The organism is Actinokineospora xionganensis, assembly GCF_014323725.1.
GTDB classification, from domain to species: domain Bacteria; phylum Actinomycetota; class Actinomycetes; order Mycobacteriales; family Pseudonocardiaceae; genus Actinokineospora; species Actinokineospora xionganensis.
This window is the reverse complement of sequence record NZ_JABVED010000027.1, coordinates 1-54,902: the sequence shown is the minus strand read 5'-3', so window position 1 is coordinate 54,902 and position 54,902 is coordinate 1. Positions and strand designations below refer to the sequence as shown.

Sequence of the window (54,902 nt, the reverse complement as noted above, 5' to 3'; positions counted from 1 at the left end):
GCCGCCTACGGGGATTCTTCACTGGCCACGGTCATAGTAGGCAACATCGCTGACCGCGATACCCGTATCCGAGGGCAGCCTGTTGTCCGGGTACAGCGTTTCCAACTTGGACGAACTCGCAGCAGCTGGCTCGTACGAGCACACCGGTCCCGACCGGCCAGAAGAACCTGATGTCCCAGCGTTTCTGAGCCCCGTGCCCCCAGGAGCTCCCGGTGAGACCGCACCTACGTCCACCGACGGCTCCCCGAACTTTCCACCGTGGTCATTGGGTACCACGATCACGTCGCCACCCTGTTGGGCCACAGCCGTCGAAGTTCCCAGCACGCCGATCCCGAGCGCGAGAAACGCAACAACCAGAGTTCGGAACATCAGCACGTCCCCCCGGGGTAGTCGATCGACACGACCAGCCACGCACCCGCCGCGTCTCGAACAAGCGAGCCGTTGATCGGATTCCGGGCAACGCCGACCGTTCGCGGTTTCCCCGTCGTGGCGTCAGCCTGACCCGACTTCGACGCGTCCTGGCAATCCCGCACCTCAGCCCGATCGCCGCGAACCTGGACATCAGCGACGCGGGCGTACACGTCCCCGTACAGCTTGATGCCGTGATCGCGCTGAATCCGGGTCGCGTCGACCAGGCGAGTAAGCAGCGGCTCGCCAGCGACCTTTTCCAGCGTCGGGCGCCACTGCTCCTGCGGAAGCTGATCGATACTCCAGGAGACCGACCAGAACTTGACGTAGGCGTTCTCGACGACCCGACGCTCGGTGACCGCAGGGTCGTCAGGAAGAGACTCCACGAACGAGACAGTCGTGGATTGTGGAGGCGCAGCCTGTCCAGCGCCCTGATCGCACGCAGCGATACCCGCACCGGTCAGCACGGCCAATGCCGCGAGAGCTAACCGGCGAGATGACGGGAACGCGCCTGAGCGCGGGGTGGGAACCATCTGCTCAGCTCTGACGGCTGTGTCGTCACCTCCAGCCCTCCCCAGAACAGCACATCACATGCTGTGACGCAAGCCGCATTCGCAACTACTTTTCGACATCGCGCCTGGTCACAGTATGTGTCTAGCTGGGCCAACGACTCACGATGGTGATCCACGCACCCAGCATCAGGAACGGGCCGAGCGGCAGATCGTCGCGCAGTGTCCGGCGCCCGGTGAGTAACAACCCGACGGCGACCACGGCCGCGACGAGGAACCCTGTCGCCACCCCCAAGATCACCTGCGGCCAGCCGAGCCACCCGAGGTAGAAGGCGAGAACCCCGCCGAACTTGACGTCACCGAAGCCGAGCTCCGACGGCCACAACAACGCGAGCACCAACAGCGCTCCGCTCGTAACCCCCGCGGCGAAGATGGCCCGGAGCAAACTGCTGACGTCGTGGTGGATGATCGCCGTCACGCCAAGCAGCGCCAAACCCGACAGAGTGAGTGCTGCGACCATGACATCGGGCAACCGTCGGGAGCGGATGTCCGCAATCGCGAGAGCAATTCCGAACAGCACCAGTCCGAGAAATGCCGGGAGTTCGACAGCAATACCCAATCTCGCACCCATGCCTGCAGCGCCGACGGCTGCCACTGCCGTCGCCGTGACCACGCCGGGTCCAGCGAGTCGGACCGTGCACGGCAAACGCCCCGGACGGTCTGCGCCCACTCGATCTGCCCACGCGACGAGCGCAGGACCAGACAGCAACCCACACAGTGCGCCGACGCCAGCACCGGAGAGATCCACAAGCCGACCGTACGACCGTACGCGCGTCGCCGCTCGCCCATACTGTGCGGAAAGCAGGCGTCGGGTTACCGCGTTTGAGCGCTTTCGTTCGCTTGGATTTCTCGCCACCACTCGGACACCGTGGAGCCAGCCCGGTACAGCATCTCGGCCTTCTCGCCGTTCTTGCCGGGCGAGCCCTGCCACTTCTCGATCGGCCACATCCCCTCGCCGAACAGTGTCTTGCTGACACGGCTGATGCGGGCGTGCTCGTTGCCCTGCTGGACGGCGTCGAGGCCGGACACAGCCAGAATCTCGCTGAACCTCACAACCTGGTTCGGCCTGTCGGTCGTCGTCACGAACAGGGCCAGGACGCCGGGAAGGTTCCTCAGCTGGTCCCACAACGCCACCAGCATCGGCCGTGTGTATCTACCCTCGCGGGGGACTTGAACCGCGATGGCGTCATTGACCCCGTCGATGTCGTCGAGCATGCCTCGGAGGGTTCGCACAGTGGCCTCGGCCTCGTTCAGAGCCTTCGCCACCTGAGTGCGGAGTTGCATACTCATCTAATGCCCTTTCGCGCCCGACACCGTATGCTGAACATACGGTGTCGCGTCCGACACCGCAAGGATGGAGCGCCACCTTCGACGGGCGTGGAATCGTGGCCTCATGGCGACACAGGGCGACGCGCAAGGCTGGGGCTACCAACGAGAGACACCCTGGCCGCCAATGGACACGCGAGGCGTTACCACTGTCGGCGGCCGTACGTTCCATCGCGACGAGCGATGTCACGGCTACCAGCAGGGCGTGCGCAACTCGATCAAGGCTGGCCGCAACGTCAATTCCATCGAGACGCTTACTGCACAGGAGGCCAAGGGGCGCGGCAAGTCCGCATGCCGCGTCTGTTGGACATGAACCGCCCTCGCGTCAGCCCGATGTCCGTGTGTCCGTAGGGTCGCTGTCCGGGCGACCAAGCGCCTGACGGATGAAGGACACGAGTGCCCGCATATGGCGCTCTACCTCACCGCAGACGTCCGTGAAGGTGGCTAGGCCGCGGCCGTAGTAGCGGCCCATGGTGCGCCCCGCAGCCAAGATCACCGATGCAGTATCTGCGGCGAGTTCGACGTGCAAGTCCTCAAAGTTGCTGGTGGACGTGCGGACGCCGCTGCCGTCATAGGAGAACTGCAGGGTTCCCCAGGGGCGTACAGCCCAACCGGCGTGGTGGGCGAGACCGCTCCACAGGTGGTAGTGGGCCCGGCCCTCGGTGCCCATGAAGTCGGTGATCACCTGTGTGGGTGCGAATCCGCGGACTCGCCCGTCCACAACTATCCCCAGGTCTCCCGAACGCCCATACCTGTTGACCGCAAAGCCAGCGTTCTCGACGATCTTCCGGATCGCTTCGACCGATGCGGCAGCGCCGGGCGCTGGGCCTCGACCGCCCTTGCGCGCGGCGCACGCCGACCAGAGTTCCACCCTCGCGGAGTGCTGTAGCCGTTCGTCTTCGTTGGGGGCCAAGGACCAGTGGAGCATTGCAGCGGCTTCCAGGAGCGACCGAGCAACGGAGTACGGGGCCAGCCCAGGCCACTGGCGTGGGTCCAGTCCGTCCTCGCGTAACGCACTTGGCGGGTAGGCCATTGCGAGCAGCTTCAAGTGGTGGAGCACGCTCTTCGCGGAGTCGGTACTGGCGAGTTCGGCGGCGAACAGCAGCGACCCCCGACTGGTGGCCACGGCGTCCATATCGTCGGCGACGGGATGCCACTGCTTCCAGGGGGCCGACATGTCGCAGTTCTCGTCGGTGATCAAGGTGAGCCACGTGTCGCGCAAGGTGCAGTAGGCCCAGGTGAGAGCGTCGAGGGTAGAGGGACCTTCAGGGTTCACCTGCCTAGCATCGCAGGGCTTCGCGGTGGCCCGATGGACCGCCGCACTGGACGCCCCGACGTCCGAGGCCGGTTGTGGAGCGTCCCCACACGCAGCTGCACGATCAGTTGCCGATCAAGGCCCGTCGAAGCTGGATCGTCGCCCGCGGCCCAGCGGAGGTCGATGCGGCCGACCACCTGCCGACCATGCGATCAAGCCCGGCCGGTCGCGATCTGGCCCCAGTTCGACGCTTGATTGAACTGTTCAGATGTAGCCTGTGTGCAGGGAGGCGTGATGATCAGCCCGTATGTGCGCCGACAGCGGTTGGCCGTAGAACTGCGTGTGTTGCGGGAGGCGGCCGACCTGACGCACACCGAGCTGGCGAAGCGGATTGGCCAGAACAGGATGAAGATCACCCGGTTGGAGAACGGGCACAACGTTCGGGACAGCCAAGCCACGGTGATGCGGATCATCGACGAACTCGGAGTTGACGGGAAGCGGTGGACGGAGATCATGGCCGTCGCGCGGGACGCTTCCGAACGTGGCTGGTGGGCTTCGTTCGGACAGGCGATGGGTGCCCGCCAGGCCCTCTACGCCGACCTGGAGGCAGGGGCGTCGGCGATCGCGGAGTTCCAGCCGTTCATCCCAGGGCTATTGCAGACGCCGGAGTTCGCTCATCAGCGGCAGGTGGCCGAAGCGGAGATCGGCCCGGTGACATTTCAGGCAGAGCGGGCGGTGGAGGCGCGGCAGACGCGGCAGCGAATGCTGCGCCGCCCGAATGGGCCCGCCTATGAGGTGGTGCTCGACGAGATCGCCCTCCGACGGTTGTCGGCCCCGCCGGAGGTGATGGCCGCGCAGGTGGAGCACATGGCTGGGTGCGCCCGGGAATCGAAGATCACTGTGCGGGTGCTGCCACTGGCCGCAGCCGTCAGGGGGTACGTGACACCCCGTTCAGCATTCTCGCTCTACACCTACCCGGACCAGGGCGACCCGCGGGTGATCGCCGTGGACACCGTCACCACCGACGTAGTGCTCACCTCGCTGACTGAGGACACTCAGGTCACCCGCTATACCAACCTCTACAAGCGGTTGCGCCGCGCCGCGCTCTCCCCACGCGAGAGCGTGGAGTTCCTGGTGGGCGTGGCCGCCGAACTCGCCGGCAAACAGGGAGCGTCATGATGACCACCCAGACAGAGCTCGACCTCGCCCGCCCGTTCACCAAGTCGTCGTACTCCAACGGTGGCGACAACTGCGTCGAGGTCGCCGTGACCCACGACGGGCTGGTCGCCCTGCGCCATTCCCGCCACCCCGAGCAGCCCCCACAGATCTACACCCCCGACGAGTGGATCGCGTTCCTCGCCGGTGCCAAGGACGGCGAGTTCGACCTGTAACAATTGACCGGAACGCACAAGTACAAGGAGTCCCGTGGAGTTTCGCCCGATTGAGCGCACCCATGATGCGTTTCAGCAGCCGGTGACCGCCGAACAGATCCGAGCCATGTGCAGCAGGGCGTTCGGATCACGGGTCGAGGTCATCTCGGCTGTCGAACTCGGCAACGGGATGTACAACAACACCTACCGGGTCGACATCGGCGGGAACGGTCCGGTCATCCTTCGCGTAGCACCGGAACCCGCCCGCCAGTACCGCATCGAGCGGGAACTGATGCGCAATGAGCATTCGAGCGTGCCGTTTCTGGCGCCGATCGCGCCGATGATTCCACGCACGCTCGCAGCAGACTTCACCCGCGAGATCATCGGCCGTGACTACTTGTTCCAGACGATGCTCGACGGGATTCCAGGCCCGGAAGGCATCGGGAACTATCCCCGTCCTCAGTGGACATCGTTCTTCCGGCAGATGGGGGAAATCGCCGCGAGCATCCATGCCGTTCGGGGAGAACACTTCGGCCCTGTGACCGGCCCGTGGTTCGACACCTGGAGCGAGGCGTTGATCGCCCACTTCACTGACCTTGCGGCAGACCTGGACGACTCCGGTCTCGACGCGACGGACGTGCGGGAAGTCGCCGCCGCTGCGCACAAGTACGCGGCAGTTCTGGACGAGGTCACCGAACCGCGGTTGCTGCACGGTGACCTGTGGACGGTCAACGTCATGATGGACCCCGACGCTGCTGAGCCCACGATCAACGGGGTGTTCGACAACGATCGGACATCGTGGGGGGATCCGGAGTCCGACTGGGTGATCTTCATGGCGGGCAAGAAGCCCGGAACGGAGCGGGATGCGTTCTGGGAGAGCTACGGGCCGCGACCGTCTACGGCCAGCGCAGCTCAGCGGTCGCTGTTCTACCTGGCCAAACACATCGGCGCCCTCCGTCTGGAACGGCATCGTCTTGGGAACGCCGAAGCGGTGCCGGAGTCGTACGAGCAGATGCGGGACGTGCTCGATCAGCTTAGGTAGGCGTCGCCTGCGCGGACCGTAGCTCGGCCAGGAACTGGTCCATCGGTTGGACAATGGCGCGCAGGTCGATGTCGTGCAGGAGCACGGGTGTGTGGCCGAGCAGGCGTGTGCCCGCGGCGATGAGGAAGGTGCGGTTGATCGCATCGCTGCCTCGCTTCGTGCGTGGTGCCTGATAGAGCAGGTACGCGGCCGCCAGCCAGGCGGCCAGGGCTGCGGCCCGGCTGGCGTGGTCTTGGGCGAGCAAGGTCATCGCGCCATGGAAGGTTGTCGTGCGGTCTGTTTCCAGTGCGCTGGCGGCGTAGATCAGATCGCCATCGGCAATGATGCGCGAGGTGTCCCCGCACTGTGCGGCGATGCGGGCGATCATCTCGGTTGCGGCGTGGTGGGCGGCCCTGCCTCTCAGCAGTCGCATTCCGCCCACGACACGACCGTCGGGCAACGTGACTTGGTTGTTCACGACATCCACGCCTGGCGATCGGGCGAACCTCGCCGCAGCCAAGGCGCCGATCTGCCGCATCGTTCGACTGGCGGGGGTTTCCTCGCCTCCTATGTACGTTCGCGTAGCCGGGTCCCAGACTGCGTTCTCGCGGAGCCGCTCGTGCTCCCCGACCCGGAAGAGGTTGGGATTGTCGTCGGTGATCGGTGTCCGGAAACGCTCCGCGTGGCCCGCGGCGTAGCGGCCGCTCGGGAAGGGGCTGGACACCGCGATCCGGTACCGCCAGTTTTCCGCCGCTTCAAACGCTGTCGTGAACACCGCGACCCGGTCGTTGACGTCGCCGGCCGCGCGCAGGCCGTCTGTGATGGCCTGATGGAGTAAGAGCGCAGCCTGAGTCTGTTTGCGAGCGAACTCACGCACTCGTCGCTGGCCGATCGGATCGTTGGTCCGCAGGATCAGTGCAGGCGTGGGAAATGCCTCAGCCGTGATCAGCTTGCGAGATGGCCGGGTCATCACGAGTCTCTATGGTTGCGGAGTGACTGCTTGTCCGTTCGATGGGCTCAACCCGAATCCGAACCTGGGCTAGCAGGTGGTCCGCGTGGTCATCGACGGACTGCTGATCAGGGCCGACCACAACGAAGTTGCCCAGCCGACCTGCGTTGTCCTTTGCTCCGCCCACCACCTCGCCCACAGCCTTGCGCACACGAACGATCGGAACCTGGGGACTGCGCTCGGGAAGCCCTGTAATGGCTGCCAGGAGGCCTTGGTGCGGGTTGGTCAGGAACCGCACAGTGGCGTAGTGATCACGAGTCGGTGCGAGTTGGGCGGGGCGGCCCAAGGCGACGTCCAGGCAGGCCGCCCACGGGTCGATGCCGAGTGCGTGATGAATAAGGAAGCCGATGTGGCCTGCGCCGAGTCTGGCTCCAACCTCGATTACTGTGCATCGCCCGTCGGGTGTGAGCATCACTTCGGTGTGCGAGGCCCCATTGCGAATGCCGACCGCGGCGATGGCTGAGTTCACTCGCCCGTGCACGGTTTGTTCGACCTCCAGCGGTAGGAAGGCTGGCAGTCCATGGCCTAGTTCGACCCGGTGCGCGCCGCCGGTGACGATCTTGCGCGTCAGGCACAGGTGCGTGCTCACCCCGTTCTGCGTGATCGACTCGACACTGTACTCGGCGCCTTCGATGAACTCCTGGACCAGGACGTGCGGATCAAGCGACATTCCGTACATGCCTTGTAGTTCGCAGGCAGCACGGAACGCGGCGATCGCCTCGGTGGCGCTCTGCGCGACAGTGACTCCAGCTGAGCCCGCCCCATCGGCGGGCTTGACGACGCAGGGGAAGGCGAGTCGCCCGCTCGCGCAGAGGCGGAGCACCTGATTCTCTCTCGCCAGAACATGGGTGTGTGGTGCGGTGACACCGCGGTGGGCGAACTGCCGGCTCATGTCAGCCTTGTTGCGGGCAGCGGTGGCCAAAGCCGGATCGTTGCCCGGTAGGCCCAGCTCAGCACAGACCTCGGCAAGCATCGGCGTGAGGTACTCGTTGGTGGTCAACACCGCGTCGGCGCCGACGCGGCGGGCGTAGCCGACGATGTCGTCGCAGGCTCGTTCGTGCCGGGAGAAGTCGGTGATCAGGCAGCCGGACAGAAGCTGGCGCAGGTCGGAGCCGTAGTTGACGTGGTGATCGGATGTGGTGGCGGCATGGACTTGGTGACCCATGGCGGTAGCCGTCGCTACGAGGGCGCCGGACTCGGGGCCTGCGGCTTCCAACAGGAGGATTCGGGTCACGACACGTAGTCCTCAAAGGCGCCGTCGCGGCGGGTATCCAGGGTGAAACAGTGGAAGCCGCCGCCGAACAGCCGCCGGTGTCGGTGCCGTATGGGGACGGTGTTGAAGCCCTCGGCGTCGAGTGTCTTGATCAGGCCGGTGCAGTCCTCGTTGACCAGAACGGTGTCCGGGCTGACCGACAGGACGTTGAGGTCGATGTAGGGGCTGGTGAGAACCAAGTCCTCGTGCTCGTCGTAGGTGGGGAACGCGCCCGGGTCAGGTTCCGGGGCGACAATGAACTTCCACGACCGCAGAGGCTCAGGGAGCAGGTCGCGGATGCCGTCGTGGCGGGCCAGGAACACCCCTGGCTTGAGTGCCAGGAGCATGCTGTCGATGTGGTTGTCGGCCATCCGGTGCACGCTGTGAATGCGGTAGCGGCGATCGAGGTGACGCTCCAGCCAGTCCAGGGCCATCCTGTGGTTGTCGTGGGCGACATTGACCACCAAATCCTTACCTAGTCGCAGGACTTGGGCGCCGTCGAGCATCATCTCGAAGCCGACGTCGTATGGGCCCGGCTGGGGATCGGCGATCGGCTCAGTGGGTCCCCCCAGGGTGGTCGCCTCGTCGCGGGCGTAGGACAGGTCGAACGACAGATCGGTGAGCAGCGGCCGGGGCATCGTCGTCCATCGAGCCCCGGATTCGTAGTAGCGGCGGAAGATCGGTGCCAGCAGACGGGTTTCCAGGTAGCGGGATCGGATCGCCGGTGGCGTCTCGATGATCTCGTCGCCAAGGATCAGGGTGTTGTCGCGGATGTTCAGCGCCGGTGTGGGTGCGGCCTGCCAACCCAGACCGGCGATGGGCGCGGCGTTCGGCGGTAGCGGCAACGGCCGGTGCACGGTTACGTCGAGAGCGGCGAGAGTGGCGGCCAGGTCCTCGACGTCTTCGTGGAGTTCCTCGGTGTAGCGCCGCTTGATGGCCCAACTGTGTGTGGTGCGGTCGCCTTCGGCGGCGGTCAGGCGGGGGTAGGCCCAGTCAGACCGGAACCCCCGCAGGTTGTCGTGGTGGAACAACTCGAAGGTGACGTCGCGGTCGTGGCTGAGGTAGTTCTCGGCGGAGCCGACGATGATCTCGCGTAGCGGCGTGAAGTCGTCGTGGCTGTTCAACTGCATGGCGGACTCCTCGTGTGCTGTGCGGCATGGTCGGGGCAGGGGTCACCGGGTGTTGGCCGTGGACGGTAGGTGGCGCTCATGAGTCGCGCGCCCGCGTCGCGCGCGCAGCAGAACACCGTCGGCGGCGATCTGGAGGGTGCGCTGTTCGCTCCACCCGGCGAAGCGGTACTCGCCATCTGGCCCGGCTGGTACGAGGGCGAGCACCCGGTCATCGGCGATGAGGTTCACCTGCCGGCCGGTTACGGCGACCTGCCAAGGCTGGAGTGGGCCATCGAGGGGCTGGTCGTGGGCGAAGTCGGTGAACCCGCTCGGTAGCGCCGTCGCGTAGGGGAGCACGACCGGGAAGCGAGTGCGTTGCGACGTGGCCCGGTTGAACAGCACATCGCCGTCGTTCAACGCGGCCTGCCAGGCCTGGGGGAACATCTCGGCCAACTCTCGGGTGAGCAGGGCGTCGATAACCGCGTGCACTCGCGTAACCGGGCCGGTGTTGCGCACCATGTGCTCGCGGGAGAAGTCGCCGTACCAGAACTGTCCGGCCGACCAACAGTGCTCCACGCCGTCGAGGACCAGTACCGCGCCGGGATGGGTGATCAGCGGGATGTGTAGCCGCATGAGACCGCGGTGCAGGGTGTACTTCGGGTCGCAGTGGGGTTGGCAGGACGCGCCGGAACCCAGCGCCATCAGGCGGACGGCGTTGAGCGGGGCTGGGATCGATTCAAGGATCTCACGCAGGTACGGCAGCCGCTCCAGCCATTCGGTGGGTGCGAAGTCAACGGGGCCAGGGCCGCCAGGATCGGTGCGATCCGGGTCGCCGCCAGGGCTTCGTAGCGGCAGAACCCGCCAGTCAATGGCAGTGGCCGCGCCGACTCCGCCGCCGGGAGCCTGAATGCGTTGCGGCGCCCAGCGATGGCAGGTGACCTCGGCAAGCTCGTAGGCGAGCCGATCGGCGTCAAAGGACGGGGCGAGGCGAACTGCCTCGGACAGTGGCGGATGCTCAGATGCGTTCATCGCGGTTTCTCCCCAGATCCGAGTGTCAGGAGGCGGGCGGGCGCGGCACACCGACGTGGTCGCTGGCGCTGAACGCATTGGCGGGGACGGCAGCGAACCGTGCGTCGAGCTTCTCGAACATCGCCTGGCGGTCGGTATCTGTCGCGTAGGCGATGCAGAACACGAACTGGGCGCGGTTCACCTCGAGCGGTATCACGGGCATCGAGACGATCACCCCGGTGCGGGTCGCCGGGTCATAGGCGCAGCCGAGCTCGTCGACGGCCGTGAGGAAGGCGTCGAAGTCCGGGACCGCCCAGGTCGGCGGGACGTGGTACTCCACCACGGACCGTTCCGGGACAGCTGCTGTGTTGACGATTCGGCGGGCAATGACCTGGTAGATATGCAGCGACCCTGATACCTGGGCGTTGACCTCGGTGAACACCACCCTGCCATCGGTGGTGACGATCGCGTCCGCGCTCAGATGACCCCGGTACCCAAGGGCGCGGTAAGTCTCGGCTAGCAGCGCCCCGCCGTGGCGGAGCTGGGCGCGGACACTGTCGGTCACGCCGCGCAGCGGGACGATCTGGTGGCTCAGGCGACGCCCGACGTAAAGCAGCGTCCCCATCTCCGTCGGCCGTGTCCCGTCATCGGCGGCAATGTGCTCGGAGTACACCGACACAGCCTCCGGCGCGAACTCCTCGATGACGACCGGGAACCGGTTCTGCGCAGAGGCCCAGTCCCAACGCTCTCTCCAGTACGCCTCGATTGCCTCCCGGCTGTCACCGTCGAGCCGATGCAGGTGGCGGGCACCGACGTGATCGGAGGCGAGCGACACATCGCGCAGCAGGAGCTGGTTGCCAACACCTGCGCCGTTGTGTGCCTGCTTGACCACGACCGCGCCCGCCCCGTCCAGCAGCGCGGCGGTGGCCGCAACCGCCTCGCGCTCGCTGCGACACACCGCGCCCGCCGGGATCGGCACCCCTGCCGCTGCCGCCAGCGCCCGAAAGGTCGCCTTGTTGTTGCCCAACTCGCCACCGCCCTGGCCGAAGAACCCGGCTCCGGCGAACTTGTCTTCAATGCCCAGGGCAGCCGCGAAGCGCGACACGTGCGCAGAGGGCCACAGCGCGAAAATCTCCTCGACCTGGTCCAGACCGCCCACGCCGAGGGCGTCACGAACCGCACGGACGAACTCCGGGCTGGTCAGGCTCTCCGGATCAAGCAGGCGACCATCATGGTGTCCCGCCGGAGGCACCATGACGCGCAGGTTGGCTGGCTCTGCACCCGTGAGCGATGTCGCGTAGGTGAAGAACTGCGGGTCGGGTTCGTCGCACAGCACGATCAGGTCGCCCTCGCGCGCGAACCAGACGATGCGCTGCGTCCAAGCCCGCAGGTCGCCCCGGTCGCGGATTGCGGGGTCGATGTGATTGCCGATGAGGATCCTCACGGGTACTCCCAGGTCGCAGCGGGGCGTTCAGGGGCAGAAAGTGGCTGGCAGCAGGTCGAAGGCGCGCATGGTCGCGGTGTTGCGCCGCACGGGAGGGCTGGCCGCATGCAGCCTGGTGGGGTTCTCCAGCAGACTGGAGATCAAGGCGCGCAACGTGGTTTGCGCAGCTACCGTGCCGATGCACGAGTGAGTGCCCCAGCCGTATCCGAGGTGCCGGTTGGGCAAGCGGTCCAGCAGCAGTTGCTCCGGGTCCGCGAACTGGGCAGGGTCGTGGTTGGCGGCGGCGAACAGGATCAGCACGGTCTCGCCCGTGTTCACCGTGACACCGCCGACCTCTACGGGCGCGGTCGCGATTCGGCTCGTACCCTGCACCGGCCCGTCGAAGCGAACCAACTCGTCGACGCCGGTACGCAGGACCGCGGAATCGCGCATCCGGTCCAAGGCGTTCGGGTGCCGCAGCAGGGTGTGCACGGCGTTGCCGACCGCGGCGACCATCGTGCTGTAGCCGCCCTGGAACATCACTCGCGCGGTGTTGCGCACATACAAGTCGAGATCGGTGTCGGAGCTTCCCTTGGCGTGCTCCCTGACGTGCGACAAGAGTCCGGGCCGACCGGACGTTCGGAACCATGACTCCACCAGAGCGCTCAACTCCCGCCGGGCCATCCGCCCCGGCTCGGCCACAGCCGGATCAAGGCCTGCGTCCATACTCCGCATGATCGCGTCCGAGATCGAGACGAAGGAGTCGACATCGGGTTCGTCGACGCCTAGCAGGTCCGAGATCACGGCCACTGACAACGGTGCCGCAACTTCCGCCATCACATCGAACTCCGCACGGTCGGCGAGCTGATCGAACCGGGCGTCCAGCAGACTCCGCGCCCGACGCCCGATGGCGTCGAGATCCTGCGCCCGCAACGCGTTCATGAACAAGCTCCGCACTGGGAACTGCTCCGGCGGATCGAGCGACTGTACGCTCAGACTCGGCTCCGACACCGCTGCTCCGGTCCGCCGCCGGTCACGAGCGAACCGCACGTGATCACGCAGTACGGCCACACAGTCCGAATACCTGGTCAGCGCCCAGGAACGCATGCCCTCGTGCCAGAAAACCGGTGTGCTGGACCGAAGTTCGGCCAGAACGGGATAGGGATTCGCCAACGTCGCCGGGTCCAGTGGATCGTAGGTAGTCAGAGATGACATCAGCTCTCCTCGCCGGTGCGTGGTTGTGTTCGCGGATCGGGGCACAGGGTCCGGCGCACACCCCAGACCGGCCCTGTGACCCGACTACCGAGATCAGTGGTCGTAGAACATGGCAGACCCCCTCCTCCGTCAGCACGAAACTGAACAGTTCAGTTTCTCTAACAGTCCTCGGCATTGCCTTGTTCACAGAGGTTGGCGCTGACGGAGCCAGCATCACGGGTCGACCTGGCCGTGATCGGCCTCTATCGAGCGCTGAAGTCGTTGGTATGACACCAGATCTTGTTCACGTTCATGGTTGGTTCCTGCTATTCCTGGGTTTGGAGCAATACCGCAACGGGTTGCAGATCATGCTGGCGGATCGCCGGTGCCCAGGCCCCTCAGTCCGTCGAGGATCTTCTGGAGCACGACCGGATCGGTTTCAGCCCATGTAGGGCGGTCCGAATCCTCGGCGGGCATGGTTGGAGGTGGCCGCCGGTTCCTGCGCGGCAGTGGGAGCCGTTGGGTGTCCTGTGTCTCAGGCTGTATGTCAATGAGTTCGACACGGACGACCTTGCCGCCGACGTCGGGTACGTAGTGCGTCCGAGATCGCGCCTTTTCCTGATGTCGTTCGCGAGCAATCTGTGCGGGCGGCGTTGAGTCGGTGTCCCATACTTCGATCAGCAGGCGGTTGTTCGTGTAGCAGACCATAACTTTGATCAACTTCAGGTCGAGTCTGATCAGCTCGATCGGCTCGGGCCGTTGGACGTCGAACCCCGTGGTGCGAACGGCATCGGCGACGAGGTTGGCCACCGCGCGGTCGGCGGCCGGGATCGCGGAGTGCATTCGCCAGCGTTCGAGGACGTCGCACACGAATCGGCGAGCGCAGCCGACAGCGGTCGGCAGTGCGGCAAGCCATTGCTCGGCGGCCGGTGTGGGTGACGGCATGGGTAATCCCAGTGCGAGCGAGGCGGCCCGTGTGTCCTCGGCGATCAGAGCAGAGGCTGCCATGACGCTCCTGTTCCTCGACTCACGTGGTTAAGAGCGTCGCGGAGATCGCGGGCGCTGTGGCTGTCTTGGCGCTGCACTTGCGCCGCACTGGTACCGAAGTGCTACATGCTGGCCTGGATCAGGGTGTGGGTTCCGGAAGTCCGCCACCCGGGGGCAAGACTGCGCACGATCTTCAAGGCGGTGAGGTCGATTCCTCGCTGGCCTCACGGAGCGCGGCGTCCTCGGGCGTCTCGCCGTCGCGGACGCTGCTGGCCGGGACCCGGATGCCGACCCTCTTCGTAGCTGTAGACGGTGTGCCGGAAGGCCAGCAGCTTGCCGTCGCGTACGACGCAGCAGACGACCTTCTCCTCGAGACTTTCTCTGGCATGGCGTCCTCCCTGTCGCGGTGGGTCCTGCTGACCAGACTCTGATGGTCAATCGCGCCGTAACGCTCCTGAGCGGCATAGCGACCGGGTGCGGTCTCGATCCAGCGTGGCAAGGTAGCCAACTCAACCCCGAAGCCGAGTCCCGGAACAGAGCGTCGATGCGGCGTTTGTGCGGCGCGAATGCGGCCTGACCTGTGATGAGCGGCGGAAACAGTGCGGAACGTAGTCAGCGGCATTACGCGCGATTCACCCGTTTCCCGGTCGACGTGGGCGGAACGGCTGCCAGACTGGATGCTGCACTGGGCGGAGGGGTGTCTTGTACGAACGTCGGATGGCTTTCGCGGCGCGGCGTGCCGCCTTGGGCTTTACCCAGGAAACGCTCGCCGAACGGCTCGGCATGGAACGGTCGGCGGTGGTTCGCTGGGAAAGCGGGAAGTCCGCGCCGCAGCCGTGGGTACGGCGCAAGATTGCCGCGGCGTTGGCGATCACGCTCGACGAGCTCGCCGTTCTGCTGTCGCAGCCTGCTGTTCCAATGCTGCGGCGTGGCGCGGTGGAACAGTCGGACCTGGTCCACGCGGGGATCCCCGCGCTGAGGCGAGTCCTCGACGCCTACGACCTGCCCGAAGATGGGCCCACCCGCGGCATCGCCGAACTTGAGCGTGCTGTGGCCGATGTTGTCACCAGCCGCCTGCAGTCAAACTACGGGGCGCTCGCCACGCTGATACCTGCTCTGCTGTCCGAACTGATGCGCGCGTTCACCACCAGCTCGGGCGCGGAGCGAGTCGCGGTGGCGCGCTTGCTGGTCCAAGCGTACCGGGCCGCCGACGCCATTGCCGACAAATATGGCTACTACGACCTGTCGGCCCGGATCATCGGCCTGATGGAATGGGCCGCTCGCGCGGCCGAGGACGACCTGCTGATCGCGACTGCCGCCTACGTGCGGGCGGAGACGTTCTTCGCCAACGGCGATCTCCAGACCGGCCGCCGAATGCTCGAACGCGCAGCCACCCGGGTCGAGCACGAAGCATCCGCGCAGGCAGCGGCCGTCTACGGAGCGCTGCACATGCGCGCCGCCGTCACCGCAGCCCGTGCGGGTCTGGCAGCAAGCGCACGCGACCACCTGGCCGAGGCCAGCAGATGCGCCTTCCAGGTGGACGAGGGCGTGTACTTCGGGACCGCCTTCGGACCCGCGTCGGTCCGCATCCACCAGGTGTCGCTTGCCGTCGAACTCGGCGACGCCGGCACCGCGCTGCAGTCAGCAGCCGGGTGGTCTCCGCCGATCAGCCTTCCCGCCGAACGGCGTTCCCACTTCCATGTCGATCTCGGTCGCGCACACCACCAGGCCGGGCGGCACGATCGGGCGCTCGACGAGTTCATCGCGGCCAGAACGACGGCACCGGAGCACATCCAGGCCCACCCTCAAGTCCGCGAGGTCATCCACCACATGCACCAGTCGAGCCCCGCCTCGAGCGCGCTACGCGACTTCAGCCGGTGGATGACCCAGCCTGCGTCGACCGGCTGACCATCCTGGCTAGCTCAGCCAACGAGTCGATCACGGCATCGGCCCGGGCCGCGACCACGGGGTCATCCGCCCACAGGTGCCCCCATGGCCCGCGCCGGACCATCACGGCTCGCAGGCCCGCGTCCGTGGCAGCGACGACATCGTTGTCGCGGTGGTCACCCACGTAGACGATTTCATCCCGCTGTCCGGGAGCGAAGTCGGCCACACGGTGAAAGAACAATGGATCCGGCTTCGCCACGCCCCACTCGCCGGATGTCGCGATCGCATCCACGGGGAGATCCAACTCGCGCAGTAGACGTGCGGCCTTGACTGTCTGGTTCCCGGCGATACCCACCCACACGCCGAGATCCCTCAGGTCGGCCAACGCCGCTCGAACGTCCTGGTAGAGGTCGGCCTCATCGATCTGTTCCCCGCACCCGGCTTGCTCTCGCAGCTCGCGTTCGGCCGCCAGGTCGAACCCAGGACGGAAGTACTGGAACGTCTCGGCGTTGTCCCTGCCCGCCGCTGTCACCGCACCGAGCACTGCGGAGAAGGTGTGGCGGGGTACTCGAATCCAGTCCGCCCACGCCCCGAACTCACGGGTGTCGTCGAGCAGGGTCTCGCCGACGTCGAACACCACAGACCGAATCACGCCGCTCCTCGCTCCCGCCGAATCAGGCAACCGCCGCCAAACGTTAGCCGCAGCCGCCAAATCAGGTGGCGGGGCAACCAGCCCGGCGCAGGGCAAACGCGCAGGTCCAGCCAGGCAGGCTGCATCGACAGGCCTCAAACGCACCAAAAACGCCCAGCAAAACGCCTCCCGTTGGCCTCAAATGGCCAGCCGCTGCCACTTATAGTGATCATGTCAACACTTGCAGTAGTCTGCGCTGGCCTCCCGACCTACGACCTGCCGGCATCTGGCGGCGATGCCGCGTCGGCCTCCTTCCAACATCGGTCGGCCCCGCGATGCCGACACAGTTCCGCTACGGGTCTTCCGTCCCACGCCGATGCGGACCGCGGAACAGACGGACTCTGAACACACGGGCCCCGTCAACCCCTTCGTGGCTGGTCATCGCCGGTGACGCCTCATGGACGCCCGGTTTCCGCGCTGATCACGCTCTGGTCGCGCCTCTCCCACGCCGGTTGAGTGATCACCACAAGAGATGGATCTTCGAAGGAGTGCCGAGTGTCGTCGTTGCAGGAGTGCGCTGCTCAGCTCAACCAGCTGGCGGAGAAGTTGCCGTATGGCGCGGTCGGCCATGTCAGCACCGAGTTGGAGCAGGTCGGCCAGCAGGTGATGCAGATCGTTCAGGGCACGGGCCACGAACAAACGGCGGGTCAGATCATGGCCCTCAAGGAACAGATGGTCCAGCAGTTGACGGACCAGTTGGGCATGATCCGGAACGTCCTGGAGACGACCGCGGCGGCGGTGCTCGGGCGTTGAAGAGCTGGCCCTACGGCGCCAGCGGGGCCACCAACTCCCGTCGCGGATGCATCGCCTGCCAGGCGGCGACCCGCGAAGATGCCTCCAGCGGTCTGGGAGCGGATTCAGGAGGGCAACAAGTTCAACGTGGAGCGTCGGCCCCACTACCCGGTGAATGAGATCAGACTTAGCACTGGCAAGGTCGTCGACTCGTATCGGGACGGAGCGGAAATCGTCGAACGTAAGCATACCCAGCTCGCCGAGATCAAAGAGGAAACCGCTTTCGGGTATCTGGCAGCGATGAGTCGTAAGTATTCCCCCGGCGAGGAGATCGCCGATTCACCACGGAATCGTGACGAGTTTCCCGAGTTGGTTGGTGAACCACTCGATGGTGTCATGATTCTGGAAGTTCCGCCCCAACGGATCGATGTCCCGCGCGCCATTCTGGAAAGGGCTGCGGAGTTGGATGTTACGATTCGAGACAGCGAAGGCAAGGAGTACACCCTGTGAGCGACGTGACCGCCGCATCCGTCCCCCGGCCGATCACCTACTGCGAGCGCTGGAACAGCGTCCTTCGCAAGCCCATCACGGTGCTGAGCGACGAGCAGGCCAACGCGCGGCACCAGTCTGGCGAGCTGTACACCGCTGTGATCGGTGATCTGGGTAAACCGGAACTGCTGATAGAGGTCCGGCTGGAGCGTGACTATGTCGGGGTCTGGTTCTTCGATGAGGACAGCACGCTGCGTGTCCTCAAATACACGTTCAAGCGAACCAGTCCCGACACGATGTTTATGACCAAGGTCGGAACCTGGTCGTACGCCGAGGACGCACGGCAGGATCTTCGTGGCGCGCACACGATAGAGAGTGTTCATTACCAGAGCGACGGGACGGTTCGGCAGGAGTCGACGGATGTCGTTGCTGCTGAGACGACGGTATCTGAGTATTCCGGAGTTTCAGTCGACATTAACGCTGAGCCCGTGCCCGTATTCGGTCAGTGGGATTCATTGGCCCGGCGTGATCGAGCGGGCGCCTGACCGCCAACGACCAAGGGTGGATCTGCCGCTACGGGGTCCGGGTATGTTGGATCACGGCCCATGATCAGGGGTGGTGACGGCCGGTGGGAACACGGCGGGAGCGGCTCACGGCGCGCCGCGAAGTGTTGGGTTACACGCAGGAGGCGTTCGCCCATGAGGTCGGCGTAGAGCCCTCGACGGTGGGCCGGTGGGAGCGCGGCGCGCTGAGCCCACAGCCGTGGCGGCGACGCAAGATCGCAACCACCCTCAAAGTGGACCTCGATCAGCTCGCGGAGCTGCTCGGCGAGGCGGTGTCAGCGAGCGACGCCGTCGAGCCTGCTCGATCGGCCCCGGGTGCTCGCAGCCTGGACACGGCGCCGATGGGCAGAGAGTTGCTGGGAGCGGCGGCGGCACTCGCGGTAGGTGCAGTTCCGCCCGACCTGGCGCGCTGGTTGCCCGCGGATCCGGTGAGCGCGGCACCGGCACCTCGGCGGATCGGTCAATCGGACGTCGCGCAGATTCGCGAACTGACTGCCCTGCTGTGGTCGCTGGAACAGAACCATGGCGGCGGTGCCGCGTTGGACGCCGCATCGGGGGCGCTCGCGACGGCCAGGTCCCTGCTGTCTGTGGCAGAGGGCATGCCGGTCGCCGAACACGCCCGCATTGCCGTAGCCGACCTTCACTGTCTGGTCGGGTGGTCGCTGCACGATGTCGGTCGGCACAATGAGGCGTCGCGGCACTTCATGGCCGCCCTGGCGTTGGGGTCAGAGGTCGGCGAAGCGGGCATGGTCGCGGCGGCGCTGTATCGGCTCGGGCGGGTCAGCCTGCACGTCGAACGCCCGGATGACGCGCTGCGCGCGTTCCAGCTTGGGCAGATCGCCGCCCAGGACGCCGGTTCGTACGCCGACCTGGCCAGGTTGCATGTTTCGTCCGGATGGGCGCACGCGTTGAAGGGCCAGACGCGGCGGATGGAGGACTCGTTCTCCCGGGCGGAGCACGAGCTGGGGCGCATCGATGGCGACGCCCCGCCGTGGGCGTCGGCGTTCGCCCGGTCCGGCGATTGGGACGGGGTACGCGCGATGGCCTACATGGTGCTGGCGCGCCGACCGGAACCCGAGTTCCGGCACTACGCGGCCGACGCCGCGACCATCGCCCACCGAATCATCAGCGCGCCGACGACCGGGCGACCCGCTCGCTCATCCGTGTTCGACCGGATCATCCTCGCCGCCGGGAAACTCCATGTCGGCGATGTCGACGCCGGTATCGCGGAGGCGGACAGTGCGCTCGACCTCGTCGCGAGCCTGCGGTCGGTCCGGGCCGTGGACCGGCTCACCGACATCGAAAGAGCGGCCCGAACCCTGCCGCGGGACGCGGCTGGACACCTGCTCGCGAGGATTGCCGAGTTGCGAGCCGTATGACCATGCTGACTCCACAGCTCACCACCGCGCTAGATGCCGCGCTGGCCGATGCCTGCGACCAAGTCGGGCTCGACTCGTCCGGGGCGCGGTTAATCACCTATTCGTCGAACGCGGTATTCGAACTGGCGTCACCGGTCGTCGTTCGGCTCAGCCTGTATCCCGACCGCGTCGCTCACACGGCACGGCTGGTGCGGGTCGCGACCTGGCTGGCCGAGCGCGGCGCGCCGATCGCCCCCCTCGTCGACGAAGTGCCGCAACCCGTGCTGGGCAACGGGTACGCCGCGACATTCTGGCGGGCCTACGAACGTCCGCCCGCCCTCGCCGCAGCGGACCTCGCGGCGCCCTTACGTGCCATCCACAATCTCGACGCGCCCGACTGGCTGCCCCGATGGGACAAGTTCGCTTACGCCAGAACACTTCTCGATCACGCAAACGGCATCGACGACGCCGACCACGCGTGGCTTTCCCAAGCCTGGATCGACGCCGAAAGCGACTACCAAGCAGTCGCGCCAGCAATGCCACATGGCGTCATCCACGGCGACGCCCACGTCGCCAACCTGTTGCGCGCAACCGACGGCGAATTCGCCTTGTGCGACTTGGACAACATCGCGCACGGACCGCTCGACTGGGATCTCACCCCGGCCGCGGTGAGTGCACTGCGATTCGGGCCCGTCGGCGCGCTCTCGGAATTCTCTGCCGCCTACGGCCGAGACGTCACCCGGCTCGCCTGGTGGCCGGTGCTGCGTCGCATCCGCGAGCTGGTCATGGTCACCTACCTCGTCACCGACCTCGCAAACCGCCCCGCAATGGCCGAACAGTGGCACCACCGGATGGCGACCCTGAGAGAAAACCGATCCGACGCAGCATGGAAGCCCTATTACTGAGCCGCCACTTCGGATCCCGTGACGGACGCGGCCTACAGACGGCGAAGTCCGCGCAGCACCCGTCGAAGCAGGTCCAAATCACAGGGATCCCCGAGCAGGGTCGGCTGCTCGCCCGGCGCGAGCGGTACAGCGTCACATTGCTTCGACAGCACGACAAGAACACCGACCGACGGCAGTATCACCGTAGGGGGAAGCCGAGCGCGACCGCCGCAGTCGTACCCCGACGACCGTCGTCGTTGCCCATAAGAACCGCGATTGGTCCTTACCGCCTCAGCGCGCCGAGTGGGACGACATTGACACGGCACGCAGTCGCAAACGGTCCGGAAGACCATGGACTCACCACGCGCCCATCGCTGCCGCTGACCGCGCAGCAGCAATGATCGTTGTCCACAGTGGAAGTTCGTGCCCTACCGTGGGGCCACCTTCAAGCCAGCGCACAGGTGATGTCGGCCCGACCGGCAACATGATCTTCGATCCCTTGTCCAGCCACTCGACGCGGTTGCGCACCATCGCGGCGAACGTCGACTCACGCAACTGGGTTCGCGGCCCAGTCAGGAACATCCACTTCGTCGGGCTGCCGGGAACCACGATGACGGGAGCCCGCTGCATGCGGACCTTCAGCATCAGGTTGACCTCACCGGCGAACCCTGCGGGAATGATGAGGGCGTCGACAGGGTCGCCCACCGCGAGTTGCAATTCTCCCGACTCAAGATCCACGCTGGTCGCCCAGCCGAACAGGATTCGGTAGCTCTCGCACATGCTGCGCGCGATCGACGGCGTGGGCTCGACGGTCTGAACCATGACAGTCTCCTCAATGCGGTTGGTGGGTCACGGCGGGGCCGGAGGTCACGTGGTCCACTCCGGCAGCCTCTGACAAGGGGTCGCGACGGGACCGGAGATCGCAGTACCGGTCCCGCCGCGACATGGATGCCGGTCCTCAACGGAGGCGGGGATTGTCCGTCTCGGCAACCGGCCAGGGTCGCGGGCCAGGTCTCGCAGGCGGTGGCGGCCAGTGCTCTGGGCCACGTGGTGCACACAGCCGCAGCAATTTCGGATCGGCCAACAAAGTCGAGGCATTCGCCGTGTCTCACTGCCGCCCTGCCTCTCGGGATGTCGCGCACGCGCCGCTTCGCGGCTACGGGGCCGTTTGCCGCGAACCCACTAAACGATCAGTGGGGATCGACGCACCAGAGCGATCGCGCGGCGAACATCCAGCGCTGACAGGGCGTTGATGCCGTCGACCTGCTGGAGTCTCCAACGGGTGGATTCGAAATTTGGTGAGCCGGGGCGGCGTGGCTCACCAAAGTCCAACCGTTCGACCGGCTACCGCGGACAGCAGCCGGTCCCCGAGCAAGCCCGAGCTGCCGCATTCGGCCTGCGTGTCCCGGTAACTCAGCCACTATCGAGCCGGTCGCCATGGGTATGGGCAGTGATCATTCCGATTCCTAAACCGACGGCCACCCGAGTCCCGGTCGCGTCGAGGGCGACGGCGCGACTCCAGGCTCCGACCGCGGGAATCTCATCGAGGAGATCCCCGGTCGCGTGCCACAGCCGCGCTGTCCTGTCGCCCACGCTGCGGCCAGCGTTGTTCTGCCCGGTCGAAGGCGGATCTACGGATACTCCCGCCTTGCGTCCAACTGGACGGGCCGGTCGCCCTGCCATACCTCGGCCCACGCCTCCGACGGCAAGGAGCGCAGGGGTCGGCGGCACCCACGGCGGCCCGCGACAGTGGGGTGGCCTCGACGAGGAGACAACTGCAGGGTAACAATCAGGCCGTGATCCCAACTTACGATGTCGTGCCCCGTATTCAGGTTCTTCCCGCCGCACTCACGAGGATGACTCCTCGGCGCGTCGTCGAAGGATTCTCACTCGTCAGGGACTACGAGCCCCAGTTCGACATCACCTGGGAGGAAGCTGTCGAATGCCTCGATGCCGAGGCGAAATGGCTTGAGCGCGCCGCGACAACTCAAGACGCGAAAGAGTTCGACGAGTTGCTTTACTCGGCAAGTGAGCAGGAGGCTGGCGACGACTTCGACTACCTCTTTCGGGGGATGGATGTCGGAGTCGCTGGCTTGGTGTTCGTTCTCTCCGCCGCCGGCTACGCCACCTGCTACAGCTGCCGCGGACACGCTGGCATCATGACCGAGCGGGCGCCGCAGGTTCGCCTTGCGACCGAGCCCGATCGCCTGCAACTGCTGGTGGGCTACGCCGAGCATGCGGAATGTGGCCTGGAGACAGATGACGAGGGGCTTGTCACGGCGTACGCGCCGACCGTCATGGGCCTGCACAAGCTGGCCAGGCTGATGGCGGACGACAGGGCTGTCTTCGAAACAATGGAGAACCCCTCGTGGCTGGCCCAGGCACTTGAGCTGCAGGATCGGCAGGAAGACGTCGAGCCGGACGACGATGGTGACGAAAGCTAAGCCAAGGCGGTCGTCGATCTCGGCAGTTCGCGCGATGGCGCGCCCGCCCGGCCGTAAGAACGGGCTGTGAAGGACACGCCGGTGCGCGCTGAGCTGGGACCTGCGTGAACCGACGTCGAAGATTGGGGGCTTCGTGCCCGAAGGATGGACACAGACTGTCAAGGGGCAGCACCTGCGCGGCCGACGTACGCGCGACACCAAACCGGAACTCGCGCTGCGCCGTGCAGTACACGCTCTGGGACTACGGTTCCGGGTCCATCGGTCCGTGGCTCCACGATGTACGCCTGACTTTGTCCTACCTCGGTACCGCTTAGCCGTTTTCGTTGACGGATGCTTCTGGCATGGGTGCCCCGAACACTCACCCACGCAGTTCCGCGGCCCCAACGCCGAGCGGTGGGAGCACAAGCTGTTGACGAACCGCGAACGCGACCGCCGGAACAACCAAGCTGCCGAGATGGCCGACTGGCAGGTGGTCCGGGTCTGGGAATGCGAGATCAGACGGGACGTAGCTGCCGCCGCCGAACGGGTGCTGGCGGCGACACGAAGCAGGGATGGCTAGAACAGGGTCTGCACCGCACGCTCACCAGAGTTGCCGACACACTGCTGCCGGAGCGGGCAGTCGCCGCATACGGTGCTGGCTGCCTTGCACACGGTACTGCCGAGCAGCCGGAGCGCAGCCGCGCGCAGTGGCGCTTCGGGGCCGGCGCCGACCAGTCTGGCCAGGTCGACACGGCCGTCGCTCAGCCTGTTGGTCTTGGCCGAGTCGCTACCGGCTACTCGTGCCGCAACCCTGAGAGTCGTCTGGGAGGCAAGGAGAACGTCCTGGCCGGCCAGGAGTCGGAAGGTTCGCTCTTCCGCTGCCTTCATCGTCAGCTGCTCGACCAGTGCCTCTGGGTCCGTCCAGAGCTTGCGCTTCGGCAGCAGTGGCCGGAACCTCTCTAGCACCTGACGTCCGGCTTGAGTCGCGAGTTCCTGCTGCATCTGGTCGAGCTCCGCCTTGGTCAGTCGCGCACGGCCTCGAATCGTGGCCATGGCCCGGTCGGCACCCTTCGGAGCGTTGGAACGACTCATCAGGAGCGCTGCGACCGCGGCCACCACCGGCGTGACGCCCTGACCGGGCAGCGAATGCCAGTTGGGGCCCCGCTGTTGCTGTTTTGCCCAGCTGGTGAGCGCCTGCCTGGCCTCTACCCAGCGTGACGCTTCCCCCTGCCGTGCGCCGGAACGTTCGTGTGTCGGGACTGGACTGAGAGCCGTCGCTGCGGCACACCCGAGCAGCGGAGGGACGGCGTTACCGATCTGACGGAAAGCGTCGCTGCGGGTACCGGCGAAACGGAAGCGGTCGGGGAAGGTCTGGACTCGGGCGGCCTCGCGGACCGTGAGGGTCCTCAGCTCCTCAGGATGGATGTACCAGTATCCGTCCTTGGCGATGTGCGCGGTGATGGAGCGACTAACCGAGTCCCAGTCGAGCTTCTTGTACTTGTCATCGAACGTCTCGGCCGAGTAGCGCCTCAAGTCCGCGGGAAGGTCGGCGTACAGGGTGGAGGCGTCCATCATTCCGAAGATCTTGCGGTCGTCGTCACGCACCGGCCTGGTCATGTGGTCCCACACGACACCGTTCCGGGCACCGGCTCGCATCATCTCTGCGAAGGGAGGCAGACGTCGGGGCTTGCTGTAGGGCAGCTCGCGACCGCCGGTGGTGTCGCCGAGTTCGGGGAGGTCACCGATCGCCTCACGCAGTGTTGGCTGCTTGCTCTGCTCGACCGGCCAGGAGAAGTCCTCGACGTCACGTCGAGCAAGAACTATGAGGCGCTTGCGATGCTGGGGAACGCCGTAACGCCACGCATCGACCAGTCTGAACGAGGTGTAGTAGCCACCGCGTTCCAGTGCGTCGACCATAGTCCGCACGACTGCAAAGTCGTCACCGAGCGCCATGTCCGGAACGTTCTCCATCAGGACGGCCCGAGGTCGTACGGCCAGTGCGACGTCGAGGAATGCCTGCCACAGCTCACGCCGATGGTCATGTTCCTCGCGGTGCCCGGCGACCACCAAGCTGCGGATCTTGCTGCGACCAGCCCGACTGAACGGTTGGCAAGGCGGTCCCCCCGCGAGGAGATCGATCTCGGTCTTGTTGAGGAGCTCGATGAGCTCGTGACGTTGTGAGGGCTCGCTGAGGTCAAGATCCAGCGCCAAACCGGGAAAGTTGTGGCTGTGCGTCTGCACGGCCTTCTCGTCGTTGTCGACGGAGACCGCGACGGTCCAGCCAGCCTCCTCCAGTCCGAGACTCAGCCCGCCAGCGCCGGAGAAGAGGTCGACAGCAAGCCGCTGACCTTCGGTCAGCCTTTGCGCACACCACTGCTCGAAGGCGTCCTCGCTACAACCATCAGGATGGCGGACAAGTCGCAGATCGTCGCTGCGTTGCAGCTTGACCCCGTAGATGGACACCCGCCTGTACCCTTCCCGAACACCTGCGTCAACGAGCACCAGGAGAACACAGACGTCGTCCTGGATCAACAACGTCCATGATCTCCGGTGTCGACTTCGCGGTCCGTCACCGGGGCCGATGGACGACTCGTAACGATAGCGATGGGGTCCGACGATTCCCGTTTAGGGCGGCGAGCACCCAGTGTAACGTTTGGATCACATCGAGCGTTCGTCGAACTGTGATCCGTCACGCTCTGTGCGTGGCTATGCCCAGAGGGTGCGGCCGAGCTGCCCGGCGTCCCTACACTTGGTCCGCCGGAGTCTGGTGCGTCGGTTGGTTCGGTCGAGTCGACATGACGCGGACGGGGGTGCGTTGGCTGGTGACGCGGGGGTTGAAATGAACAACATCGACTACGAGATCGTCAACCCGGATTCAGCCGGCACAGCAGCCTTGCCGAGCTCGTTGGACGCGCCCGCCGAGCTGGACGCGGAGTCGAACGTCTACGCCAGCGAGCCGAGGGGCGTGCCGCCGATCGCCGTTTGTGGTCACCTCCGCAGGATCGGTGTCGCCGCTTGTCGCCTCGCGAAGGAGGCGCGCTGGCTTCGTGGGCGAATCACCGCACGCACCCGCGGCGCGGACGTCCTCCACGCCTGGACCGTGACTCGCGACAACAGGCGGCTACGACTTATGTGGCCGTTCGAACGTCGTCTTCGGGCGGAACCGTGACCGGTTACGAGGTCGTCGAACCTCGCGCAGAGTCGTTGGTGGAGTCGCTTCGCGCGTTCGGGTACGCCACCGAGACCGCAGTCGCAGACCTGGTCGACAACAGCATCACAGCCAAAGCCACAACGGTCGACGTCCGCCTGCGCTGGGCTGGCGGCGAGTCATGGATCGCGATCGTCGACGATGGTCTTGGGATGGACGCCGAGAGGCTCCGGGAGGCGATGCGGCCAGGCACAACCAGCCCTTCGACGCCGAGACAGGCGAGTGATCTCGGGCGGTTCGGGCTCGGACTCAAGACCGCGTCGTTCTCGCAGTGCCGGCGCTTGGTCGTCATGTCGGCGACAGCGACATCATCGTTGGCGGCTCGGACGTGGGATCTTGACCATGTCGTCCGCGTCGGTGGCTGGCAGCTGCTGACGGCCTTGACATCCGGGGACCGGGCCCTGTGGGACGAGCTGCACGGTGACAAGCGGGGAACGGTGGTGCTGTGGCGACTGCTGGACCGACTTGTTGTCTCGCCGGATCCGCAGAACGAGCAGGCAGAGAGGCACTTCTACAACATCGCTGACCGAGTTGCCAGGCATCTCGGGATGACCTTCCATCGGTACGTCACAGGCCCCAGGCAGATCACGATCCGGGTGAACGGCCGGAACGTCGTGCCGTGGGACCCGTTCCTTGAGTCCCATGAGACGACCCAGGTCGTCACGGACGAGTCATTGCCGTACCGGGGCGAGTTGATCAGGGTGAAGTCGTTCGTCCTGCCGCATGTGAGCCGGCTCCCCCCTCAGGAACACACCACCGCTGGTGGTCGTCGTGGCTGGGCTTCCCAGCAGGGTTTCTACGTGTACCGGAACCGACGGTTGATCGTGTCCGGGAACTGGCTCGGGCTCGGATTCCGGCGGGACGAGCTGACCTCATTGGCCCGGATTCGGCTCGACCTGCCCAACCACATGGACTCCGACTGGCAGATCGACGTCCGCAAGTCGGTGGCCCGCGCGCCGGGCGCGCTGGTGCCCGAGTTGCGGCGGATCGCGGAGGTCGTTCGGCTGCGGTCGGCGAGTGTCTACCGACACCGCGGCAAGGTACTTCAGCGTGCCAGCCATGGTGACGTGGTCCAGGCCTGGCTGCAGGTTGCGCGTGGGACAAAGATCGCCTACCAGGTCAATCGTCAGCACCCGCTGGTGGCCGCCCTGCTCACGACTGCGGGCGGCGGTGACGTCGAGGCCTTGGTCAGGCTGCTGGAGGAAACCGTTCCGGTACCGCTGATCATCCTGAACCATGCGGACGGGCAGGGCCGCCAAGCAGCACCGTTCGAGGAGAGCGCCCCGGACACGGTCCGGTCGGTGCTGAACGATGTCGTCCGAGCGATGAGACGCTCAGGAACGTCCGGCAAGGAAATTGTCGGTCGGTTGCTGACAATGGAACCGTTCTCTGATTTTCCCGACCTCGTTCGAGAGGTCTGCACACGCGAACTCGGTCAGGAGATGGCATGAAACCCGACCACCGCAGGGCGATGGAGATCGCTCTGATGTTGCTCGACGACGCGGACAACGTCACGACCGGCGACGTCGAACGGGCGGTCGACAAGGCGTTGCTTCTCGTGGAGCAGGCCAACGTCGACGTCGATGAGCTGCGGAGGGACGTGGAGGGTCGATGCAACGTCTGGCTTCCGACCGAACAGGTTCTCAACGGTCATGAGGACCATGTGCCCTGGCTCGACGCCGCCAGGGACGGGATCGAGTGGAACTTCTGGGAACGGTATCGGCGGTATCTGGGCCGGAAGGGCTGGGCACCAGCACAGATTCGCAGCATCAACCAAGTCACCGACCGGATTCTGGACTCGTTTGAGAACCCGGACCGGCCTGGCAGGTGGGACCGTCGTGGGATGGTTGTCGGCCAGGTGCAGTCCGGCAAGACCGCCAACTACACAGGCGTCATCTGCAAGGCCGCGGACGCCGGCTATCGCCTGATCGTCGTGCTGGCCGGTCTGCACAACAGTCTGCGCAGCCAGACCCAACACCGGCTCGACATGGAGTTCCTCGGGTTCGACACCAGGAGCAACCGCAGCTACGACCAGACCAATGCCAAGGTTGGCGTAGGGCAGATGAAGGGGAAGTTTCTCCACGTCCACTCGTTGACCAGCAGCGACGAGAAGGGTGACTTCCAGGTCAAGGTTGCCAGGCAGGTCTGGCTCAACGCGGGCGGCAGCGACCCGGTCATCCTGGTGGTCAAGAAGAACGCGTCTGTGCTGCGGAACTTGTACTCGTGGGCAACCCGGCTGAATCAGGAACGTGACCCGGAGACCGGTCAGCAGACCGTGCGTAACGTTCCCTTACTGGTGATCGACGACGAGGCGGACAACGCCTCGGTCAACACCAAGGCCCGGCCGACCGACGAGAACGGGCAGCCGATCGACGATTACGATCCGACCAAGATCAACGGGCTGATCCGGAAGCTCCTGCGCACGTTCGAGAAGTCCGCGTACCTCGCATACACCGCCACGCCGTTTGCAAACATATTCATCGATGCCGACGAAAAGACCGAAAAGTACGGCGAGGACCTGTTCCCACGCAGCTTCATCATCAACCTCCGGCCACCGAGCAACTACGTCGGCGTCAACACGGTGTTCGGCTTGGACAGCGACGTGAACTCAGGCATCGAGGGACAGGTCGGGCTGCCGGTCATCAGCACGTTCGACGACCACGAGATGTGGCTCCCGAACAAACACAAGAAGGACACCGTCCCGGGCAGACTGCCTGCGTCGCTACTCACCGCGATCAACGCCTTCCTGCTCGCCACGGCTGCACGTCGGGTTCGTGGCCATGAGGACCACAACACGATGCTGGTGCACGTCACCCGCTTCACCGACGTCCAAGCGCTGGTCCGTCGGGCGCTGCACGAGCATGTGGACCTGATGCGCCAACGCGTTTGGCACGGCGACCCCACCAGCCCGGACTCCCCGTGGCCCGCGTTGGAGTCTTTGTGGCGAACCGACTTCGTACCGACTACCGAAGCGCTGCTGCGGAATCCGGACGTGGCTTCGGAAGTCGACGAGGTGGTCGAGTGGGCGCAGATCCGCGATGCGCTTCCCGGCGTGCTCAACGACGTCGAACTGCGCGTGCTCAACGGAAAGTCCGAGGATGCTCTGACCTACAGCGAGGCCGACCGGCCTCTCACGCTGATTGCGATCGGCGGGGACAAGCTCTCCCGCGGTCTGACCCTCGAAGGGCTGACGGTCAGCTACTACCTGCGGGCGTCGAAGATGTACGACACGCTGATGCAGATGGGCCGCTGGTTCGGCTATAGACCCGGGTACCTCGACCTGAGCCGGCTCTACACGACCGACGAGCTCGCCGGGTGGTACCGCGACATCGCTCTGGCCAACGAGGAGTTGCTACGCGAGTTCGAGTACATGGCAGCTCTCGGGAAAACACCACAGGAGTATGGGCTGCGGGTCCGCGCGCATCCGGACGGGCTGATGATCACTGCCAGAACCAAGATGCGTAACGGCACCGACGTCGACATCACGTTCTCCCAAACCATCAGCGAGTCGATCACGTTCGAGACGGACGAGGAGGTGCTCAGCAACAACCTGGCCATCACCGAGCGCCTGGTCAGTGCCATGGGCACTCCAGCACCCCGCCGGGGCGCTCTCGGCACCGTCCGGTGGGACAACGTGCCAGCACCTGACGTGCTGGACTTCCTAGACGGGTACCAGGCCTCCGACGTCGCGACCAAGGCACAGCCGCGAGCATTGGCTGAATACATCCGGACGTTGTTGACCACGAAAGAACCGGAGCTCACCACGTGGACGGTGGGGCTCGTGTCGGTCTCCGGCAACGACCAGAAGACCCACAAGATCGGTGATTTCGAGGTCGGCCTGGTCCAGCGCGCCCTGTACCTGCCGAAGGAGCGTGCGAACGCCGACGCCGAGTACAAGGCTGGCCTGCGAGCAGGGAGCGACCGTTACGTGATCCGTCGCCTCGTCTCCCCGAGCGACGAGGACATGGACCTCTCCGACGAGGAGGCCAGCCGAGCTCTGGAGATGACCAGGCAGGCCTGGCAGTTGGACCCGAAGACGAGGAAGACGGAGCCCAGGGCGCCCGGTGGGCTCTCCATCCGTGATGTCCGCCCACCGAGTCGAGGACTGCTGTTGCTGTATCCGCTCAAGCCCGACAGCTGGATGCATCCCGACCTGCCACCCGTCGGGTTCGCCCTCAGCTTCCCGACAAGCCGGACCGCGAAGACCATCAAGTACCGAGTGACGAACCTGTGGTGGGACCAGGAGTTCGGCAGCCAGGACTCCGACGAGGAGCAGGCATGAACCCAGTACCGTCCACCACGGATCTTGAGGAACTCTGGGCCGAACTGCACGACACGCAGAGTGGCCCGCTGTCGGCAGGTCGGCGGGTTCGGCGGGTACTGGCGGACAGTCCACACCACTGTTTCGTCGGTGTGGAGTATCCGTCCGCACGGCGGGTGTTCTCGGTGGTCACCGACAGCATTCCGGCCAATGCGACGAACGGGCTGCTGATCACATCGGGCGTGGTGGTCGAGCCAGGAAGCGTCCCAGAGTACGGGACCACGTTGGACCTCGTACTGCGTGCGGGTGCGTACACGGACATCTTCACCGCGCTGGTGGCCGACCTTCTCGTGATGCTCACACAGGTCACTGCGGAACCGGGCGGCATGGTGGTGAACCGGCTGGGTGAGTGGCAACGGATGCTCGCCGGCGTCAGTCCCGACGGGTTGTCACGGGAGCAGCAGCGTGGGCTGTTCGGCGAGCTGCACACGTTGTCTGACCTGTTCCTCCCAACATTCGGCCCGGACGCCGTGTACGCATGGACCGGCCCCGACCAGCAGTTACAGGACTTCCAGTTCGAGCCAGGCAGCGTGGAGATCAAGACCGCGACCGGACACGACACCAACCGGGTACTGATCAGCAGCGAACGACAGCTCGACGACGCCGGGCCCGGAGTGTTGTTCCTGGTAACGCTGGCGCTCGACGCACGACAGGGTGGACGTGGAATGTCTCTTCCCGAACTCGTTCGCCAGGTGCGCAACCAGGCGACCAACCTCGGCGTAGCGGGCGAGCTGGAGCAGCGGCTGGCACGTGCGGGCTATCTGGACACGCAGAGCCGGCTCTACGAGGACCGGCGATACGCGCTGCGCGGTCGGACAGTCCACCGAGTGACCGACGGCTTCCCCCGGATCACCGAACAGACCAGGCCCGTCGGGGTGTCCGACGTCAAGTACACCGTCGACCTGCTTGCCGCCGCCCGGTTCCTCGTCGGCCACGAAGACATGATCACCGTCCTGGAAAAGAAGGCATGACTGACACCGACCTCGACCAGTTCGCAGAGTCTCTCCAGCAGGACCTGCTCACAGAGGCCGGTATGCCCGGCGCCGAGCGGAACATCCGCGACGTTTTCCTTGAACGGATGGTCGGTGAGCTCACAGATGTCGCCGAGCTGGAGGGCGGGGAGGCTTGCTTGCACCAAGCGCGCGGTGAGGAGGTCTCCGGCTACAACATCAGCGGCGATGGCCAGACGCTCGACCTGTTCGGCGTCGTGCTCAGGCAGACGGTGCCGCCCGTACCCGTCGGCAAGGCGGACATCGAGACCTGTCTCCGTCGGCTGCGTGGGTTCATGGAGAAGGTGTCGCGGAACGGCGCCGCCGGGCTTGAGACGGCTTCACCGGTATTCGACATGGCGAACAGCATCAGTCAGGTGTTGCCGGAACTCACCCGCGTCCGGTTCTGGGTCTTCACCGATGGTGCGGTCGCCACCAGAAAGGACGTGGCGACGCCAGAGTTCGGTGATGTGCCGACGTCGGTCCAGGTCTGGGACGTGGTGCGGTTGCACCGCTTGGTGACCTCCGGCCGGCAGCAGGCGTCCATCCACATCGATTTTCTCAACCAGTTCGGTGCGCCAGTCCCATGCCTACCCACCGACCTCGACGAGCAGGGATGTCACACGATGCTGGCCATCGTGCCCGGCACCGTGCTGAAGGAGATCTACGCGACGTACTCCGCCCGCCTGCTCGAACTCAACGTGCGATCGTTCCTGCAGGCAAGGGGCAAGATCAATCAGGGCATCCGGGACACAATCCTCCATGAGCCCCGCCGGTTCCTCGCTTACAACAACGGCATCTCCGCGACCGCATCCGCCGTCGACGTGATCAGGACGCGCGAGGGCAGCAGCGCCATCGCCAGCCTGAAGGACCTGCAGATCGTCAACGGCGGCCAGACCACCGCGTCGCTCTACCACGCGGCAGTGAAACACAAGGCGACGCTGGACGGAATTCACGTCCAGATGAAGCTCACCGTCGTCCCGCCAGACCAGCTCACCGAGCTCGTCCCACTGATCTCCCGCTATGCCAACAGCCAGAACAAGGTCCAAGAGGCGGACTTCAGCACCAACCACCCCTTCCACGTCGACATCGAACGTCTCTCCCGCTCGGTATGGGCGCCGGCCACGAACGGCAGTCAGCAGCAGACCCGATGGTTCTATGAACGTGCCCGCGGCCAGTACCAGGACGAGGTGGCCAGGACGGGCACACCGGCCAGGCAAAAGGCGTTCAAGGAGATCCATCCGCCCGCGCAGAAGTTCATCAAGACCGACTTGGCGAAGTTCGAGCTCGCCTGGGACGAGACTCCGCACGCCGTCAGTCTCGGCGGTCAGAAGTGCTTTGCCGAGTTCGCATTGCGGCTCGCGCAACGTCCAGAGCGGGACCAGAAACCCGATCGACGCTACTTCGAGCATCTTGTCGCGAAGGCGATCCTGTTCCGGCACACTGACAAGATCGTGGCCAGGACGTTCCGGGAGAACGGCTTGGAGGGCTACAAGGCGCAGGTCGTCGCGTACGCCGTGGCGCTGATCAGCAACCGCACCAGCCGACGCCTCGACCTCGACATCATTTGGCGTACGCAACAGGTGCCGGAGGAGCTGCGCAGCGAGATCCCGGCACTCGCCCGACTGCTCCGGTCGTTCTTCGACCGAGCACCTGGCAACATCAGCGAATGGGCCAAGAAACCAGCATGCTGGGAGAAGGCCCGCGCCCTGCCCTGGAAGCTCAGCGCGGCCACCATCGCCCAGCTCACGACGAATGCCACCGCCCATGTCGTCATGTCCGACATCAGCACTGAGGACCTCCTGCTCGTGCCGTGGTCCGACTTGGCCGATTGGGCCAGCGAGCACAACAAACTCACCGCTGTTGACAGGCGCATCGCCTCCGGTACCGCAGGACTGCTTACTGCGGGAAAGACGCCGACTGACAAGCAGATCGACAACCTGAGAAGGATCTACAACGCCGCCCTGAACAACGGTTTCGTGCTTTCCGGGAACACGGACGCCTGATGACTCACAGAACCAACGCCGTCCAGAAACCGGGTGAGGCGGACACCGATGCCGACTTGGCGAGTGTTCTAAGCAGGTTCGCCCAGTTCACCTACGACGCCACCGAACCACTGGAGACGACGGTTGTCAGAATTCTGTCCGCGGCGGACAGGGAGATTCACGGCAAGCGAAGGCCCTGCCGCCAAGCCGTCATCAATGGCCTGGCGACACGGTACGGACTGCTCGGACAGCCACCCGCCACATTGGAGGAAACCGGGTTCGCCATGGGGGTGACCCGCGAAGGGGCCCGCCAGATCCAGAAGCGGCACAAGGCACTCTCCGGACTGTACCTGTGGTGGCCGCAGCTCGACGCCGCGCTGGACCTTGCGAGGCGGCTGGCGCCCTGCACGGATTTCGGGTTGGCGGAAGAACTGCTCCGCAGAGGCATCACGACCACTCGGTACAGCTTCGACAGTCTGCGCGCGTGCGCCGAGTTCGCCGGACGACAGTTCGACTTGGAACTGAAGGATGGTGTCGTCACCGACGATCCCGACTCCCTTACCGCCGTGTACCGGGCAACTCGCAGGCTGGCTGAACGCCAAGGCCTCGCCACCCTGCTGCAAGTCAGCGACGAGGCACTTAACGCCGGCGTCGTCGTCACCGAAGACGACGTCAGAGCACTGTTGTCGGCATCAGAGTCGGTGGTGTGGCTCGATGATCACCACGTCACTTGGCGGTCGTCAGGGCGTAACCGCCTGGTCAACACACTTCGCACGCTCCTGTCGGTCCATCAGCCGGTCGACCTACTCAGCGCACGCCAAGCGGTCGAAGCCTTCTGGGCCTACCGCAACTCCGGCCGCACCGCAGGCCAGGCAGACCTGGTGGCCCCGACCATCACCGGACTACGGGCGTTCTGCGAGTGGCACGACCAGTTCGCAGTCGGCGACAACGGACTCAGCACGACCGTCACCCTGGACCTCAACGCGGAGCTCGGTGTCGAAGCGGCGCTTCTCGTCGAGCTGATCAGGATGTCACCGAACGGAGTCCTCGATCGCACGAGCCTGATGGAAACCGCTGAAGCGTTCGGCATGAACCTCAGCACGGCTGGCTTGTACCTGACCTTCCATCCCGCGTTCATGCAGCTGGACCGCAACGCGTGGACAGTCCGCGGTACACAGGTTGCCCCGTACGTGATAGCGGCCGTCCAGCAAGAGGCACGAGAACGCTCGCTGACGGAAAACCGCGACTTCCGCACCGGTGTGACACCGGACGGTCGCCCGTGGGTCACGCTCGCTGTGACGTCCAACTTCAGGCTGACCGGAGTGGTGCTGCGGCGATGGCTCCCGGCTGGCACCCCGTCCACCAGGTTCGAGCTGACCGATGGACGAGGCGAGCCTTGCGGCACCGCCGTATACAACGACGAGACGGGATTCACGCACGGCTTCGGCACCTACGTCCGACGGTTCGGCCTGCGAGTGGGCGAATACGTGTTCATGTCCGCTGATCCCGACGAGGAGACGGCCAGCGTCACCCACGGAGGCAGCGATGAAGTCAGCCGTCTGGCGCAGACGAACCTGGCCAACTGACATGCAGCCACGGTGAAGCAGACGTCACAAACGTTGGTCCACACTGGACATCTATCGATCCGGAAACATCGAGGCATAAGAGATCGCTGGGTCCAGTGCGATTCCCTGGCGTCGGCACGTCGTCACCGGCACGCTGGCCCCGCGGCTGGTCAGCTACTCCGATCTAGCGATACTCGGTTCTCGACGACCAATAACGTCGCGGTTGGTTCGACGGCTGGGACGGGTCGAGGTTCGGTTGATGAGCTCTGAGGAACCGGACGGGCTGACGTAGGTTCCGGCGTGGTGGCCGTAGACGCCAGCAGTGGTGGCTTCGTCGGTCTTGTAGGTCAGTCGCCAACTGATGCCGAGCGATCGGAGTCCGCCAAGTACTCGCCGGACATCGTCTTGGTCGCGCCAGTCGGTGGTGTAGACGATGATGGGTCTACGGGTCGGGTCTACCTCGTCGGGGTTGGGGCGGGCTGTGGCGACCTTGGCGGATGGGCCGAGCTTGCCGTCCTGTACGGCCTGCTTCACGATTCGCCAGTAGTGGTCGACGTATCGAACCGGGACGAACACCAACCACTTCCCTGAGGCCTGCTCTGCGGGCTGACATCGAACGCTGGCATGGACGTGGATCCACCAGTCTTCGGTTACATCAGTTGGTTGGCGATCATCGTCGACGTTCGACACCTGGGTCTCCTTGCCTCGTCAGCGGTTCGCACTCTACGAACAGCCACCGACGACCGCCCGTGCTCACCGTCGGCATGGCATCAGCGCGACATCTCGTGCGTGAACAAGCCTCACATCCTTGTGTTCACCTTCGTCGATCTTCACCCGGATGGGTGTCTGTGGCTGGGAACTTCAGAGAAGCCGATCAATCCCATGGTGAACTGCGGAGATTGTCGGTGGTGGTGTCTATGGTGCTCACCATGTCTTCGACCGTGACCGAGGTCGACCGCCGCCGCCGCGATCAGGCGATCACCGCCTGCTGTCTGGCCGCCGCCGCCCTCGGGGATCCGGATCTGGCACGCGGCAGGCAGGCGCGTGCGCTGATGAGTTGTCTGGGCGTGTTGGCCTCGACGTATCCGGTCGGGCAGGCCCCGACGATGGCGCAGTTCCGCAGCGGCCTGTCTCGCCCGCTGCGGGAGTTGCTACCCGATGGTGTCGACTTCGCCGGAGTCAGTGACCTGGTTCTGCTCGACGAGGCGGGGCAGTTCAGAGACGAGGCCCGCGACCTGTGTGTGGAGCACCTAGTTCCGTCTGTGGCGTTGGACGAGCACTGGCCGTGGGCCAAGGTTGCCACGGAGCAGGAGGAGCGACGCATATATGAGGTGCTGCGGCGGCTGCCTGCGAAGGACTACACCCAGGCTCGCGAACTGCTCGTGGACGAGCCTTCCGGGGACCTGCGCAAGTTGCGCCGGACCTGGGACACGCTGTGGGGACGGTTCGACCACTACGAGCCGATCGTGGAGTGGACGTGGTGCCAGATCCGCGGTTGGTGGTTCGCCTGTCCGACGTGCCGCTGGCCGATGCGCGTGGTCGGTACAGGCACGGTAGTCGAGGTGCGCTGTGAGGCGCACGCGCGCAGCGGGATCATCTACACCTGCCATACCGATGGATCCGCCGATCGAGCTCCCCTTCTCCAGCCCGCTGGCCCGCAGGCCAGCGAGGTCAAGGGCCAACCGGCTACCCCGGAATCGCGCGCGGTGTCGCGGGTGATCTGGCGGTACGTGACCCTACCGGGGATCTTGGAGTGCGACCTGCGCGACCACGCTCGTGCCGCCGGTGCAGAGGTGGACATGTGGCCTCACAAGGACCGCTACGACCTGCGGGTCACGCTGAAGCGGAAGGTATGGAGGGTGGACGCCAAGGCGTGGGCGTCTCCGGTGGCACTCGGCGAGGCGCTACGCGAGACGGAACCGGCCGAGGCCGGATTGATCATCGTGATCCCCGATCACCAGCGCTCCAGTCGAGGGCTTCTGGCCGAGATGCTGCGCGGCGCGGGCTATCGGGTCATGACTGCGACCGATCTCAAGAACGACATCGACAAGGCTGCGGGGGTTCGGCGGTGACCAGTCTGCGCCAGTTGGCCACGCAGATCGCGTGTGCGTTCTCCGAGGAGTTCTTCGGGTTCCGTGGTACCGACGGCCGAACCGTCGTGCCGTTGGACCAAGCGGGTCTGATCGCCTCGGGCAGGCTAGACCTGTGGTCGGACTGGCCCGACCAGCCCGACGGCACCCAACGGCTGGTGGGGAGGTTCCTGCGGCTGCGCCATAACGAGCTCGGCTCGCCCCGGCGGTTCCTTGAAGCGGCCCGCAAGCTGCGCCACGATCAGAACAGCCCCTACGAAGTACCGGATGACGTTCCCGACAACGCTGTGACCTATGTGATCGCGCGGCATGGGCAGCGTCCGCTTGATCTCGCCGAGCGTCTGCTCGAGGAGGCCGAGACCAAGTACCTACAGAGCCGGCGTCCGCTACCGGTGGCCGGTCCCGGCCGGTGGAGCTTCGGCTGGCGGGGCGAGTCCACGGTCGAGCTGCCGATCATCATGCACGGTGCCACCGTCGCCCCGGTCGTGTTGGACACGGCCGGGAAGGTTGACGCCGTCAAGGTCAGCCCGGCCGACCTCAAGGCGCTGGCGGACCAGCTGGCGAAGGCTTCGGAAACCTCTCCGTGGCAAAGCGGCATCATCGAGGAGCTGTTCGCCAAGCTGCGCGACGTCGAGGACCTGCCAGTGACCGAGTTGTTGCTGCGTGCGGGTGGCATCCGGTTACTCAACGCCCCGACCGGCGTGGGCAAGAGCGTGCTGACCCGGTTGCTGGCGGTCCACCTGGCCCGGCAGGGCATCCCCGTGGCCATCGTGGTCGGAACCATCCACGAGGCGCTTACTACCGCTGAGAAGATCGCTCATGAGGAGGACGACGCGCGACGCCTGACCGCGGACATCCAGGATGACCTCGCCGCATTGGGCGCGCCCGCATTGTGCGTGGCCTTGGTGTCCCCGCGGCGCCTGGACGAAAAGGCCACCCAGGCGGCCGAGCGCGGCGAGTGGGACCGCTTCGACACGCTGGGCTACGGCTGTGTTCTGCCCGCACTCATGGTCGACGGTCCGCCGCCGACCGCGCCAGACGAACCCTGCACTTCCCTGCGAGTCCGGCCCGCGTCCGGTGAGGAGGAGACCCGCAATGCTGCCAAGGGCAAACGAGGCAAGTCCGATGACGACCAGCGGCACGCCTGTCCCATGTCGGGTTCCTGCGGGCGGCATCGCGGGTTCCATGATGCCGCCCGGGCAGACATCATCGTCACCAACCACCACAACCTGATCCACGGCACGGTGCCGATTCCCGTGCGGATCGACGGCATCGACCACAGCCGCATGCCGCTGCTGGAATTTCTCATGCGCCGCTGCCCGGCGCTGATCATCGACGAGATCGATCTGTTGCAGAGCAACATGTTCGACGCAGGGGCCAAGCAACTGGTGCTGGCGGCCAGCGGCGGGCAGCACGAGCTGCCACTGGCGCAGCTTGACACACAACGCACGATGCTGATGCCCGCCGAGGACCGCGAAGTCGTCCCCGCCCTGTCGCGCACCCGGTTCCTGGCCGACCAGTTCCTCAACTACGTGCTGGAACAGGACATGTGGCTGGAGGCGGACCCCGATCGCCCCGGCTCCGGCTGGCACGTACCCGGTTCCAATGACCGCATGTTGCTCCAAGCCCTGTTCGGCGTCGAGGACGTCACCGGCGGGGTGGCGCCGGAGATCTACGAGCAGTTCAACGCCCTGTTCCCGGACACCCGCGAAGTCAACGGCGGCACACCACCGCGCAAGATGCGCAAGGTCGCCACTCTGCTGCGCTCGGTCGTGAGCAACGACACCGGCCAGGACCGAATTCGGGAGGTAAAGCACAGCCTGCACGGCACGCTTACCCGACGGGTCCGGGACAAGGACATGCGCCGCGATGTGGTCAACGCCCTGCTTGTACGGACTTGGCTCGGCGCGCTGCACCAATCGTTGACTCGGCTGACCTTCGCAGTCAGCTCACCGGGCACCGAACTTCCCGCCGCCCGCGTGCTCGCCGAAAAGCTGGGCACCTTCGTCCAGCACGCCACCATCCCCTACGGCCCGCTCGGTTACCTGCTGTTCGGGTTCCGCGTCGACAAGGTGACCGACCCCTACCCGCAGGGCAAGCTGTCCGTGCAGGCCATCGCCGGCGACCCGCACACGACCGTGGCGCAGCTGGGCGGCACGGTGGCTTTGGCCACCGCCGGTGTGCCGCGGATCGTCCTGGGCTTGTCGGCCACGGCGTTCTTCCCCGGCGCCTCCCGCGAGCACATCAAGGCCGAGATCACCTACGCGATGACCGACGCAGCGCCGGGCGCGTTCACCACCCGCGCGGGCAAGGCACTCGACGAGGAGTTCCAAGCCATCCACATCGGTGGCCGGTCCGAATCCCAGAAGCCCGACGCAATCCGCGAACTCGGCAAGACGCTGTGGGATCAACACCTGGATCGGCACCTGCGCAAGCTCGCCGAGTCCGCGCCCGACCGGGAACTATGCATGCTGGTGGGCAACTCCTACAAGCACGCCGCGCTGCTCGGTGCCGGGATCGCCTCCCACGTTGGCGACCCGAGCTGGGTCGCGGTCGTCGTGCCGAAAGACCAGCGGCCTTCCTCGGTGGCGTTGCCTTCTGGGGTGGTGCGGGTGACGGTGGATGACCTGGAGGCGTTGCCGCAGGAGTACCCGAACGTCAAGGTGTGCATTGCGCCGTTGAGCCTGGTGGCACGTGGGCTCAACATCCTGGTGCCCGGTGACCAGCGCTCCGCCCTGGCGTCGGTCTGGGTGTGCGTGCGTCCACCGACCCAGCTCACCGACTCGGCGGAGATGTTCGCCAGCGTCAATTCCTACGCGCTCGACATCGGCACGCCCGGCCCCGACCCTGCCGCTGTGCTGGACGAGCAGCGCCAGGCCGCGTTCTCTCGGCTGCACCACATCCTGGCCAGTGACCCGCGGTTCAGCAGGCTCAGCCGTGTACTCAAGGCCGAAGCCGTGGCCGGGATGCTCGTCGACCTGATCCAGCTCGCCGGACGCGCCCGCCGCGGCGGCACCCCGGTCGAGCTCTACCTGGTCGATGGAGCCTTCCACGACGCGAAGTTCGGCAGCGACCTGCCGGGACTGCTGCGCTTTTACTACGACAACCTAACCCCTGACCGCCAGCGTGCACTGAGCCGCATCTACGGCTCCACGTTGGTGTCCTGGCTCGACTTCGCCGGAATCGACCACACCACCAAGGACGACAACCTGTGACCACGGGCGACGACAAGCTGCACCTGCTGGCCTACCCGCTGACCACCGAACTGCACGGCGTGGTGCACGTCCACCGCTTCCCCGAACGCGCGCGCGACGTGTGGGGAGACCTGCTCGACCGCTATCGCGACATCACCGGCTCCCGCGGCAACCTGCCCTACGCCGGTCTCGCCACCGCCCTGCGTGCCGTCGGCCGCACCTGCGTCAACCTGTTCCCAACCAGCCGGAACAATCCACCCGGGCAGTTGATCAGCCGCGGCAGCCTGGACAGCCGCGACATCCACGACGCCGTGGTCCTGTGGGAACAGGCCCTGCTCAGGGTGCCTGAGGACGAGATCAGCTTCTCCTACCCCAGTGAGCTGGCCGAGCTCGTCGCCAGCATCACGCCAGACGAGGTCGTGTTGGCCGACGAGATCAAGCGCGTGGGTGACCAGCCTGACGCGGCGCACTGGGTTTACGACGCGGCCACATGGGAGGTCGCCCAACGACTGGCCTCCAGTGTCTGGAAGGTCGACGGCCGCGAAGTCGCCCTCCGCGCCGACACCGAGGGAAACTTGCTGGTCTGGAACACCGACTTGCTGTGGACCGGCTACTGGGACAACGCCAAGGACAACCCGTCCTACGCCGCACTGCGCGTGCAACTGATGATGAAGACGCTGCCCTGGATGCGCGACCCGGTCGTGGTGGTCGACCCATCGGTGTCCAGGCTGAGCCGCTGGCTCAACTCCTCACGCACCGCATGGCTGGCCCAACGCTCGACACAGGATCCGCTGCTCGCCCTCGACGTCGAAGGCCGCGGACGCATGACCCGAATCGAGCGCACGAGCGACATCGCCCTCACCGTGTGGGCCCGGCTCGGCGGCGAGACCCTGATCCGGCCAGAAGACCGTGACCTGACCGGCGAACCCGGCAGGCTGCGCGCACTTGTCCCGAAGTCCGTGCGCTTCCCGATCGGCCGCGGCGTCGGCATGTACACCATCCGTGAACTCAGCGGCCACCTGTCCACGGTCCTGGGCACTCCGAACATCATCGCCCGCAACGTCTCCGGTCACCAGTTTCCAAAGGGCGCGCGTCGGCAGGTGACGGCGGGCCGCGACACGGACCTGCTCGACGAAACTGCCCTGCCCACCATCATCGAGGCATCGGGCTGTCAGCGCCTGCGGATCCTCGTCCTCTACCGCCACCAGCACACCCGTGCCCGGCTTCAGCGCCTGCTGGCCTACCACTTCAACCGCCCCGACCTCGCCGACACCGGTATGCCGGAGGACGAACCGGCACCGATCGGTGACCACGTCGAGATCATCTTCCACCACGCCGCCGCGCTGTTAGCCCACGGCGACCACTCCGGTCGAGCCGCGCTCCTGTCCGCTGTTCCCCACCTCGACGTGCCCGACGACACGAGGATCGTGGCGCTGTGCGAGACCGAGTACGACGCGCGCGCATGGGCTGCGCAACGCAAGCAGTCGCGCCAGCCCGACAGCACGGTGGACGACCCCGATCTGACCGACGCCAAGCACCCTCTCAACCGCCTGCTTGCCCAGCACCACGTGCTCACGCAGTTCGTCACCACCAAGCCCCCGCCCAAACCGGATACCGGACCGGCGGCGAAGCCGATCCACGACACGTCGAACGACATCGATACCGACACCGACGAATTCGCTTCCGCAGAAACGGATGCGGAGGAGACCGACCCGTTGACCGAGTTGGGGCTCAGCCTGAAGAAGGATCATCCAGGTCACAACGCAGTCGCCGACATGCTACGAGCCGCCGGTCTGATCCATCCTCGGCTCAGCCGAGCGCTTGCCTTCGGCCGCTATGGTCTGAAGGAACCCGTCGCGTTCGTCGGCCTGCACATCCGCGAGCAGCGCGGAGCGCGGTGGACCTCAGCGGGACCGCGTCTGAGTTGGTCGCTTGTGGCGCTCATCCCTGACGGAGACCACTGGCACGTCAAGGCATACCAGCCCAAACGACACCCGCGCGGCGGAACGACAGGCTGGCAGGACTACTTCGCCGCCAACACTGCCTTCCGCTCGCACCCCCTGCCCGAAGGTAAACGGCAGGACCTCTCGCTGGTTGACAGCATCGACACCGCGCTCAGCCAACTCCAAGACCACCTCGACACGACCAACGGCTACGTCCTGCTGGTGTCCGGCGACAGCTCCCGCTCCCTGTGGCCGCTGCTCGCCAACAAGAACCTCGACCTGCGTCCGGACTCGGCAGGACGTGTCAACGACCGACCGGCCCTCCCAGGTTGCAACCCTTCCAGCGGCCACCGGCCGCGCGCCATCGTTCGCGTGACCTCCGGCTCCCGTGACCTACCTCGACCGGTCGAGTTGCACGTTCTGAAAAACGAACAGCAGGAGGACGAGGCTGTCGAGAAGAAACGTCAGATCAAGAAGACCACCGAGGGTCTCTACCAGCTCGACGGAGCCCAGAACACGTGGATCCTGTCCAACATCCCGCGCCAGTTCACCGGCGGACGCAAGTACTCCCGCGCGGGAGAGGCCAACACCCGCTGGACCGCTGACAACGAAGCCAGCCAACACACCTGGTACGCCCACACGAACACGGAGATCGTCGTCGTCGGCGCAGACACCGACCCGATCCGCTACGCCATCGCAGCCGCGCGACTCTGCGACCACGCCGTCTCCTGGGACGGGCGCACCAGCTACCCGGCACCCATCCACCTCGCCGCCAAGATGGACAAGGATCACCCCGACTACCGACGCACCGTCGACCCCGACGAAGAAGTCGAACTCGACGAACTCAAAGACGACGACACAACCGTTGTCCTGGAAGGCGAATAACAGCACGTGCCCAGGTCGCGGCATGGCTGCGATCAAGGGGTTCATGGCGGGACCGGTGTGGCTCGGGTTCGGCGGACGGGCTCGTTGACGACGTGGCCCTGTGTCCGGGAACTCGTCCGAGCGCGGCTCGCGACGGCTCAAAACTCCGACGCCGAAGCGGCCGGTGGCTGATCGGTGGGCGATGGGGACCGAGGGTGATCAGCTACCGGCCGTACTCAGTGTCGTAGATGCGCTTCAGTTCGGCGGCACGCTGCTCGTCGCAGGTTCGGCCCGGCAGTTCCGGATCACACCGCAAGCGAAGCAGACGCGACCGGATCGCTCCGGGAGTACGGCCGTAGCGAGTCGCGATCTCCTTGCGCCGCGTCTCGGCCACATCCACAGGGTCGGCGGTCAACCACTCGTCACGCAGTGCGGCATCCTGGTCCGGTGTCCATGAGGCGTGCGAGTTCGCCACGCCACCGGGTCGAGGCGGCAAGCGACGGCGGGTGCTCTCCAGTTGAGCCGTAGTCTCGGGCAACAGCGGCCAGGATCGGGCGCCAGCCCGGACATCTACCGCGCGGGCCCGCAACCGCGCAGCGCCGTCGCCATCACCACGGGCGTCCGACCCTGCGGCACGTCGCTCGAGCTTGTCGGCGTAAGCGAACTCGCTATCGCGATACCAACGGGCCTGACGGCTGTGCAGGACGTGCGGAGCGACCCGGCCGACGGCCTCCGGGTACACCCTGGCCAACCGCCAGGCAAGACGCGCTGCGGCGATCGCGTCTCCCGAACTGGTGTGGGCGTTGTCCAGTCGCACCTGATAGTGGCCGCACACCGCGGCGAGAGTGCGCTTGCCTTCGCGCTGGGTATCGAGCTGGCGGTCGATGCACAGCGGATCGACCACGGGACCGCTGAGCGGGAGGCTGCGACCGTGGTGCCGCTGGAGTTCGGCGTCGAGCATCGTCAGGTCGAACGCGGCGTTGAACGCGCACAGCGGCGTCGTGGGTGTCCACACCTCGGCCAGCACGGCTGCCAGTTCGTCGATCACCTCTGGGGAGGGACGGCCTTCGATACGGGCCAGTTCGGTGGTGATGCCGTGGATGGCAGTGGCATCGGCCGGGATCTCGACACCTGGATCGGCCAACCAAGTGCGGGTGTTGACCTCTGGTCGCATTCCTGGTCCATTTGGCGTGATGGTCACGATGGCGGCGGTGACCATGCGGTCCCTGCGCGGGTCGACGTCCGTCGTCTCCAAGTCCATCGCGACGATGGGCCCGTCGGCCCATGACACTACGGGTTCAATCATGCGCGCACCGTAGTAGCTTGGCCCGACAGTTTTGGATTCGCGCAGGTCGACCCCGAAGGCGAGCTGCTGAGCACTGGCCACGGCGAGTCTGTCGCAGCGAAGCCGTTGTACCGAGATAGCGAAGGGCATGATCATGCCTTGGAGGCGGCAACCGACCTCCACCATCGTGGCTGGGATCTACGCGCGTTGGGTCGTCCAAGCGGGCACTCTTCGCGAATCGTCGACACATGAGAGGAACGTGAATGATCCAGATCGGTGATGAGCAGATATACCGTCTGCGCGATTACGATTCGTCGCAGCGCGTCCGCATCCTCGCTGTCGAAACGAAGAAGAAGAGTTCGAGGTACGAGATCGAGTTCCTTGATGGCGAGAATGCAGGAAAGCGGGAAAACGTTCCGGCGAAACGGCTCCGGGGGCCTTGGTCTGAGGTAGGTATTTATGACGAGATGATGGCGAACTGGGAACGTGTAGCCGCGTTCGAACTGACCGACCGAGAAGAGGCTGCCGTCGAGACCGTGTTCGCAGAGTTGATTCCCGAGGCAGTTGCGGAGTGGGAGTGGTCCCCTGTTCGATGGGCCACGACGATTCATGACCCAGCGGCGCTTGAACCGCTCATCGGCCTCCCCGTCAGCGAATTACTTGACCAGGTCGACTCCTTTGCGTCAACTGACGGCGAACTGGTGTCTCCGGCTGGCACCCTCATGATCGCCGAGTTCGCCTGCCGAGTGAACCCGATGCCGGTGCTGGACTGGGTAATCGAGGATGAGCGAAAGTACCGCGAGAAAACGAAACGCGGCGAATCCTTCGTCCGCGACGGGATCGAAAGGACATCGGATCCACAGTGGGAGTACCGCTGGTATCTGGAGCACGGCCGCCCGGTGCACGAACTGCTCCGCGGCTGGTGCGGTCATCGCGCAGTCACCATGCAGGAACGCCTGGCCGCCGCAGAGGCGGAAGTGCAGCGACTGGACGAACTCATCACCCGCCTCATCGACCAGATGCAGGGGAACGGGCACAGCATCTTCGCCGATGTGATGGCTCGCGTGCATGAGGAGGAACGGATCACCCCTGCCAACTTCCGTCCCGTCGTCGACCGTCCGTTGAAGCCATCTGAAATACCGGTCCGGTACGAACGTGCACCGCGGCGCTGGGGATATCGCTAATGGGTCACGGGTTCATGAACGGTGCACGCCTGTGGCCGCCTCGGCGACAACGTGGGGATAGACCGCGTGGTCCGGGAAAGGGTCAGTCGCGTTCGCGACCGTCGTGATCCTTTCCGCCCATTGCAGTGCCCGCGCATGGTCGTCAGCGGCGAGTGATGATGCGTGTCGGCGAACTTCCTCGGCGTAGGCGCGCATCTGGTTTGCTTCTATCCAGCGCCTCGCCTGATCTCGGGCTTCTTCGTCGATCAGGTGTTCTCGGTGTGCGACCGCGGCGCGTTCCCTTGCCGCTGCCAGACGCTTCTCCTGTTCAGCCCGCTCTTGCTGGGCCTGGCGTTGCCGTTCGCTCTCCACGACGCGCCTCTCGGCCAGATGTCCGTGACGGAGCCGGATCTCCTCCAGAATCTGCGCGAGATCATCTTCTAGACGATGCCCATCAGCGTCTTTCCAGCTATCGGCCCAAAACCGTCCCCCAGCTCCTTCGAGGACAATGCCGAGCTTCTCATCCGGGACATCGTCGAAGTCCGGGAACATGTAGCCGCGCCGCGCTCGCGCAAGCTCACGTTCCGTTGGCACGTGGGGACGTTGCAGTGTGGCTTGGGTGAATCGGAGTTGAAACTCGTCCCGGTCGATCATGAACCGGATTTCGTCGTCAGTTGAGCGGCCTCCCCCGTAGCCACTGCGTTGTGCCTGCCGCCCTGCTTTGGCAGATACCGTCATCCCGGATTCACGCGCGCCAACGACCAGAGCTTCGAGCAGACGCAACGCGCGGTTGCGCGGATCTCCGTGGACAGAGAACGTCTCGCTGTCCATGATCGTCTGAACGACATCGCTGGTGTCTTGCGCTCTCGTCGATACGCGTGACGGGATCAACGTCCCGATCTGCCATTCGGGAAGTCGCTCAAGCGTGATCGCCAGCATGTAGCCGACTTCCTGTCGCACGTAGTCGAAAGACAGCCTCATCCCTTCTGGAATCCGCTCGAATCGCTTCGCAAAACCGACGAGCTGACGGTATCGTGCTCCCTCAGAGGTGGGCACGAGGATGCGGTGATCGTCTGCTTCCTGTAGGGACAGCATGAACTGATCGACCGGCCCTTGTTTCTGTGCGGACGATCGCTGAGAAGGTGCGGCGGCGCTTCGAGCCGATGGATTTACACGGCTTCGCTTCGTCGCAGCAGGTGCGATCTCGGGGCGCCGCTCGCGATCCGGGGTGTCAGGAACATCCCGATCGGGCCGGTCACGAGGTAGGTAGTTGCCGTGCTCAAGGTAATAGGCGCCGTCCTTGGTTATCGACGCAACCCACGACGGCCCATGGCCTTTCACGAGAATCAGACCGTGGTTGTGAAGTGCGCGAGCACCCACACGGTGAGCCCAGCCCTCGTAGACCCCTTCCACGCACCCCTCGCCCACCCACTTGAGGATCGCGAACTGACTTGGCGTCAGGGGCGCTTTCCGAACGGCCATCGTCACAGCCTCCTAAGTACGAGCAACTCTCCCTGCGAGCACCCCATTCAACCGTCTCGCTGTCATCCCGGTGTTGTCGCGCTCCAGCCGCGCCGTCAACTCCGACACCCACCCGTGCTCAACCCCGTGCCCGTGCTCTAACCCGTGTCGCCGTCGGCGTGAGCCGACCCTCGATCCGGGCGTGCAACCGTCCCAACTCCGGCGCAGCAAGATCTACAAGCACGCCGAACGGCGCCTGGCGACATGCCTTGCGCTCTCGCAACCAGCGAAGTTGATTGTGGGTGGTCGACGGACCAGGCGTGGACTGCGGCGTCCTACCCACGGAGTGGCAGAAGGTGCTCAACGACCAATCTGCCCCCGCAAGAAGCCGCTGGTCGGAACTGTTTCGTTGTGTTCTCGACAGCGGTCGGCCGCTCGACGGCCACCAGCACGCCGGTTGCGCCCGCGGTCTACTGAAGCCTGTGCCTTCTCGTTCACGCTGTTGTGTCAGACTCAGCCGGTAGCGGCGGTCTACCGCGATCCACCCGGGAAAATCGTCGCTGATCTGGCGATCGCCGAGGCACCGGGCGGGATTGCCTGGCCGACATCGCGGCGGTGCGGGCGCAGGCGGCGGTGTCACGGCTGATCGACAAGCTCGCCCAAGACCCGGACAAGGCGCTGGCAGCGATCAACATTGCCCGAGCGGCAGCACGAGCCAGGGCGTGGAAGGTGGCCGGTGCGCACGCCCCGGACCACGGCATCCCGCCGGTCGCGGAGGTCGATCAGACCCGACCCGGGAGTTCAGCTCATTGGGGCTCGTGCCGATATCGGAGGAACGACGGCGCATGAGCTGCCGGTCGACTCTGAACCCACTCCGTCCGTGAAGATCGAGGAGAACTGTGGCGAAGCTGACCGAGGAAGAGAAGGCGCGTCGTGCGCTGAACCGGCGCCGCAAGGCTGCGTTGGAAGCCGAAGAGGACGCAATTCGGCAGGAGAAGAAGCGCCGCGAATGGCAGGCGAATGGCACATATCTCACCCGGGCTGAGATCAACGCTGGCGAGCCTTGCCGCGGATGTGGACTGCCGGTGTTCGATGGACGTGGGAGGCTGCCAGTTCTACTCAAGATGGATAGCCAGCAGCGTGAGGAGTACGAAATTGCGGAGGCGGATTTCAGGGAACGCCACTCAGACTGCCGTAGCCACCGTTGGAGTATTGACGGATCCAGGACAACACACTGCGGTTTCTGTTGCCCACCGCCGCCGTTGAGCGAGGAGCAGATTTCAGCGATTCGCGACATCTTCGCTCGAAATAGACCGGATCCTGCGGAGCTGGACACCTGGCAGTTGACACTGACATGCGATCACGTCATCGAAAAGGTTCAGCACTGCTCGAACACGTATTGGTCAAGTACCGTGGCCGACTGCCCCGACTGTCAGCAGAAACGGGGTATTGTTTCGACAGAAAAGCTCCCGTCGGGATCTGCCCGTCGTGATGCAGAAGAGCGCCGAGTGGCCGACGAGCTCGTCAAAGCCCGCGCTGAGCACGAACGATTGCAAAAGCGTGCCGACTCCGCTCGTAGGCGCATTAACAAGCTGGAAAGCCAGCTCACAAACCCGACTGGGCCCGCTGAAGGAAACGGACGTTGAGTCTCAACCACCTTGAGCTGCATCCAGCGTCGCGCACACGGACATTACTGACCTGCCCCACTGAACTGGCCAAGTCGGGCGTCATGGGATCAACATCGCCTGGGCTCATCGCGCGTCAGAGGTCACGCGCAGATGTCGAGCTTCCACCAGGCTGTCTGGGCGCAGGAGGCAGGATGGCCGGGTGCTTATTGTGCGTGCCACCAAGAAGTTGCTGCGCCTGGCGGGCCCACCGACCGCGCCTGACCACGAGCGTGGCACCACGCTGCTGGGTCCCTGGTACGCCACGGCCCTGTTCTGGAGACCGCGGGTCGTGCTGCTGGTCAATGAGACGACCCTGCTGCCGGTGCTGATGCCGTTGGCACCCGCCGCCACACTGACCGCCAGGATCGCCGAGCAGGTCACCACAGTCCTGACCGCCCACGACACACCCACGGCGATACTCGACCAGGAACTGCGGCACATGCAGGCCTGCCAGCTGGGCACGACCACCAACCGCAGTGTGGTCGGCGTCATGACCGAGTTCGCCCGCCTCGCCGAAATCCATCACGACGCCGATCCCGCCATGAAGCTGGTCGAGCTATCGCTCCGGTTGGCGGTGACACCCTGCGGACCGCTGTACAGCAGAAACATCAGCCCCAACCGTGAGTTGGCCGCCACTTTGCGCGAGATTGCGCCCTGACTGTTTCGTACACGACTGTGCACGCTCTTTGTACCTACATAAGCGGGCCAGCAACTGCGCTGACATCGAGTGGACGCAGATGGACGCGACCGATCTTGTACGACGATCTACGGCTAACTTGATCTCGTGAGCTTGATTCGGAAGACCTACGCCCCGTTGCCACCGCACACGAACGAGGACGAACTCGCGGAAGCGGTGCTCGCCGAGCTTGATTCCACGTTCGAGCACCAGTGGCAGGTCTGGGGCACGCACTGCAGCGGACGTCGGATGCGGGTCGACGCCGTCGTGTGGCCGCGCGACCCGAGCGCCTGGAAGGACGATCAGCCCGTTTTCGGCATCGAGTTCAAGGCCCTTGAGCTGGTGCCGTTCGACACCAAGAACTACACCGCCCATGCTGCCCAGGCGGTGGACTACACCCACGTCGACTGGGACGACTACGGCCATCTCATCGTCTTCACCTGCCCACCGCCAGCGAAGGGCAGCCTCAGGCGGTCGTAGCATGTGATCTTGGTGTTCGGTGGGGAAGGATTCCCTGTCGTGCGCAGGATGTTGACGTTGGCTGATCGGGAGGAGATCTCTCGTGGTCTGGCGGAATCGTTGGAGTACAAGGAGATCGCTGCCCTGATTGGGCGTGATTCCTCGATCGTCTCGCGCGAGGTTGCTCGTCATGGCGGGCGGCAGCGGTATCGGGCGGTGGTTGCCGAGCGGGTCGCGGTGGCGGCACGGGCGCGGCCGAAGGCGATGGCGGTGGACCGGTCGCCTGCTCTGCGATCGCTGGTGCTGGGGTTGTTACGTTTGGGCTGGTCACCGGGGTCGATCGCGGGTCGGTTGGCACGCGATCATGATGGCGAGGAACCTGGTCGGGTGAGTCACGAGGCCATCTACCAGTGGGTATATGCCCAGCCGGTCGCGACGCTGCGGCGTGAACTTGTCGCGCTGCGCACCGGCCGCACCCGGCGCAGCGGGCCGCGTCCGGCCCCGGCGCCGCGGATCCGTGAGCCCCGCTATATCGACGAGCGTCCCGCAGAGGTCGAAGGCCGGGCGGTGCCTGGGCACTGGGAAGGGGACATCGTCGTCGGCAAGGCGGGTAAGACCGCCGTGGCGACGTTGGTGGAGCGCACCAGTCGGTTCCTGGTCCTGGTGCCGTTGACCGGGCGGGACTCGCTGACCGTGAGCGAGGCGATCATCTCCGCGGTCGGCCCGTTGCCCGCGTCGATCAAGCGGTCGTTGACGTGGGACTGCGGCGCGGAAATGGCGCTGCACAAGGACATCACCGCCACCGGGCTGCCAGTGTTCTTCGCCCACCCGCACTCCCCGTGGGAACGCGGCAGCAACGAGAACCTCAACCGGATCGTGCGCGAGTACCTGCCCAAGGGCGTCGAGATCACCAGCGACCCGCACTACCTTGCCGCGATCGCCGCCGAGATCAACGACCGACCCCGTAAGATCCACGACTGGAAGAAACCCAGCGAGGTATTCACCGAACTCCTCGAATCAGATGCTTCCACCGTCTGAACTCGCCAAGTACTTCCAGACTGCTGGCGCCACGGGCATTGATGCTGCGTTCGTGATGTCACGACTGCTGTGGCGGCTCGGCATCGGAGAACTGGCGAACCTTGAAGGCGAAGGCTGGGCGCTGCTCGGCCAGGGCAATCACGTGCTGTGGTCCGAAAGGCGCGGCGTACATGAGGCCCGGCGGTGGAGCCTCAAACGAAAGTTCGGCAGCCGCTGATCGCCCGCGCAGAATGCGCCCATTCAACACGATTCGAACCTCAGACCGGCACCATCCCTCCGGCCAGTTCTCATACGTGATCAAAGGCGATGCCACGGCCACGTAGCTGGCGACGAATGGCGAACAAATAGACATTGACGCGGATCGCCGGTCTTGACGCAGTCCAAGGTGTGCCTCCGTCGCGGGACGCGGAGTGCATGGCGAACGACCGCGCGAGGATGTCGACCACGGCATCAGCCTTGGACCACGGCGCCCTTCCCGCCGAGTGGCGCGCGGTGCTCAACGACCAATCTGCCCCGCAAGAAACCGCTGGTCGGAACTGTTCCCATCTGTTGTGTGCCCTGCCGGGGGCACAGCGACATGACGGTCCACTTGCGGTGAGAATCCGCTGGTGGACCGTCATTTTTCGTTGCGCGGGCGTTGTGTCCTACGGCCTCTGATGAGAGGAGTCCGTGGAATGAGTCGTGACATGACCGTCTTGAGCCCGATGACGCTGGGCCTCTCGCGGCAGGACGGGCCGCGCGGCTGTGTGGAGCGGTTGCCGAGCGGATCGTGGCGGGTCCGGGTCTACGCCGGAATCGACCCGCTCACCCACCGACAGCGCTATACCAACGAGACCGTCCCGGATGGCCCGACCGCGTTCCTCGAGATCGAGGAAGCCCGGCAACGCCTGCTCGACGCCGGCCGCGGCGGGCAGGCCCGCACCGCCGGAACCATCGGCGAACTGGTGCTACGGCACGTGGCGCTGCTGGCGGTGACCGACACCACTCGGCAGCGCTACACCAGCCTGGCCAGAACCCACATTCTGCCGCTGCTCGGCCACATCCCGATCCGTGCCCTGGGCCCGGACATACTCGAAGACAGCTACGCGCGCCTGCTTCACTGCCGGGAACACTGCGACCCAAGCGCCCCGGCCGAACCAGGGCACGCGTGTCGACCGCTGCACCCATCGACCGTCCGCAAGATCCATTTCTTGATCGGCGCGGCGTGTCGCCGCGCCGTCCGCTGGGGCTGGCTGACCCGCAACCCCTGCACCGACGCCCGACCACCAGCCGCGAGGCAACCGAACCCGTGCCCACCCACACCAGAGCAGGCCGCACGAATCCTGGCCGCCGCCTGGGCCGACCCCCAATGGGGTCCGATGGTGTGGCTGGCCATGGTCAGCGGCGCCCGCCGCGGCGAACTGTGCGCCCTGCGGTGGCGAGACTTCGACCCCGCCACCAGGGTGCTGGTGATCGAACACAGCATCGCCCAACTCGGCTCCCGCACCTGGGAGAAGGACACCAAACTCCACGCCCGCCGCCACATCGTCCTCGACGCTCACACAGTCGCGATGCTCATCGCCTACCACCGCCGCCGCGCGGGCCAGAATGCGCTGTCGGCCGACGCCTTCATGTTCTCCCCGGCCGCCGACGGCCACCTCTGCCGACCACCCGCCTCAGTCACCGCCTGGTACCGGCGCCTCACCCGCAAACTGGGCATCACCACCACCTGGCACAAACTGCGCCACTACAGCGCCACCACCCTCATCACCACAGGCGTGGACCTGCGCACCGTCGCCGGACGACTCGACCACGCCGAGGGCGGCACCACCCTCAAGTACTACACCGCCTGGATCCGCGAAGCCGAACAACGGGCAAGCACCGCCCTCGCCCCCTCCCACTCCCCAGCAACCTCCCACTCGAAATCCCGGACCATGCAACGCAACGGCCACAACCCGCCTACCAGCTCATCGCCGACGACCTACGCAAGTCCATCCGAAACGGCAGCCTCCGCGACGACGCACCACTGCCCACCACAACCGAACTGGCCACCACCTACCAAGTTGCGCCCAGCACCGCCCACCGCGCCATCACCATGCTCGCCAACCAAAACCTCATCACCGTCACCCCAGGCCACCGCGCCCGCATCAATCGTCGCGCAGAACCCTGAATGAAGTCGGTGGCCGGACTCACTCGGGCCGAGGTACGCCGGACGAGCGCGCATGTGCGGTGTTCGCTGCGACCGCAACCGCCAACCGCTTTCGTATCACCGCCGAGCTCACCACCAACGATCCCGGGACTGTAAGACGAGCGGCACGGGTCTATCCCGTGATCGGCTCTGGCGCACTTTCGGTGGTGGCGCGGACCCGCGAGCTTGGGCGGATGCTGATCTTGCCATGATCGTTTGTGGCTGAGGTGACGAAGCTGGTCGATGTGGTTTTCTCGGGTCTGTCCGCGCTATCGATCGAGGGCGTCAATGACGCAGGCGACATGATCGTGGTGCGGGCATCGACCAGGGACGATGCGGTGGCATGTCCTTCCTGCGGGACGCTGACTGGCCGTGTTCTCGCCGTCCATGAACGGATCCCGGCGGATGTACCGGTCGATGGCCGCCGGGTGCTGGTGAGGCTGCGGGTCCGCCGGATGCGGTGCCCTGTCGCCGAGTGCCCGCGCCAGACTTTCCGGGAGCAGGTGCCTGGCCTGGTCGAGCGCTACCAGCGCCGGACCGTGCGATTGGGTGAGCAGGTCCCGTGGGTCGTGCGTGAGCTGGCTGGCAGGGCCTCCGCTCGGCTGTTGCCTGCGATCGGGATCTCGGTGGGGCGGGACACCGCGGTGCGGGTGTTGCTGGGCATCCCGTTGCCGGATCGCGGGGTGCCGCGGGTGCTGGGGATCGATGATTTCGCCCTGCGCCGCGGTCACGACTACGCCACCGTGGTGATCGACGCCGACACCGGCACCCGCGTCGACGTCCTGCCGGGACGCGGCGCGCAGGTGGTGGCCGGCTGGCTGCGGGCGCACCCAGGGGTCGAGATCGTGTGCCGGGACGGTTCGACGGCCTACGCCCAAGCCGTGCGTGACGCGCTACCGCACGCGATCCAGGTGGCCGACCGATGGCACCTGTGGCACGGCCTGTGCGACGCCGCGGGCAGGGAGGTCGCCGCCCACAGCGCGTGCTGGGCCTCCGCCACCGGACTGCGCGAGGGCAAGCTCGCGGACACCACTCTTCAGCGCTGGCAACAGATCCATGCCCTGCTCGATGCCGGAGTCGGATTGCTGGACTGCTCACGCCGCCTCGGCCTGGCCATGAACACCGTCAAGCGATACGCCCGCGCGGCCACACCGCAACGCATCCAACGCGTCCCCAAATACCGGGCCAGCATGATCGACCCATACCGCGACCACCTCCGCGCCCGCCGCGAACAACAACCCGCCGTCGGGGCCACCGCGCTGCTCGGCGAAATCCGCGCCCTGGGCTACACCGGCAGCCACAACCTCCTCGTGCGCTACCTGAACCAGGGCCGCCATCTCGACGAACATCAGCACCTGTCCACACGGCGGGCCGCGCGCCTGATCCTGACCCGACCAGAGAACCTCAACAACCAACAACACCAACGACTCGCAGCGCTGACCGCCGCCTGCCCCGAAATGACCGCACTGGCTGACCTCGTGCGGTCCTTCGCCGCCGCGCTCACCCCCGACAAGGACAACCCGGCCCGGTTGGCGGCTTGGGCCACCGCCGCGCGTGAGGCGGATCTACCTCAAGTGCACTCCTTCGCCCGAGGCATCGAACTGGACATCGACGCCGTCACCGCCGCGATCACCCTGCCCCACCACAACGGACGCACCGAGGGCGTCAACACCAAGACCAAGCTGCTCAAACGACAAATGTACGGGCGCGCGGGCTTCGCGCTCCTACGCCACCGCATCCTCCTCGGCTAACGCCACCACCGAAAGTGCGCCAGAGCCCCGTGATCGGTGTTTCTGGCGGTTCGGTTAGTAGGTTTCAGCGTCCGGCCAGCGGTCACTGAGCCCTTTTCATCCTGCGGTGGTCTCGTAG

45 protein-coding genes and 2 pseudogenes are annotated in these 54,902 nt (G+C 65.6%); 30 read left to right on the top strand and 17 right to left on the bottom strand.

Annotation, left to right across the window (positions count from 1 at the left end; genetic code table 11):
* Positions 1–368: 368 nt before the first annotated feature.
* The 4 genes from GPZ80_RS29585 to GPZ80_RS29570 form a co-directional block, all read right to left on the bottom strand.
* Positions 369–881 (bottom strand): hypothetical protein, encoded by a 513-nt coding sequence (locus tag GPZ80_RS29585; protein WP_187224400.1) that lies wholly within the window; start codon positions 879–881, stop codon positions 369–371.
* A 181-nt stretch (positions 882–1,062) separates the two neighbouring features.
* Positions 1,063–1,590: a prepilin peptidase gene (locus GPZ80_RS29580; protein ID WP_187224399.1), complete on the bottom strand. Its 528-nt coding sequence runs from the start codon at positions 1,588–1,590 to the stop codon at positions 1,063–1,065.
* Between the two features lie 200 nt (positions 1,591–1,790).
* The gene (locus GPZ80_RS29575) at positions 1,791–2,192 is read right to left on the bottom strand and encodes a hypothetical protein (protein ID WP_187224398.1); all 402 of its coding nucleotides are present in this window, start codon (positions 2,190–2,192) and stop codon (positions 1,791–1,793) included.
* Between the two features lie 436 nt (positions 2,193–2,628).
* Complete coding sequence (locus GPZ80_RS29570; protein ID WP_187224397.1) at positions 2,629–3,504, bottom strand: hypothetical protein; 876 nt, start codon at positions 3,502–3,504, stop codon at positions 2,629–2,631.
* 348 nt (positions 3,505–3,852) lie between these two features.
* On the opposite strand from GPZ80_RS29570, the gene GPZ80_RS29565 reads away from it, so the two are divergent.
* The 3 genes from GPZ80_RS29565 to GPZ80_RS29555 are packed head-to-tail and all read left to right on the top strand — an operon-like array spanning position 3,853 to position 5,970.
* Entirely contained in the window at positions 3,853–4,737 is an 885-nt protein-coding gene (locus GPZ80_RS29565) for a helix-turn-helix domain-containing protein (protein WP_187224396.1), read from the top strand.
* Positions 4,737–4,949 carry a DUF397 domain-containing protein gene (locus GPZ80_RS29560; protein ID WP_246477604.1) on the top strand — a complete coding sequence of 71 codons (213 nt, stop codon included), beginning with the start codon at positions 4,737–4,739 and terminating at the stop codon, positions 4,947–4,949. The genes GPZ80_RS29565 and GPZ80_RS29560 overlap by 1 nt, the downstream gene beginning before the upstream one ends.
* A 34-nt stretch (positions 4,950–4,983) precedes the next feature.
* Positions 4,984–5,970, top strand: coding sequence for a phosphotransferase family protein (locus GPZ80_RS29555; protein WP_187224394.1), 987 nt, complete (start codon positions 4,984–4,986; stop codon positions 5,968–5,970).
* Here the strand turns inward: GPZ80_RS29555 and GPZ80_RS29550 are convergent.
* The 7 genes from GPZ80_RS29550 to GPZ80_RS29520 form a co-directional block, all read right to left on the bottom strand.
* A complete protein-coding gene (locus GPZ80_RS29550) occupies positions 5,963–6,919 on the bottom strand; it encodes a hypothetical protein (RefSeq protein WP_187224393.1) in 957 nt (318 codons plus the stop codon). The genes GPZ80_RS29555 and GPZ80_RS29550 overlap by 8 nt on opposite strands.
* Positions 6,885–8,192: an ATP-grasp domain-containing protein gene (locus GPZ80_RS29545; RefSeq protein WP_187224392.1), complete on the bottom strand. Its 1,308-nt coding sequence runs from the start codon at positions 8,190–8,192 to the stop codon at positions 6,885–6,887. Before GPZ80_RS29545 ends, GPZ80_RS29550 begins: the two co-directional genes overlap by 35 nt.
* Positions 8,189–9,340, bottom strand: a complete 1,152-nt coding sequence (locus GPZ80_RS29540) for a glycine amidinotransferase (protein ID WP_187224391.1) — start codon at positions 9,338–9,340, stop codon at positions 8,189–8,191. Before GPZ80_RS29540 ends, GPZ80_RS29545 begins: the two co-directional genes overlap by 4 nt.
* Before the next feature lie 42 nt (positions 9,341–9,382).
* Complete coding sequence (locus GPZ80_RS29535; RefSeq protein WP_187224390.1) at positions 9,383–10,348, bottom strand: aspartyl/asparaginyl beta-hydroxylase domain-containing protein; 966 nt, start codon at positions 10,346–10,348, stop codon at positions 9,383–9,385.
* 25 nt (positions 10,349–10,373) lie between these two features.
* Positions 10,374–11,771, bottom strand: a complete 1,398-nt coding sequence (locus tag GPZ80_RS29530) for a preATP grasp domain-containing protein (protein WP_187224389.1) — start codon at positions 11,769–11,771, stop codon at positions 10,374–10,376.
* Between the two features lie 27 nt (positions 11,772–11,798).
* The gene (locus GPZ80_RS29525) at positions 11,799–12,692 is read right to left on the bottom strand and encodes a cytochrome P450 (protein ID WP_187224388.1); all 894 of its coding nucleotides are present in this window, start codon (positions 12,690–12,692) and stop codon (positions 11,799–11,801) included.
* A 618-nt stretch (positions 12,693–13,310) separates the two neighbouring features.
* On the bottom strand, positions 13,311–13,952 hold the full coding sequence (locus GPZ80_RS29520) for a hypothetical protein (protein WP_187224387.1): 642 nt from the start codon (positions 13,950–13,952) through the stop codon (positions 13,311–13,313).
* Between the two features lie 696 nt (positions 13,953–14,648).
* Between GPZ80_RS29520 and GPZ80_RS29515 the strand changes: the two genes are divergently transcribed.
* Positions 14,649–15,839, top strand: coding sequence for a helix-turn-helix transcriptional regulator (locus tag GPZ80_RS29515; protein ID WP_187224386.1), 1,191 nt, complete (start codon positions 14,649–14,651; stop codon positions 15,837–15,839).
* On the opposite strand, the gene GPZ80_RS29510 is transcribed toward GPZ80_RS29515, so the two are convergent.
* Positions 15,802–16,470, bottom strand: coding sequence for an HAD family hydrolase (locus tag GPZ80_RS29510; RefSeq protein ID WP_187224385.1), 669 nt, complete (start codon positions 16,468–16,470; stop codon positions 15,802–15,804). The two genes, GPZ80_RS29515 and GPZ80_RS29510, sit on opposite strands and share 38 nt — an antisense overlap.
* A 534-nt stretch (positions 16,471–17,004) precedes the next feature.
* On the opposite strand from GPZ80_RS29510, the gene GPZ80_RS29505 reads away from it, so the two are divergent.
* The 5 genes from GPZ80_RS29505 to GPZ80_RS29485 all read left to right on the top strand — a co-directional run bounded on the left by GPZ80_RS29505 (position 17,005) and on the right by GPZ80_RS29485 (position 20,556).
* On the top strand, positions 17,005–17,262 hold the full coding sequence (locus GPZ80_RS29505; RefSeq protein ID WP_187224384.1) for a hypothetical protein: 258 nt from the start codon (positions 17,005–17,007) through the stop codon (positions 17,260–17,262).
* 78 nt (positions 17,263–17,340) lie between these two features.
* Positions 17,341–17,751 carry a hypothetical protein gene (locus GPZ80_RS29500; protein WP_187224383.1) on the top strand — a complete coding sequence of 137 codons (411 nt, stop codon included), beginning with the start codon at positions 17,341–17,343 and terminating at the stop codon, positions 17,749–17,751.
* Entirely contained in the window at positions 17,748–18,275 is a 528-nt protein-coding gene (locus tag GPZ80_RS29495; protein WP_187224382.1) for a hypothetical protein, read from the top strand. The genes GPZ80_RS29500 and GPZ80_RS29495 overlap by 4 nt, the downstream gene beginning before the upstream one ends.
* Before the next feature lie 83 nt (positions 18,276–18,358).
* Entirely contained in the window at positions 18,359–19,672 is a 1,314-nt protein-coding gene (locus GPZ80_RS29490; protein WP_187224381.1) for a helix-turn-helix domain-containing protein, read from the top strand.
* Positions 19,669–20,556 carry a phosphotransferase gene (locus tag GPZ80_RS29485; RefSeq protein ID WP_187224380.1) on the top strand — a complete coding sequence of 296 codons (888 nt, stop codon included), beginning with the start codon at positions 19,669–19,671 and terminating at the stop codon, positions 20,554–20,556. The genes GPZ80_RS29490 and GPZ80_RS29485 overlap by 4 nt, the downstream gene beginning before the upstream one ends.
* Positions 20,557–20,892: 336 nt before the next feature.
* Here GPZ80_RS29485 and GPZ80_RS29480 read toward each other — a convergent pair whose 3' ends face one another.
* Positions 20,893–21,357 carry a hypothetical protein gene (locus GPZ80_RS29480; protein WP_187224379.1) on the bottom strand — a complete coding sequence of 155 codons (465 nt, stop codon included), beginning with the start codon at positions 21,355–21,357 and terminating at the stop codon, positions 20,893–20,895.
* Positions 21,358–22,331: 974 nt separating this feature from the next.
* On the opposite strand from GPZ80_RS29480, the gene GPZ80_RS29475 reads away from it, so the two are divergent.
* Positions 22,332–22,979 carry a hypothetical protein gene (locus GPZ80_RS29475; protein WP_187224378.1) on the top strand — a complete coding sequence of 216 codons (648 nt, stop codon included), beginning with the start codon at positions 22,332–22,334 and terminating at the stop codon, positions 22,977–22,979.
* Positions 22,980–23,112: 133 nt separating this feature from the next.
* Positions 23,113–23,538, top strand: coding sequence for a very short patch repair endonuclease (locus tag GPZ80_RS29470; RefSeq protein WP_312880648.1), 426 nt, complete (start codon positions 23,113–23,115; stop codon positions 23,536–23,538).
* Here GPZ80_RS29470 and GPZ80_RS29465 read toward each other — a convergent pair.
* Positions 23,535–25,421, bottom strand: coding sequence for a DNA cytosine methyltransferase (locus GPZ80_RS29465; RefSeq protein WP_187224377.1), 1,887 nt, complete (start codon positions 25,419–25,421; stop codon positions 23,535–23,537). The genes GPZ80_RS29470 and GPZ80_RS29465 overlap by 4 nt on opposite strands.
* Positions 25,422–25,797: 376 nt before the next feature.
* Between GPZ80_RS29465 and GPZ80_RS29460 the strand changes: the two genes are divergently transcribed.
* From GPZ80_RS29460 to GPZ80_RS29435, 6 genes are read left to right on the top strand one after another with little or no spacing between them, the layout of a single operon-like run.
* The gene (locus tag GPZ80_RS29460; protein ID WP_187224376.1) at positions 25,798–26,127 is read left to right on the top strand and encodes a hypothetical protein; all 330 of its coding nucleotides are present in this window, start codon (positions 25,798–25,800) and stop codon (positions 26,125–26,127) included.
* Positions 26,124–27,617: an ATP-binding protein gene (locus GPZ80_RS29455; RefSeq protein ID WP_187224375.1), complete on the top strand. Its 1,494-nt coding sequence runs from the start codon at positions 26,124–26,126 to the stop codon at positions 27,615–27,617. The genes GPZ80_RS29460 and GPZ80_RS29455 overlap by 4 nt, the downstream gene beginning before the upstream one ends.
* Positions 27,614–30,448: a Z1 domain-containing protein gene (locus GPZ80_RS29450; protein ID WP_187224374.1), complete on the top strand. Its 2,835-nt coding sequence runs from the start codon at positions 27,614–27,616 to the stop codon at positions 30,446–30,448. The genes GPZ80_RS29455 and GPZ80_RS29450 overlap by 4 nt, the downstream gene beginning before the upstream one ends.
* Positions 30,445–31,458 carry a PD-(D/E)XK motif protein gene (locus GPZ80_RS29445; RefSeq protein WP_187224373.1) on the top strand — a complete coding sequence of 338 codons (1,014 nt, stop codon included), beginning with the start codon at positions 30,445–30,447 and terminating at the stop codon, positions 31,456–31,458. The genes GPZ80_RS29450 and GPZ80_RS29445 overlap by 4 nt, the downstream gene beginning before the upstream one ends.
* Entirely contained in the window at positions 31,455–33,482 is a 2,028-nt protein-coding gene (locus tag GPZ80_RS29440) for an AIPR family protein (RefSeq protein ID WP_187224372.1), read from the top strand. Before GPZ80_RS29445 ends, GPZ80_RS29440 begins: the two co-directional genes overlap by 4 nt.
* Complete coding sequence (locus tag GPZ80_RS29435; protein WP_187224371.1) at positions 33,482–35,047, top strand: hypothetical protein; 1,566 nt, start codon at positions 33,482–33,484, stop codon at positions 35,045–35,047. The genes GPZ80_RS29440 and GPZ80_RS29435 overlap by 1 nt, the downstream gene beginning before the upstream one ends.
* Before the next feature lie 153 nt (positions 35,048–35,200).
* Here the strand turns inward: GPZ80_RS29435 and GPZ80_RS29430 are convergent, their stop codons facing one another.
* Positions 35,201–35,716 (bottom strand): putative phosphothreonine lyase domain-containing protein, encoded by a 516-nt coding sequence (locus GPZ80_RS29430; protein ID WP_187224370.1) that lies wholly within the window; start codon positions 35,714–35,716, stop codon positions 35,201–35,203.
* Between the two features lie 227 nt (positions 35,717–35,943).
* Here GPZ80_RS29430 and GPZ80_RS29425 point away from each other — a divergent pair, with 227 nt between their 5' ends.
* The 3 genes from GPZ80_RS29425 to GPZ80_RS29415 are packed head-to-tail and all read left to right on the top strand — an operon-like array spanning position 35,944 to position 43,138.
* Entirely contained in the window at positions 35,944–37,098 is a 1,155-nt protein-coding gene (locus tag GPZ80_RS29425; RefSeq protein ID WP_222720050.1) for a restriction endonuclease-related protein, read from the top strand.
* Positions 37,095–40,331, top strand: coding sequence for a hypothetical protein (locus GPZ80_RS29420; protein WP_312880647.1), 3,237 nt, complete (start codon positions 37,095–37,097; stop codon positions 40,329–40,331). The genes GPZ80_RS29425 and GPZ80_RS29420 overlap by 4 nt, the downstream gene beginning before the upstream one ends.
* Complete coding sequence (locus GPZ80_RS29415; RefSeq protein ID WP_187224369.1) at positions 40,328–43,138, top strand: RNaseH domain-containing protein; 2,811 nt, start codon at positions 40,328–40,330, stop codon at positions 43,136–43,138. Before GPZ80_RS29420 ends, GPZ80_RS29415 begins: the two co-directional genes overlap by 4 nt.
* 202 nt (positions 43,139–43,340) lie before the next feature.
* Here the strand turns inward: GPZ80_RS29415 and GPZ80_RS29410 are convergent, their stop codons facing one another.
* The gene (locus GPZ80_RS29410; RefSeq protein ID WP_246477602.1) at positions 43,341–44,558 is read right to left on the bottom strand and encodes an exonuclease domain-containing protein; all 1,218 of its coding nucleotides are present in this window, start codon (positions 44,556–44,558) and stop codon (positions 43,341–43,343) included.
* A 107-nt stretch (positions 44,559–44,665) separates the two neighbouring features.
* Here GPZ80_RS29410 and GPZ80_RS29405 point away from each other — a divergent pair, with 107 nt between their 5' ends.
* Positions 44,666–45,586 (top strand): hypothetical protein, encoded by a 921-nt coding sequence (locus tag GPZ80_RS29405; protein WP_222720049.1) that lies wholly within the window; start codon positions 44,666–44,668, stop codon positions 45,584–45,586.
* Between the two features lie 12 nt (positions 45,587–45,598).
* Here GPZ80_RS29405 and GPZ80_RS29400 read toward each other — a convergent pair whose 3' ends face one another.
* A complete protein-coding gene (locus tag GPZ80_RS29400) occupies positions 45,599–47,053 on the bottom strand; it encodes a hypothetical protein (protein WP_187224368.1) in 1,455 nt (484 codons plus the stop codon).
* Between the two features lie 517 nt (positions 47,054–47,570).
* Here GPZ80_RS29400 and GPZ80_RS33090 point away from each other — a divergent pair.
* The 9 genes and pseudogenes from GPZ80_RS33090 to GPZ80_RS29365 form a co-directional block, all read left to right on the top strand.
* Positions 47,571–47,815, top strand: a pseudogene (locus GPZ80_RS33090) (IS1380 family transposase); the annotation flags it as partial.
* A gap of 110 nt (positions 47,816–47,925) precedes the next feature.
* Positions 47,926–48,672, top strand: coding sequence for a hypothetical protein (locus GPZ80_RS29395; RefSeq protein WP_187224367.1), 747 nt, complete (start codon positions 47,926–47,928; stop codon positions 48,670–48,672).
* Positions 48,673–48,853: 181 nt separating this feature from the next.
* Positions 48,854–49,351 (top strand): DUF6933 domain-containing protein, encoded by a 498-nt coding sequence (locus GPZ80_RS29390; RefSeq protein WP_187224366.1) that lies wholly within the window; start codon positions 48,854–48,856, stop codon positions 49,349–49,351.
* Positions 49,352–49,477: 126 nt separating this feature from the next.
* Positions 49,478–49,849, top strand: a complete 372-nt coding sequence (locus tag GPZ80_RS29385) for a hypothetical protein (protein ID WP_187224365.1) — start codon at positions 49,478–49,480, stop codon at positions 49,847–49,849.
* Between the two features lie 48 nt (positions 49,850–49,897).
* Positions 49,898–50,866 (top strand): IS30 family transposase, encoded by a 969-nt coding sequence (locus tag GPZ80_RS29380; RefSeq protein WP_246477606.1) that lies wholly within the window; start codon positions 49,898–49,900, stop codon positions 50,864–50,866.
* On the top strand, positions 50,850–51,083 hold the full coding sequence (locus tag GPZ80_RS29375) for a hypothetical protein (protein ID WP_187224363.1): 234 nt from the start codon (positions 50,850–50,852) through the stop codon (positions 51,081–51,083). The genes GPZ80_RS29380 and GPZ80_RS29375 overlap by 17 nt, the downstream gene beginning before the upstream one ends.
* Positions 51,084–51,522: 439 nt before the next feature.
* Positions 51,523–52,683 (top strand): annotated as a pseudogene (locus GPZ80_RS32260) (site-specific integrase); the annotation flags it as partial.
* On the top strand, positions 52,575–53,015 hold the full coding sequence (locus tag GPZ80_RS34140) for a winged helix-turn-helix domain-containing protein (RefSeq protein ID WP_376771791.1): 441 nt from the start codon (positions 52,575–52,577) through the stop codon (positions 53,013–53,015). The pseudogene GPZ80_RS32260 and the gene GPZ80_RS34140, both read left to right, overlap by 109 nt.
* Positions 53,016–53,251: 236 nt before the next feature.
* On the top strand, positions 53,252–54,784 hold the full coding sequence (locus GPZ80_RS29365) for an ISL3 family transposase (protein ID WP_187224362.1): 1,533 nt from the start codon (positions 53,252–53,254) through the stop codon (positions 54,782–54,784).
* The last annotated feature ends 118 nt before the right edge of the window (positions 54,785–54,902 follow it).

What these genes read in the sequence shown, in the direction of transcription:
- GPZ80_RS29380 (WP_246477606.1), top strand. Translation starts at nt 49,898, where the DNA reads ATGTTGACGTTGGCTGATCGGGAGGAGATCTCTCGTGGTCTGGCGGAA.
- GPZ80_RS29560 (WP_246477604.1), top strand. Translation starts at nt 4,737, where the DNA reads ATGACCACCCAGACAGAGCTCGACCTCGCCCGCCCGTTCACCAAGTCG.
- GPZ80_RS29435 (WP_187224371.1), top strand. Translation starts at nt 33,482, where the DNA reads ATGACTCACAGAACCAACGCCGTCCAGAAACCGGGTGAGGCGGACACC.
- GPZ80_RS29460 (WP_187224376.1), top strand. Translation starts at nt 25,798, where the DNA reads ATGAACAACATCGACTACGAGATCGTCAACCCGGATTCAGCCGGCACA.
- GPZ80_RS29575 (WP_187224398.1), bottom strand. Translation starts at nt 2,192, where the DNA reads ATGCTCGACGACATCGACGGGGTCAATGACGCCATCGCGGTTCAAGTC.
- GPZ80_RS29550 (WP_187224393.1), bottom strand. Translation starts at nt 6,919, where the DNA reads ATGACCCGGCCATCTCGCAAGCTGATCACGGCTGAGGCATTTCCCACG.
- GPZ80_RS29405 (WP_222720049.1), top strand. Translation starts at nt 44,666, where the DNA reads ATGATCCAGATCGGTGATGAGCAGATATACCGTCTGCGCGATTACGAT.
- GPZ80_RS29425 (WP_222720050.1), top strand. Translation starts at nt 35,944, where the DNA reads ATGGTGCTCACCATGTCTTCGACCGTGACCGAGGTCGACCGCCGCCGC.
- GPZ80_RS29500 (WP_187224383.1), top strand. Translation starts at nt 17,341, where the DNA reads ATGCCTCCAGCGGTCTGGGAGCGGATTCAGGAGGGCAACAAGTTCAAC.
- GPZ80_RS29520 (WP_187224387.1), bottom strand. Translation starts at nt 13,952, where the DNA reads ATGGCAGCCTCTGCTCTGATCGCCGAGGACACACGGGCCGCCTCGCTC.
- GPZ80_RS29480 (WP_187224379.1), bottom strand. Translation starts at nt 21,357, where the DNA reads ATGGTTCAGACCGTCGAGCCCACGCCGTCGATCGCGCGCAGCATGTGC.
- GPZ80_RS29440 (WP_187224372.1), top strand. Translation starts at nt 31,455, where the DNA reads ATGACTGACACCGACCTCGACCAGTTCGCAGAGTCTCTCCAGCAGGAC.
- GPZ80_RS29485 (WP_187224380.1), top strand. Translation starts at nt 19,669, where the DNA reads ATGACCATGCTGACTCCACAGCTCACCACCGCGCTAGATGCCGCGCTG.
- GPZ80_RS29450 (WP_187224374.1), top strand. Translation starts at nt 27,614, where the DNA reads ATGAAACCCGACCACCGCAGGGCGATGGAGATCGCTCTGATGTTGCTC.
- GPZ80_RS29445 (WP_187224373.1), top strand. Translation starts at nt 30,445, where the DNA reads ATGAACCCAGTACCGTCCACCACGGATCTTGAGGAACTCTGGGCCGAA.
- GPZ80_RS29540 (WP_187224391.1), bottom strand. Translation starts at nt 9,340, where the DNA reads ATGCAGTTGAACAGCCACGACGACTTCACGCCGCTACGCGAGATCATC.
- GPZ80_RS29565 (WP_187224396.1), top strand. Translation starts at nt 3,853, where the DNA reads ATGATCAGCCCGTATGTGCGCCGACAGCGGTTGGCCGTAGAACTGCGT.
- GPZ80_RS29525 (WP_187224388.1), bottom strand. Translation starts at nt 12,692, where the DNA reads ATGAACGCGTTGCGGGCGCAGGATCTCGACGCCATCGGGCGTCGGGCG.
- GPZ80_RS29375 (WP_187224363.1), top strand. Translation starts at nt 50,850, where the DNA reads ATGCTTCCACCGTCTGAACTCGCCAAGTACTTCCAGACTGCTGGCGCC.
- GPZ80_RS29515 (WP_187224386.1), top strand. Translation starts at nt 14,649, where the DNA reads ATGGCTTTCGCGGCGCGGCGTGCCGCCTTGGGCTTTACCCAGGAAACG.
- GPZ80_RS29535 (WP_187224390.1), bottom strand. Translation starts at nt 10,348, where the DNA reads ATGAACGCATCTGAGCATCCGCCACTGTCCGAGGCAGTTCGCCTCGCC.
- GPZ80_RS29410 (WP_246477602.1), bottom strand. Translation starts at nt 44,558, where the DNA reads ATGATCATGCCCTTCGCTATCTCGGTACAACGGCTTCGCTGCGACAGA.